Below are 51,754 nucleotides of genomic sequence, written 5' to 3'. Positions count from 1 at the left end.
CTTCGATAATTTGAGCAGCCGCAGCACAAATTCGGAGTAAAATATTTTTATTTTTCGTGTTAATGTGTAATTGATCTTTATATTGAGAAAGTTGAAAATAAACACCATTTTTGCGTCCACTAAATAAACCTCTGCAATTTGCATTTTCAAAAGAAATAAAACGCTGAAAAGCGGCTAATTCTGCTTTTTCTTTATCCATTTTTTCCAACTTCTCGGCTCGATAACTTAAGATAGTATCGATTTTTTCATTGATTTTATTCATTTCAAGGCGTTGCATTAGATCTTTAAAAATAGCTTTGTCGCTTTTTGTATCATTGAACGTAATTTTTTTTGAAAAATAAGGCTCATAATTATCATTGGTTCCTACTAATAAATAGGCTTGAACTTTGTTTTTATCTTTGGTTTGATAGTTAAAATAAAGATAAATTTCAACACCTCTTATTCGGCTTTCAAAGTGTAAACCTGAATATATGTTTTCTTTCTTGTTAAGTCTAATATCTAATGAAATTGCAATTTCTTGAACGATTTTTAATATTTTTGAGTTATTCATAATAAATCCCCTATGGGCTTTGGTTAAAAGATTGCCTTTCGGCGTTATAGTTAAGTCGTCATCTCGTCCTTAACTGTGAATATAATACATCTTTTATATATCTTTTTCAAGTCTTTTTTATACCTTTTAATCTAATTGACTATTTTTTATGCGGATTATTAAGGCTGCAAGCCTTAATGCAGCGGAGCGGTAAATCTGCGGATCTCATTCGTGGTTGGCTGATATTTTCGGGCGTACAGTCGTAACCAGCGGAAAGCCTACCCATATTCCCCCCCTGCCGAACCCCTTAACGATCTTACTTTACAGAAGAAGCGTAGGAAGTCCACAGAAAAGGAACACTCCAAGAATAAAAGACATAATGAACCAAAAAGAGGTTAAAAAGCAAAGGATAGAAATAGTCAAAAGAACGTGCAAAAGCACGCTTGAAGGGGTAACGGTATGCAAAACTATTAAGAATTTGCGGTCGGTTGTCAAGGTTTGGCGAAGCCAACCCGATAGGGCTTGACCTTGACAAACGAAAGAGCAAATATCTTAAAATGGTTGCATACTGTTACCTCTAATGTTTATTAATGCTGGTGTTTGCCCACGCTTTAGCGTGGGTACTATCTTTAAGAAAAATCTTTGATTTTTCTGTTCCTTTATTTTTTATTTATAAAAATAAAATTACAAAGTAACGTTAAGTGCCGAATATAAGGGCGAATTTAATTATAAATTATAAATAACTTATCATCAGCATACTAACAAATTTATAAACAAAACAAAAAGAAAAGCAATATTAACACTAAAATTTGAATTTTGAAAAAAGCTGGAAATATAAAACAGGTTTAATTATAACCAAATTTTATACAGAAGACGAGTTTATTTATTCCTGTTTTATTAACCAGGAATAACTTTATAAATAAATATTTATCATTTAAAGTTAAGCGTATGATCTCTGCAATTCATCGGTATAGCTTTGCATTAAGGCTTTACTATACGCTCTATCATTTGCAGCTTTAAGCCTTGCTCGCTCTCGTATTCGCTCTTTATCCCATAAACGTTTTTGAAGTTTGTAAACTTCTTCAGGTGTATTACAATCAGCAAAAGAACGGAAGCAAGGTTTAAAAACATCGCTCTCAATGTTAAAAGATAAATAATCGGTTGGTTTACGTTGTGATACAAATTTAATAATATGTTCGCCTAATAGATCTTTACGGCGTTTAATTAAAAGGTTGCGTAAAGAATGATGAGTTTTAATATCAGCAACGCTTTTATTCTCTAATTTAGCCAAATGTTTCTCATATTCTTTAAATGTTTTATCCAAGCGATTATTTACAAATTGGTATTTGTGGAAATCAACAAGTAATTTTCTTAATTGTTTTTCGGTAATCCCAAACATTAAGAAAAATTCTACATTAAGCCAAATTCTCATCGCTTTGTGTTTTCTTCCTGCCTTATCGTATTCACGCAAAACAGTAATCAGTTCGGCTTCTTCAAGCATATTAATAGCATTTAAGATAGTGTCATAACGAACACGTTTTTTACCGTTTTTATTATCCCAGGATAGATAGGATTGATTGCACATTTTCGCTAAATGTTCGATATTAGCTCGCACCTCAAATAGGTAATTGCTGTCAGGAGAAAAATCACAATAAGAAAGCAAATTAGCGAAAAGCACTTCCAACACTTCTCGGCGTTCACGGCGAATCGCCTCACGTTGATATTTTGCTAAACGTAAGGCATTTAAATACGCATTTTTGTTAATGTCGTGAGTTTCGAGACGTTGCAAGAAAAACCAAATAATGTAGGCGTAATCTTTACGTTGATTATTCTGCATAAAATAAGGCAAATTATTACGATGTTTTTTCTTGTTAGCTTTGTTGTAAACAGTTGCTTTAAGCGTTGATGTATAACCAAATGTACGGTATTTTTTCTTACGTGGTTTTATCGATTTACTCATAATTGCTAAACTCTTTTAGTTAAGCAATGTTAAGCACGATTTTTTGAGGTGTTTTAGGTTAATAACTCTTGCAAATGCGTTGTAAGGTGGTATAATCTAAATCAAATAATCGTGTTTAACATCACTTTACTCTGTGGCGGAGTATGAAGTTAATACACAAACTCTGAAATAAGCACCGCTCCAACGGTGCTTTTTCTTTAACCATTCTTTTTAGCTCAAGGTAAGCGTTAAGAATTTGATCTGCATTCTACGCCTTGAACTTAAAAAGATCAATATAAAGATCCACTTCCTATCAAAATTTTTATTCATAATTACTTTAAAACAATGTAGAATGCAAAATAAGGGGCATCAAAATTTTAGACTAAAAATGTAAAGATCTACTGTATACACTTTACTTTTTTTAAAGAGAGGATAGAATGAAATTAAAGTACGAGAACTCAACAAGTCTTAGAATATCTAGAGCAAGAAAAATATTAGCAGAATCCCTGGCTCTAGAAATAAGCACTAAATGCGGAAAAGTGATAAGACCTAGTAGCGTAATGAATTTTGTCTTAGATCATTTCTTAAGCCCTCAAATTATCGATATGTATGTAAAAGATTTTCAGGAACAACAATCAGCTAAAAAAGAGAACAAAAAATGAAATTTAAAAGGTTACTTATCCCTGCACTACTGGCTTTTGGCTTATCAGCTTGTAACGATAAGGAAGCTACAAATTATAACGGAACATATGCAAGTGATAGCGGAGTAATTCTAATTTTAGAAAAAATAAAATCTTCTGAAGACTATAAATTCACGACAGAAATTTATAAAGGAAAGAAGTTCAGTGTATCTGCTCAAATAAAAAACCAAAATCAACTTTATGATTCTAAAGGCAATTTATTGGGTGAATTTGAAGGAAATAATTTTAAAAATACAAAAGGTGTGATTTTTTCTAAATCTAATTAGTTTAGCAGACTGATAAGTTTTTTTTGTTGGCAAAAAAAAACGCCAAAACATTATAACATAATGTTGCCGAAACTACAAAATTTTTATTTTAAAATCAATAGGTTACTTTATGGCTACGCTTTCTATAAATATGTTATTTAATTTATTTGCTCAATGTGCTGCTGATGTAGCCCCAGAAACATTGCATACATTAATTGGAGTAGAAAGCAGTAGAAATCCTTATGCTATTGCTGTTGTTTATGCTCCAAATACACCTAGCGAAAATAAATTACAATTCAAACAGCCTAACACTGAATCAGAAGCACTTAATATCATTACAGCTTTAGAAACACCTCCAAAATATCATAAAAGCTATTCAGTGGGTTTAATGCAAGTAAATAGTACCAATTTCAAAACTTACGGCATAACGCAAGAAAATATGTTTAACGCTTGTAAAAATATCGAGGTAGGAGCAAATATCTTTAAAGACTGTTATATAAACGCTAAAAAAAATAATCCTCAAAAAAATGAACAAGAACTACTCCGTATAGCATCATCTTGCTATTACTCTGGAAACGAAACAAGAGGTTTTAAACCCGATAATAACAATACCTCTTATGTAGATAGAATCAATGAGACCATAGCTAAAAACTATAAAGTCCCTGCTATGAAACCATTGACTGAAGAAGATAATTATATCACTTCAGAAAAAGCCCCTCATTGATCTGACCCCAAAAACTTAGACTTACCTCATCAATGACTGAACCCTATACGCCACCGGGCTCAATCCGTTTAATTTAGCTTGAATACGTTTATTGTTGTAATATGCAATATATTCATGCAACGCCGTTTCCAGTTGCTCAAAACGCTCAAAAACCTTACCAAAATAACATTCCGTTTTTAACCGCCCGAAAAAACTTTCCATCGCACTATTATCAAGGCAATTGCCTTTCCGAGACATACTCTGGCGGATACCCTTTTCTTGCAATAATCGCTGATAACCTATCATCTGATATTGCCAACCCTGATCGGAATGCAGTATCGGCTTGCTTCCATCAAGTTTGGCAATAGCTTGCCCCATCATTCGCCTAATTTGCTCAAAATTCGCACTGCGAGAAATATCATAAGCAATAATTTCCCCATTAAATAAATCCTTTATGGGTGATAAATATAGCTTGCCCTCTTTACACTTAAATTCGCTCACATCGGTTACCCATTTCTCATTAGGGGCTTTCGCCTGAAAATCTTGTTGCAAAAGATTGTCCGCAATATCGCCCACCTTTCCGCGATAAGAGCGGTATTTTTGCTGAACACATTTCCCTTTTAAGCCTAACTGCTGCATAATCGCTTGCACTTTTTTATGATTAATCATCATAGACTTACGCAATTCAGCACAAACACGCCGATAGCCATAATTTCCCTGATTTTCCTCGTAAATTTCCAGAATTTTCTCGGTGATTTCCGCATTTTTCTCGCTTTTTGGCGGCAAATGGTAAAAGAATGTACTCCGTTTCAATCCTGTCAAGGTCAGCAAGATTTCTAAAGGAAAATGTTGGCGTAATGCCTTAACTATTTCGGCTTTTTCCGGATTTTTTGCTGGCTTAACTCTTGCCACTTTTTTAGAATGGCGACCTCCGCCTCAAGCTCTAAAATACGATAACGCAAGCGTTCTTCTTCGGTTTTCGGTGGCGGTGGCATTTGGGGGTATTTGGTTTTCATTTTGCTTGAACCTTGAGGTTTTTTCGACAATAGCCCGTTTATACCTTGTTCTAAATAATTTTTCAACCATTGGCTGATAAGCCCTGTATTAGACAAACCAAAGTCAACCATCGCTTGCTCGGCGGTACAATCTCCACGCAGAATGGGTTCAAGTACCTGAAGTTTAAATTCAGGAGAATAAACCTGTCGGGTCTGCCGCACTTTTAATCCCTCTTTTCCAGCATAATTAAATAAGCGGAGCCAGCATCTTACTACCTTTTTCGCGAGGTTAAAATGGCGACAAGTGTGGGCAAGTTCGTTGTTATGCTGAAAATAGAAATCAATCACTTGTTGTTTAAAGTCTTGGCTATATTTTGTCATAAAAAATCTGCTCCTTAATCTGTTGGTTAGTTAGTCCAACTTTTGGGGGGCAGATCACATAAATCTTCTGAACAATCATCTAAAAAAGTGAAAGCTTGGGATATTTTTGAGGATTTTCAATAAAAAACTTAAGGAAAACGTATATGACCTTAACAAAAAATATAACTTTTCTTTCAATTCTAATAATTACTCTACTTTCTACTCTAATAAGCCCTGATGTGTTCGCAGCAGGTGGACTAGACTCAGGAATCACAGCAACAAGTGAGTTAAAAACATCAGCATATAAATGGCTTGCTATCGTTGCTACTGGCTACATTATTTTTAATGTAGTTATGGCTTACCTAGGTCGAAAAGGTTGGGGTGATGTAGCAATGGCTGTAATGTATTGTGCTATTGCAGGTGGAGCGATTGCCCTTGGCGATTACGCTTGGAGTATTTTTAGCTAAAAATCCTTACCCTGTTTAATCTTTTAAACAGGGTTGTCATTAAATTAAGCGAGGAATAAATGAACAATAATGATGATGATTCTTTCCCGTCATTTAACGGAATGAATCGCCCAGCTATGGTATATGGCGTACCAATGCTCTTAGGTATTTTCACCACTTTATTTATCATTTTAAGCCTTTTTGGAGGATTTTATCTCAAACTAGGTTACTACTCTTGGATATTACCTATTTTCGGTCTAATGTTTTTACTTTTCATCAAAATAATCTGTGAAGATGATCCAAACGCTTTAGCATTTATTAAATGGCGTATTAGAGCCTATTTATTAATGCTTTCCCAAGGTAATCCAATCATTCATTTATCAAGCAATGGTGCAAGTAGAAAGGTGTATAATGCAAATAGACAATTTAAAAAACTCTAAGGCAATAGAAACACTATTGCCAAAATACAGAGCTAATATTAATGATTATGTAATTACTCTCGGAGGCGATAAACTATTATTTACCGTTGAATTAGAGGGGACATCATTTACTTCCGTATCAGATGAAGAATTAAAAACATACTTTTCAAGTTTAGATGATTTTTTCCTAAATTTAGGAAAAGAATATGGCGGTAAACTTGCTATATGGACACATATAGTTAAAAAAAGAGATGAATTAGAACAAAAATATAAATTTCATTCTAAATTTATCCAAAATTTTACTGATAAATACTTATCAGGTTTTACAAATCAAAATTTCTTTAAAACAAGTTATTTCATTACTTTTGTTTTAAAATATAATGATCTTAATGACGGTTTAGCAAGCTGCGACAGTATTTTAGCTCAAGCTAATACTTTACTAAATCGCTATGACGGAAAATTACTATCAATTCTGGATATCACTGATTCTGTTAGTATTTGTGAAAATAACGAATTTTTGTCTTATCTATTAAATGGTACATATCAAACTATTACTCTAAATGATAGCGAAGTTTTAGACTCTGTTTGTAATAGCGATTTATTCTTCAACTATGACTATTTTGAAATAAGAAATAAAGAAAGCACTATATCAAAATATGGTACAGCATATTTTTTAAAAAGCTATCCAGCAAGAACAACTCTTGGAATGTGGGATTTTCTGTTAGAACTTCCCTATGAATTTATTTTATCCCAATCTTTTATTTTTACTACTGCACAAAAATCAATCCGTGCAATCGAAATTCAAGAAAATAAACTTTCTTCTTCTGGAGATAGTGCTACATATCAACTTGAAGAATTAGAAGAAGCTAGAGCTTATTTAAGCTCAGGTGAAATCGCATTTGGTGATTATCAGGCTTCAATCTTGATTTTTGGTGAAACAGCAAAAGCTGCTGTTGATAATGGAGCTAAAGTTATTTCCGCGTTTACAGATAAAGGTAGAGGAGCACGTTGGTCTAGAGCTGCTATTGAATCCATTTATGCTTTTTTAAGCATAATGCCAGATTCTAAATTTAGACCTTTATCAAGCGTAAGAGGAAGCACTAGTTTAGTATGTGGATTTTCATTACATAATTATTTTAGTGGTAAAGCATTAGGTAATCCTATCGGTGATGGTTCAGCAATTATGCCATTAAAGACCCCTACTCAAGGGTTATATTACCTTAATACTCACTACACACCTTTAAAAGTGAATGCGTTAGGTGAATTTATTGCCGGACATTTCCTAATGTTAGGAGCTACTGGTACAGGTAAAACAACCTTAGAAGCAACAATAGTCGCATTTTTACAACGTTTTAACCCTCAGTTATTTGTAATGGATTATAAACGATCTACGGAATTATATATGCGAGCTTATGGTGCGACATATTTTACTTTTGAAAGCGGAGTGGATACAGGTTTAAACCCATTTCAACTTGAAGAAGTCGCCAGTCAAGATTTACTACAATTCCTTTATTCTTGGGTAATTAGTTGTTCTAGAGATCATAATGGTTTAATTTCCGATGAAGATAGAATGTTAATTAAAGAAGCCGTGGACGCCGTGATGAAATTAGATATTGAAGAACGTCGTTTCAGTATGCTTTTACAGGTAATTCCTCGCTCTACGCCTCTTTATATTCGATTACGTAAATGGTCGCACTTCGAGGGCGGAGAATTAGCTTGGATTGTTGATAGCCCCAAAAATCTGTTTAACCCTTATGATTTTGACAAAATAGGATTTGATACAACAACTTTCTTAGAAACTCAAGGTCACGAGGGAACAGAACCTTTATTTTCAGTATTGCTTTACTACAAAGATCTAATGAAAAAATCTGGTCGTTTGCTTCTCTCCATTGTAGAAGAATTTTACATTCCTTGTAGCTATCCAACAACTGAACAAATGATTAAGCGTACATTAAAAACTGGACGCTTAACAGGTGAGTTTTTAGGGTTAGTATCACAATCACCTGCTGACGCAATTCGATCAAATATTTTTGAACCTATTGTAGAACAAACTTCAACAAAAATTATGTTACCTAATCCAGACGCTGAGTATAAAGGAAGTTATGAGCGAATAGGACTATCTCGCAAAGACTTTTATTTACTAAAAGGCTTAGACAAAGAAAGCCGTAAATTCTTAGTTAAACAAAGCGGTTCAAGCACGCTTGCCCATTTTGATCTTTCTCACTGCAAAGAATTCCTACCTATCATCTCAGGCTCAACGTTAGGACAACAGGAATGTGAAAAAATTCGATCTATTTACGGAGATGATCCTGATATTTGGATACCCTTATTCCTTGAAAGAATGGAAGAAATAAAAAAAGAAAAAGCAGCACTAAAACAAAATTCCCAACAAAACTTATAGAGGTTCATTATGAAAAAGTTATTTAAAACAACCTTAATCGCAGCAGCTATAGCAATAACAACTAATTCTGCATTAGCAAGCGGTATTCCAACCGTTGATGCCGCTGGTATTGCAACCACTATTGCAGAAAATTTAAAAACATTAGCTCAATTAAAAGAGCAATTAGACGCTTTACATTCACAAATTGAACAAGCTAAACGTTTTGCTGAAGATACTAAGAACCGCCTTGAGGGTAACTGGAAATTAAGCGATATTATTAATAACGACCAATTCTTAAATTCACTTCCTGAAAATGCAAGAGATATTTTAACTGATGGAATGAGCCTCACTGGATTACGTGATAAATACGGTTTAAAAACCCCAAATTCAGGCTTACAAAAAGAGTTTGATAGTTTAATGGCATACGCAGAAAGAACTGAACGTAATTATAAAAACACTATTAAACGTCTAAATAATTTAAATCAAATAAAGGTATTAAATGACTCTGCAATTACACCGGCCCAAAAGGCTGATGTTGCAAATAAATTGGCATTATTACAACTTGAATTTAATCAAGAACAAACCGCTTTAATGCAAGCAGAACAACAATTTAAAGCTCAAGAAGAAATTCAACGTAATGCCGATATAGAGAATTTTAGACAATCTATACGACAAGGTAGAGAAAACTTCCATAGTAAATTCAGTAAATAAGGACTAATAAATGAGTTTCATTGGTGATATTTATAATGGAATGGTAACAAAATTCCAAGATCCTATTGCAAATAATGCCCAGGCAATAGGTTCCGCAATAAAACCATTAATAATGTCTTGTTTTTTACTATATGTACTATTTCTAGTATATAAACTCTATACAAAAAAAGACTTTATTATTGAAGAAATGACAAATGCGTTATTATTATTTGCTGTTGTAGGAACATTTACTTATGCTGGTAATTATTATTATGATTATGTGATCCCTTTTGTACAAAACTCAGGAGATCAAATAGCTTCTGCATTAACTGGAACTAGTTCATCTAGTGTATCAGCGGTAGATACTGTTTATAACCTTTTTGAAGCTCCTTTAAAAACACTTAGAGATAGATTAGAAGATATTGGCATTACAGAAACCTATATTGGAGTTTGGGCTGAATTAGCTCCTGCTCGATTCTCTTTATGGCTTAGTCAAACCATTTTCACATTATTTATCGCTATCAATTTATTAATCGCTAAGATAATGGTAACACTATTACTATCCGTTGGTATTTTATTCTTTTGTTTCGCTGTATTTCCTGCAACTAGAAATCTATTTACCTCTTTTACAGGATTAGCTTTAAATTACATACTACTAAATGTTATGTATTCATTGGCAGCTAAAATAGCTGCTGATGTTATTACTTCAGTTGCAGTTACAGATACATCTTCCGAAGGAATAATAGGTGGAGCAGCTACAATCCTTATATCAGTTATCATCATTACACTAGCCATAAATCAAATCCCAACATTAGTATCATCATTAACAGGGGGTGTCGGTATTAGCCCATTTACAATTAGCGGAAGTGGATTTACCAAAGCAGCTAGAGCTTTAGGATTAGGAAAAGGAGCAAAAGCAATAGGAAATACCGTTACAACCAATGTCAAAAGCGGAGCAAATAAAACCTGGAACAAGTTTAGAGGAAAAGGCTCAGCTAGTACTAGTAATTAAATTAGAGGTTAAAAATGAAAAACTTATCAATACTATTTTTAAGTATCGCTTTTCTTTCTGCTTGCTCAAACTCACCGCCTAAAGTGAAAGAGCCAAAAGGCGATTGGATTCAAATTAACAATTCACACTATTACGAAGAAAATGCTAAACAAAACAAAAAAGGGAACTAAATAATGAAGTTATTTAATAAAAATAAACAAGAAATTCTTGATCAAAATTATCAGGAGTCTTCTGAAGAAACCAATGCTAAAACCAAAAGAGAAGCAAGCAAGAGAGCTAAAAAGCATTTTGAAAGCGTCAATAAATTCGAAAAAGATCGCATTAATTTTCATAAGACTATGGGAAAAGTGGGATTAGTTTTTGGAGGATTAGGACTTCTAATTGGCTTAGGAAGTGTAATAGCCGTAGCTCTTTTAACTCCTTTAAAAACCGTTGAACCTTTTGCTATTCGTGTTGATAACAATACGGGTTATACCGATATTGTTAAGCCTCTTAAAAATGCAGAAGAAACAAGCTATGGTGAAGAGTTAGATAAATATTGGCTCGCTCGTTTTGTTGTAGAACGCGAAAGTTATGATTGGCAATTAATACAAACATCTTATGACACTGTAAAACTAATGACAACGCCTAATTTATTTAGTGAATATAACAGTTATATTACAAGCCCAGTATCTCCTGTAAATATATTCAAACAATCAAAGAAAATCAAAGTACAAATCTTATCTGTATCATTTATCAATAATGTAGGGCAAATTCGTTTTAGTAAACAGGTTGTAGATTCAAACGGTGAAGCAGATTTAAATATCCCTACAACATATTGGCTTGCTACAGCTTCCTTTGACTACAAACATAAAATAGAACTAGAAAAAGATAGAAGAATTAACCCTCTAGGATTTCAAGTTACAGGGTACCGTGTTGATTCCGAAAATTTAATAAAAAAAGATAAATAGGGACTTAAAATGAAAAAATTGCTATCCAATTCATTACTTTTAAGCTTATTCTGCTTTCCATTTACAACTCAAGCTGAAGATATACCCAAAAGCACAAAATACGATTATAGGGTAAAAAACGTTATTTATAATCCCGATAATATTACTCGAATAAATGTATCTTCAGGAATTACCACTCTTATTCAATTTAGTCCAAGTGAATACATTACAGAAACAGAGGGAGGAGCAGCAATAGGTGATCCATTAGCTTGGAAAGTAAATATCAGAGGCAATAATGTTTGGATTCGACCTGCTGCGGAAGAACCTGATACTAACTTAACGATTGTTACCAATAAAAGAACTTATCTATTTAACTTAGTAAGTGTATCAAACAGAAATAAAGCCTCTTGGAGTGTTCGCTTTAGTTACCCAGAACCTAAGAAAGAAATAATTAATCCTTGGGCCAAACCTTGTTCAGGTGGAACATATAATTATCGTTACTTTGCTAAAGGTGATAAAAATTTATTCCCTATTGAAGTATGGGATAACGGTATATTTACCTGTATGGCAATTAAACCTGGAACAGATATGCCCGTTGTCTTTAAAAAATTACCTGATGGAAAAGAGGGCTTAGTTAATTCTCATATAGAAAATGGCTATATCGTGATTCACGAAGTAAACCCTGAATATCGTTTAAGACTAGGTGATCTTGTTGCTGGTATTAAAACAGATCGACTTAAAGCATTAGGTACAAACTTTAACGGAACAACTAACGGTAAGGTAAGAGGAATTATCAATGAATAATCAAGAAAAAGGTAAAATTGTTTCTGTTGATGACATTACAACTGATAGAAATAATATAGAAACAGGAATAAAACGTAAAGGAAATAAATTTGTAAAAAGCCTTTTTGCTATTATTGCTGCCTTAATCGCATTTGGAGGCATTGCTCTAACCTTATTTAATTTCGACAAACAACAAAAAGAAACTATTGAAATTAAACAAGATGAAGCATTAAAAAACAAAGGCTATGATAAAAACTCTCTAGCGTCTCAAATGGAAGCTATAAAAAAACAACAAATTGAAGAGGAACGACTACGCAAAGAAGCAGAAGAAAGAGAAAGATTACTTAGAGAGCAAGAAGAACGTGATCGTTTAGCTAGAGAAAAAGAAAATGACAAAATTTATCAAATTACTACAGGGCAAACTATAAACAACAATCACTATCAAGAACAACCTACATACAGTCCAGCTCAACGCCGATTAGATGGTGATACTATGATTTCTGTTAGCAGTGGAAGAGAAAATAACAGGATCAATAACGGCGATGATTCAGAAATGAATGAAATGTTAGCTGGAGGTGTTTATCCTAAGGGGTCTGCAAAGCTAATAAATAATCGTAATTTATTATTGATACACGGTACACAAATTCCTTGTGCATTACAAACACGACTAATAACAGATCAACCTAGCATTCTCATTTGCCAAGTTACCAAAGATATTTTTTCTGCGGACGGTTCAACACTCTTAATTGAAAGAGGAAGTAGAGTCTTTGGCGAGCAGAAAAAAGCAATTATTACAGGTCAAAATCAAGCATTTGTAAGTTGGTCTGAAATTGATACTCCACACGGTATTAGAGTACGTATTGATAGTTTAGGAACAGATAGTTTAGGAGCGAGTGGTCTAAATGTTTGGGTCGATGAAAAATGGGGTAAACGTTTTGGCGGTGCAATTTTACTTTCATTTATCCAAGATGCTATTTCCACTGCTTCCGCTGCCGCTCAAAGAAATTCTACAGGTACTGTAGTTTATGACAGAACCGAAGCCAATACAGGTAGAATGGCAGAAATAGCATTACAAAATAGCATTAATATTCAACCTACAGGCTATGCTAACCAAGGGCAGCTATTTAATATTCTTGTTGCTCGTGATATAGATTTTTCTAATATTTATAGCGTTAAATAAGGTGATGATAATGAGTATAACGTCTCCTAAACCACAAAATATTGATAGCTCTTCTATGGCAAGAGCTTTACTAAAACAAACTGGATTACAAGAAGTCCTGGACTATCCAGGCATTACCGAAATAGCTATAAATCAAGGTAATGAAATTTGGTTTGAGCGTGGTAATGGTTGGGAAGTAAAATCAGCCCCCGAATGCAACTTGTCAAATTTAAAAGCCTTAGCAAATGCTTTAACCGTATTTAGCGGATTAAAGCTATCGTTTGATGATCGTAATCCTATTGCCTCAGTCATTTTACCTGATGGAGAAAGAGGACAAATTATAACTTCTCCAGCAACAGAATATGGCACTATTTCATTTACATTACGAAAACCCTCTTTAACTCGATTTACAGTAGATGATTATCAAAATTCAGGTCGATTTGACAATATCCAAATAGCTGAAGCATATAAAAAGGGATCTATTCCCCTTTATATGCAAGAAATGAAAAAATGCCAAAAAGAGGGGCGTTATGCTGATTTCTTTAGGATTGCAGCTAAAAATAATATGAATGTTATCGCTGTAGGTGGTACTGGCTCTGGTAAAACAACTTTTGCAAAGGCTTATGCTGATTTAATACCACACGATCACAGAATTATTACTGTAGAAGATGTTCACGAAGTCAGCTTACCTTATCACGCTAACCATTTACACTTATTTTTTGATTCAGATTATCAAAAATCAGGGGGAATTAGCCCTAAAGAGCTAATAAAATCAGGTATGCGTATGAAACCCGATCATATCCTTTTAACCGAGTTAAGGGGAGATGAAACCTGGAACTACTTTGAAGCCTTAAATACAGGGCATAATGGCAGTATTACTTCAACACACGCAAATGATGTTAACTCAACTCTAGCTCGCTTAACTGGCTTAGTAATGCAATCAGATATGGGAAAAGTATTAAGTGAAAACTTCATCTCAAAAACTATAGCAAGTGCATTAGATGTTACTTGTTTTTTTAAATACACCTATATGACTGAAATATTATTTGAACCTGAGAAGAAAATGGAGCTAATTTATGGCTGAACAAATAGGAAAGAGAAAATTTATAATTCTTATCATTATCACATTAATTGCAATAATAATAACCGCATTTTTAGGTTCAATACAGGCAGGAAAATTAGCTTATGATTGGTTAGGTATAAAATCACCACCTACTATTACAAGTATCTTTGATCTATTAAATGCCATATCCCAATCAGGCGATAATATACCTAAATTAAATAAACTAAAAATAATCGGGGCTACTATAATTGGGGTTTTAATTACTATTTCTCCATTAATCCTACTTGCAATTATTCTATTTAAATTGAAATCTAAAGAAGAATTATACGGTTCAGCTAATTTTGCAACAGACTTTGATATAAAAAAAGCAGGGTTATTACCTACTAAAGCCCAACGGCAAAAATTAAAATACCCGTCTATCTTGATAGGAAAATATAAAAACCAATTTTTACACTTTTCAGGACAACAATTTTTATATCTAGGAGCACCTACTCGAAGCGGTAAGGGCGTAGGTATCGTAATTCCTAATCTTTTAAACTATGCTGATAGTGTTGTTTGTGTTGATATTAAATTCGAGAATTTTTTATTTACTGCTGGCTTTCGTGAAAAGTGCGGTCAAAAAGTATTTTTATTCTCTCCCGATGGATTCGCTGAGTCCGAAGATATACGAAAAAATGGAGAAATTAAATCGCACCATTACAATCCATTACACTATATCCGCCGTGATATGAAATATCGAGACGGTGATGTACAAAAAATTGTTGATATTTTATTCCCACCGAATGACGGCGATATTTGGAAAGGTTTAGCAGGAAATCTAGCAAAAGGGCTAATCTGCTATTTACTTGATACAGAACAAAACCAAGTCGCCGAACGAAAGTGGAATCATAATATCAAAGTGATTAAACCAACTATTCCGTTGATGATGAAATTAGGCACAGATAAAGGTGGTTATAGTAGCTTTATTGAAAGAGCCTTGAAAGAACACGAAGATGAAGAAAATCCTTTGTCTGAAGCGACAAGAGCAGCATTTAACGAATTCCTGGAAATGCACGATAAAGGACGTTCTTCAGTATTGATGACATTCAATGCTGAAATGAAAGTTTACACAAATCCAACGTGTGCAGAGGCTCTAAGCGACAATGATTTTGACTTTGAGAATCTACGTCGTGAGCGTATGTCGATCTACGTTGGTTTAAGCCCTGACGGTTTAGTAACCTACTCACGCCTTATCAATCTATTTTTCTCACAATTAATTATGGTAAATACGAGAACATTACCAGACCAGGATCCAAATCTAAAATATCAAGTGCTATTAGTGCTTGATGAGTTCCCAGCGTTAGGGGCAGTCAATATCCTTGCAGACGCTATCGGATTTACAGCTGGCTATAATGTGCGTTACTTGATTATTGTGCAAGATCACGCCCAATTATGTAGCCCGAAATTATATGGCAAGGAAAGAGCCGATAACTTACGCAAGAACTGTATGATTCGCCTTGTTTATCCGCCGAAAGAAGTAGATGCAACGACAAACGAGATCAGCGAAACATTAGGCTATAAAACAGTTACAACCAAAGATACGAGTTTTTCGTATTCAGGCGGTAAACGCACTCGTAGCGTAAGCACGAAACGAGAACGTAGAGCGTTAATGTTACCGCAAGAAATTGTTGATTTAGGCACAATCAACTACAAAAACACTACGGTAGCATCAAAAGAGATCGTGATTATGGAAAAAGTGAAGCCTTTCATTGCGGACAAGATCATCTATTTTGATGAGCCTGTATTCCAACAACGCAAAGATTATTCCCTAAAAAATATCCCTAAAATTCCATTACTTTTTAAAAACCACTAGGAGAGGTATCAATGAAAAATAAAAAATTAACAATTTTGGCAATTTTATCTGCTACTTTTAGCGGCCAAACAATCGCTAATACAAATATGCCTGAAATTGATGTTTTAACTGGCGATACCCGTACAGCGTGCGAAGTAATTTTATGTTTATCATCAGCACAAGGTAAAGGTATTGCTGAATGCCAAGCACCATTACGCAAATACTTCAGCATAAAAGCAAAAAGATGGAGTGATACTCTTAGAAAACGTCGAAGTTTCTTAGACTTATGCCCAGCAGCCAATGAAAATGCCAAAATGTCAGCTTTAACAACTGCCATACAACATCAAGAATATGCCTGTGATGCAGACACATTAAATAGTCGTACTGAAACAAAAAGAATTTGGGGCTATTATGATGAAGATTCTGGAAAACGCAATCAGCGTTTTATAAGAACGCAAACTTATATGCCTCAATTTTGTCAAGCCTTATATAATCACGAATTTACCGAATATAGTCAAATACAAAAACCTAAATACACTTGTAATCCAAATAAATGGTATTCACTGGAAGATTGGAATAGAGGCTATGAAAAGGTAGTTGTAAGTAGAAAATGGAATCGTCGATTTGATTCTTATGACATTGAATATAAAGATGTACCTATCAAAAAAGACTGCTGGGAATAGTAAGAAATAACAAAAATTTTATATTGTCATCAAAAAATAACAAATAGGAGATCAAATATGGCATATTCAAATAACCTAATTGTGTTACTAGGTAACGTAGGCAATGATCCGAAAATTTCTCAATTTTCGGACGGTAATATTCAGGCTTATTTTTCGCTTGCTACGACTGAAAGTTATAAACCAAAGGACAGTGAAGAATGGGTTGAACAAACAGATTGGCACACTGTTAGAGCTTACGGTTCAGCCGCTAAAACGATTGCTAATTATGTTCGAAAAGGGCATAAACTTGAAGTAGTCGGCAAACTAAAAAATAACAACTATGAAAAAGACGGTGTTAAGCATTATGGCTACTACATAAAGGTAGAAAAACTCGTTTTACTGGAAGATATAAAAGGCAAATTTGAAGCCTTAGCAGTCGAACAAGTACAAGGAACGCCTACTAATTCAGAAAATGAAGATATGCCGTTCTAAATTTAATAGCCCGATCATATCGGGCTTACTTATATGAAACCATTTTAAACAATAAAAAGAGAATAATATGAATGTATGTATAGAAAGTATAATGGATAAAAAATACGAGGCTATAGAAAGCAAGAATATCCCAAAAAACATTAATGAAATCTATTCATTTTTCAATAAAAAATATAATAATTTCTATCAAAATCAAGCTCTATTTAATCAAATAGGTATTCTCTGGTTATGCTCAACAGATGATATTACTCTTTTGGTACTAGATAACTTATTTTATAGCCTTGGAATAAATAAAGAACAAATGAAACTTATATTAGATCATTGTACACCGTGGGGAGAATGGATTGTCGATTTTAATAATCAAAGCGAAATTAAAGAAATCTTATTACATACTTCTATAGCTTCGGCAGAACCAAATGAACCTATAAAATAAAAAACAAGGAATAAATAATATTAGTTTTCCTGTTATTTATCCTGATGGGTATTTAGAACAAAAATTAGAAAATTTGAGAAAAACTAAGGTATGACGATGAAATTAATCATTGCAGAAAAACCTCAATTAGGTGCGGTTATTGCCGAAGCTATCGGCATAGTAAATCGTAAAGATGGCTACATAGAATGTAAAGGCAATTATAACGTAACATGGGCTATAGGGCATATTTTAGCTATTAAAATGCCTGAAGAGTTAAACCCAGCTTACGCAAAATGGAATCTTACAGATTTACCGCTGAAATTACGTCCGTTAGAACTCAAGCCAAAGACAACCACAGAAAAACAATTTAAAGTGATTGAATCCTTATTAAGAAAAGCTGATACAGTAGTAAATGCTGGCGATCCTGATGATGAGGGGCAACTTCTGATCCGTGAAATTCTTGAATATACTGGTTTTAAAGGTAAAGTACAACGTCTTTTGCTCAACGATTTAAACATTGAAGCAGCGAAAAAAGCAATGAATAACTTAAAACCTGATTCAGAATTTGACGGAATGTATTACAAAGCTCTCGCACGTTCTCAAGCTGACTATATTTTTGGAATTAATCTCACAAGAGCCTACACTCTGCTTGCTAAAGCAAAAGGATTACAGAGTGTTTATTCAATCGGTCGAGTACAAACACCTACTTTAGGGCTGATCGTTCGCCGCTATTTGTCAAATAAACACCATAAAGAGAGCTTTTATTATAATTTATCAGGTAATTTTACATTTCAGGAAAAATCCCTTAATGCAAAATTAGTAATAACGGATAATATCCGTACTTCTCCAAATGATGAGGAAAGCAAAGAAAAACATATCATTGATGAAAACATTGCAAAAGAGATAAAAAAGAACTGTGAAAGAAATACAATAAACATATTGCAATGCAGTATTGAAGCTAAAACTACACCAGCCCCATTACCTTTTTCATTGCTTGATTTGCAAGCTAGAATCAATGATAAATACGGTTTTTCAGCAGACGAAACACTATCAATTACGCAATCCTTGCGTGAAAAGCACAAGGCAATTACTTACAACCGTTCTGATTGTCGCTATTTAAGCACAGAACAGTTTGAAGCCGTACCAAAAACGCTTGATTTTCTCGCTGGATTATTCCCTAATTTGCCGTTTAATTCTGCTGATCGTTCTCAAAAAAACAGAGCATTCAACGACAAAAAAGTAACGGCTCATACAGGAATTATTCCTGTTGTGTCAAAAGAACTTTCTGATTTATCTAATTTATCCGATAAAGAGCGGAAAGTTTATGGTGCAATCGTTGAACAATATCTCATTCAGTTTTTACCTGAAAAACAATACGATTTAGCCAGCATAACAATTCAATGTAAAGATTATCAATTTAGAACAACAGCAACAAAAATAACCGATTACGGTTGGTCTAAATTAGTGCCTGATGATTCAGAAAATGAAAATGACAATACAAAATTTGATTTGATTGTTTCACTTCAAGCAGAATCTAATGGAATATGTGAAAGTGTGGAAATCAAGAAAGAAAAAACAAAACCACTTCCAATCTACACAGAAGCAACGCTACTAAAAGATTTACAACGTGTCGCTCGTTATGTTGAAAACCCTCGTATAAAGAAACTATTAATCGAAAAAGACAAAGGACGAGAGGGAGAAAACGGTGGAATTGGTACACCAGCAACCCGTTCAGCTGTAATAAAAAATCTTAATGATAAGGGATTTTTTGAATACCAGGGCAAAAAATTGATTCCTACACAAAAAGGCATTGATTTTATCGAAGCCTTACCAAGAATCGTTACTGTGCCTGATACAACCGCTCTTTGGTTTGAACAACAATTAGAAATCGAAAAAGGCAAATTATCAGTAGATGAGTTTTTAGATGAAATTGAAAAATTTGTCGATGAACAAATCGAAGCCTCAAAAAATGTGAAGCTCGAAGTCAAAGGCGAACCTTGTTCTTGCGGCCAAGGCATATTAGTGCTTAAAAAATTCAAAGAAAGCGAGTTTTTCGCTTGCACAGCTTATCCAGCTTGTACTATATCAAAACCAGCATTAAATGGCTTACCTGCTCCGAATTGTCCTTGTTGTGGTAGTTCGATTAGGGTAAATGATAAAGGTGTTTTTTGTTCGAATGAAAACTGTTTGAAGCTATGGAGAAAAGTCGCTGAAAAATCCTTGAGTGATTCTCAACTTTTAGCATTATTATCAAAAGGAAAAACACAAAAAATCAAAGGTTTTAAATCTAAAACAGGCAAGGAATTTGAAGCAGTATTGAAACTAAACAAATCGGAAAAGAAAATCAAATTTGAGTTTGATAAGAAATAAAAAATTGCCCTGGCGTATCAGCTAGGGCAATTTTTTATTTGACATATCCTAAATTAAAGTTATACTAAAAAGGTATCATTAAATGATACTTATACATTTTAGGTTTATTAGGTTTAATTAGTAAGGAGAAGCTGAATTTTGGCTTATCGAAAGATAAGAGTTTTGTCAGCTATATGAATATGAGAGTACAAGTGAAGCAATGGGGCAATAGTAAGGCAATCCGTTTACCAAAGGATTTTACTAATGCTATGAATTTAAATATGGGAGATTTTTTAGAATTCGAAAAAATCAATAGTAATACAATAAAAATAGTTATTGTTCCTAATAACAATAACCATAAAAAAAGAAAGCGATTAACGTTAGACGAGAGGCTCGCAATGACGTCATATGAAAAATTACCCATTATTGAAGAATGGGATTTACTTACCCCAGTAGGAAAAGAAATCTGATGGTTAAATCAACAACATTTCAAAGAGGCGATATTATTACCGTTTGTTTAGATCCAACTGTAGGAAATGAACTGCAAGGAAGAAACCGACCTGTATTAGTATTAAGTAGCAACGAATTTCACAAACGCGGGCTTATGATGATAGCTCCAATTACACAAGGACATGCTGAACTAGCTAGAGATAATGGCTTTGCAATAACGTTAAATGGGACAGGTTGTAAAACACAAGGTGTTATTGTTGCAAATCAACAAAGAATAATTGATTTTACAAAAAGAAATGCACAAAAAATCGAATCTGTGCCAGACTATATTATATACGAAGCACAAGATATAATCAAGTCAATATTGGAAGATTAGGAAAAAGCCCCAAAAATGATCTGACCCCAAAAACTTAGACTTACCTCATCAATGACTGAACCCTATACGCCACCGGGCTCAATCCGTTTAATTTAGCTTGAATACGTTTATTGTTGTAATATGCAATATATTCATGCAACGCCGTTTCCAGTTGCTCAAAACGCTCAAAAACCTTACCAAAATAACATTCCGTTTTTAACCGCCCGAAAAAACTTTCCATCGCACTATTATCAAGGCAATTGCCTTTCCGAGACATACTCTGGCGGATACCCTTTTCTTGCAATAATCGCTGATAACCTATCATCTGATATTGCCAACCCTGATCGGAATGCAGTATCGGCTTGCTTCCATCAAGTTTGGCAATAGCTTGCCCCATCATTCGCCTAATTTGCTCAAAATTCGCACTGCGAGAAATATCATAAGCAATAATTTCCCCATTAAATAAATCCTTTATGGGTGATAAATATAGCTTGCCCTCTTTACACTTAAATTCGCTCACATCGGTTACCCATTTCTCATTAGGGGCTTTCGCCTGAAAATCTTGTTGCAAAAGATTGTCCGCAATATCGCCCACCTTTCCGCGATAAGAGCGGTATTTTTGCTGAACACATTTCCCTTTTAAGCCTAACTGCTGCATAATCGCTTGCACTTTTTTATGATTAATCATCATAGACTTACGCAATTCAGCACAAACACGCCGATAGCCATAATTTCCCTGATTTTCCTCGTAAATTTCCAGAATTTTCTCGGTGATTTCCGCATTTTTCTCGCTTTTTGGCGGCAAATGGTAAAAGAATGTACTCCGTTTCAATCCTGTCAAGGTCAGCAAGATTTCTAAAGGAAAATGTTGGCGTAATGCCTTAACTATTTCGGCTTTTTCCGGATTTTTTGCTGGCTTAACTCTTGCCACTTTTTTAGAATGGCGACCTCCGCCTCAAGCTCTAAAATACGATAACGCAAGCGTTCTTCTTCGGTTTTCGGTGGCGGTGGCATTTGGGGGTATTTGGTTTTCATTTTGCTTGAACCTTGAGGTTTTTTCGACAATAGCCCGTTTATACCTTGTTCTAAATAATTTTTCAACCATTGGCTGATAAGCCCTGTATTAGACAAACCAAAGTCAACCATCGCTTGCTCGGCGGTACAATCTCCACGCAGAATGGGTTCAAGTACCTGAAGTTTAAATTCAGGAGAATAAACCTGTCGGGTCTGCCGCACTTTTAATCCCTCTTTTCCAGCATAATTAAATAAGCGGAGCCAGCATCTTACTACCTTTTTCGCGAGGTTAAAATGGCGACAAGTGTGGGCAAGTTCGTTGTTATGCTGAAAATAGAAATCAATCACTTGTTGTTTAAAGTCTTGGCTATATTTTGTCATAAAAAATCTGCTCCTTAATCTGTTGGTTAGTTAGTCCAACTTTTGGGGGGCAGATCAAAAATTCTGGGGCTTTTTTATTATAAAGAAATATCATCTGCTTTCCCTTTATTTACCCTAGCTAACTTTTCAGTTCGGGATTTAGGTGCTGAAATTTGCTGACCTGCACCATTTAATTTAAGGGTTTCAGGTTTATCAAATTTACCTACACCTATGTTGCTTGTTTTCAAACCTAAAATATGCCCGGATTTAAGATTATCAGCCGTAATGTTTTTCGCTTTTAAATCAGGGCTATTTTTAGCTACATTTTCAAGGATTTTAGCTACATTTGGATCATTTTTCATAGCTTCTTGAACAGGTACACCATTCACTTTAACGCTATAAAAACGTCCTGCACCTGCAATAACTTTACTTTCTTGTGTAGTTCGTTGTTTAGCAGATTCATCATATTTAAATTCTATCGTGTATACTGGACGCTCCGTTGTTTTTGATGATTCGGCTTTTGTTTGAGATTGAGAAATTGCAGCCGTTTTTTCTGTGATTGCCTGTGGCTGTTCTTGAACTGATTTAGGCGGTTCGGTAGGCGTATTAGCTTGCTCTGGTTGAGCTTTAAGCGGTTCAGCCGCTTGAGATTGTCTAAATTCATCGTTAGCCGCTGATTTACTTTGAACAGGCTCAATAGATGAACGCTGTTCATCTTTAACTTTTTCTTGAATTTGTTCAGACTGAACTTTTTCGATTGAATTAACTTCAACTTTTTGCTCCATTTCAAGCTCTTTACGGCGTGCCATTAGCTGCTCTTGTAGCTCGGCTGGTTTCAAAATAACAGGTAAATTGTTAGTAGCTGCTGCTTCAACAACCATATCCTTAAATTCTTTCTTACCGTTGATTTTCAATTCATTACCGTAACGGTCGATAGATACTTCAAGAAAGAATTTCACATTTTCTGGAGTCATATCTTTTTTATGAATGCTCATTTTTTCTCCGTCATCAGTACAAATGAGCTTGCCGTCATTGAGTGATTTATACTCGATTGATCCGTCCGTATGTTTGGCTACACCAATATTATTTTTCTGCAAAGACTCCTGCAAGGCAAGATTTTTGAACTGAATACCTCCTCTATATTCAGTATTCACATCATCGCCCGACTGAGTGGCATAAATATCCTTAGCAAAATAAGTTGTTTGTACAGCATTCTTTTGATTAAGTGGCGTTTGATCTCGCACTTTATCGAAAATACGTTCAAATAAACCTTTTTTTTCAGTCTCTCGCTCTGCTTCATTCTTTGCTGGAGCAATAGAATTGCCTTGTAACTCTTGGAGTTTTTGTCCTGCTTTAGTCGCCATATCAATGTCCTCTAATGATTTAATAGAATAACCGCTCTGCTGAAAATACTGTTTAGCCTCAACAATGAAACTAGAAGAATTTTTAGCAAATTCATCTATCAGCTCTTGCCGTTGCATACAACGAAAAGAAGCGATAGCTAATTCCTGATTACGAATTTTTGTATCTATGCTTTGGCGTGCATAAATTCGTTTTTTTTCCTCACGAAAAGCATTTCGATTATCTACATTCATATTATGTAGAGTAACTTTAGCTAATTTTTCAAATTGCCGAAGTTCTGAATCAAATGCCTTAATGTTATTCTTCATCTGCTCGTAAGCTAATCGCTCTTGGTTGATATTTTTGTTATGTTGGTTTTCATAGCAAAAATGAAGAACTGATTTAGCCTCGTGCCATTGAAGATTTAAGTGTTTAGTGAGGAAATCCGAAGCGTTTAAATTACGCTTCCCCACGCTAAAACGTGGGCTACCGTCTTTGGCATAACTGACCTTATGCTTTTTCGGATCGATTGAATAGACTTTTTCAAGATGAGATAAAAAAGCGTTAGGGTCGATATTACGCCGAATATCGGCGTATTTCGCAATTTCAGCCTGTTTTGCCTGTTCATTAACTATTTCATTAACCAATGATGAAAGAGCGTTAGAATGGCTGAATTTTGCGATTTTAGCGTTATCCGAATACTGATTCTGATAACGCTCAAAAGGCGTTACAAAAGAGCGTGAATCAATGCTCTTGTCAAAAATGTTTTTTTGATAGGTTTGCTTTGGCACACCTGACGCAATTTGAGCATACGCACGAGTAGAAATAGGCGGTTTATTGCCTATTCTTCGACCTCTTGCATTGCTTCTTCTTCCGCCTGAATCATTCCATCGCAAAGAGGAATTGATACTGGATTTGCCGTTTCGTAAATGATTGAGTTCATTTTCGGGCAAAATACCTTGAGTTCTTTCCCCTCTTTGAGATGTTCCACGAACCACAACGCCGCTCTGCACACTTGGCACGCTGACTGACGCTCTGGAAGCAACGTTGGATTTTCCTCTATTAACCGTTGAAGCGTTGGACTGATGATTTCTCTTCCGTCCTCTCGCTGTGTCAAGGTTTGGGCCTTGTCGGTGTTTTCGCTCATAGGTTTGTTCTCGCTCGATTAGTAATTGTTTTTTTTCGTCTAAATTGGCTTTAGCATATTTTTGACGAAAAGTAGGAGTAGCAAAATCGACGAATTTAATCTCTTTGCTAACCCTGTTTTGCCAATCTTCAAGGCGTGTATTGATTGTTGCAAGATCAGGCTTTGGCAAAGCCTTTGTAACTATCGCCTTTTCAGAAAAAACAGGGTGCTGTAAATTCGTGAATTTTTTATCATCAGGTAATTTGACGGCGAAATACTGATTAGGTTTGCCTTTATTTCTGATTTTGACTTCGCCAAAATCAGAAAGTCGGCGTTGAAATGAATCAATGGAATTAATTTTCCCTGACGAAATTTCATCAACCAGTTGGGCTTTAAATTGGCTTTGTTTTTCGCCAAAAAAATCGCCTTTAATGCGTGATAATACATTCGCCGAATGATGACCGCCCTCACGCATAAAATCCTTTGGCGATTCAAGGTTATATTTATAATTAATATATTCTTGAATCGAATCGAGATAAGGAATGTTTTTAACATTCACATTATCTATATATCCCGTAGGTAACAATTTATTACCACTTAATAAATTGATTTCAGGAATAACAATATGAATATGAGGTTTACGCTCTATCATTTTTCCAGTTTTTGAATCTTCAATAGACTTAATTTTAGGTAAATGAGCCTCAGCATAAAAATTAAATTCATCATCACTATAAGCTGACATTAGCAATAATTTATAATCTGTTGTAATTGATTGTAATAAATCATTGCTAATTTCATCTTCACGGAAAGAAAGTGTAATATGCAAATAACGTTCCTGACCGTTATTTGCAATAGAATTGATAATTTTATTTGTCAATTCTAAATCGCCGTCTAATACTACTCGCTGATCTAATTCATCACGAGAAAAAATACGACCTTGTTTTAAACCTTTTTCTAAGTATTCGGCGATCCCACTATTACCACCTCCAATTTCAACTATCATTTAAAGCCCTCTTTAAATAAGAGTTGATACTAATTAAAAGATTTATTCCTTTTAAATAAATACGCTCTGAAATAACATTACTTTTATTTGCTGAATTAAAACTTTTTGCAATCTGATTTAAATTATTACCCGATTTATTAACTACTCGCAAAATGTTATAATAATCAAAAGGTTTTAATTCATTAAATGTAATGTTTATGTTTTTTTCTTTAGACAAAAAAATATCCCTAAAAAACTCTGATTTTGTTTTATCACTCTTATCTAAGAGTTCTTTAAATGGTTCAAATTCTTCTTCGGTTAGCCGAAAAGAAACAACAACACCTTTATTTTTCTTCATATTTTTAGCTCGTAGAGATAACCATAAAATCCCTAATAGGATTAGCCAGCACCGCTGGCGGGGTTTGAAAGGGGTATCCCCCTTTCGCACGTCGATTATACTATACTTCGTAGAAGTTTGTATACATCGTTGTCGTGCCTATTGAAATATATCAAAATATATCATATATAAACACAACATCAAAAAGACATCAGTTAAACATAAATAAAACATCAAATAGACACAATATAGACATAATAAAAACATCAGAAAAAACCAATTAAACATCAAACAAACCTCAATTAAACACAAAAAAGACTGCAAAAAATAAAATTGACAAAAAAGTTAGAAACAACTATGATTGTTTTACTAGATATTGGAGGGAAAAATGACCCAAGACGATCTAATTAATCAATTAGAAACCTTGAAAAAGGCTCTAGAAAAGAGACCCAATAATAGAGCTATTACTTCGATTATATCAAGGCATATCCATACCATAAATGAATGTATTGAATATGGTTATTCAAGAAAAGATATTTATGATTTCATTTTTAGTGATAACGACAAGAATATTATAAAACTAAATTACTTCAATAATAATATCATTTATAGGGCAAGGAAGAAGTTCAATCACAACCTAACAACAAAGGACAAAACTATAAATAACCAACTTCCTATACAAAACTTATCAGGAAATATTATAAAAGACAATAAAACCATGAATGCTTTTGAAAAATTAAGATCAAGGCAAAGCAAAAATTCATCTATAAATCATAATAGCGGAAGTACAGATGAAGATTTAGAAAGCTCACTTGCAAGAATAACTAACTCATAGGAATATTAATTATGAAATTAAATACTATTAACCTAACATTACAAGGTAAAGGTGGTGTAGGTAAAAGTTTTATTACATCTATTTTAGCTCAGTACCTTAAAGATTATAAAGGTTTAGATATTAGCGGAGCAGACACTGATTCAGTAAATAAATCATTTGCTGGATTTAAAGCTCTTAATGTGATACCTATTGATATTATGGAAAATGATACTATTTCACAGGCTAAATTTGATAGTATTTTTGAGCTAATGATAAATGATGAAAAAAATACGTTTGTAATTGATAACGGTGCTTCAACATTTATCCCTATACTCAAATATATTAAAGATAATGGCGTTATAGAAATTTTTGATGAAACAAAAAAAGAAGTTTTTATTCATACAGTTATTGTCGGTGGGCAATCTCAAAATGATACATTACAAAATCTAATTACATTATTTGAGCTAATCAAAAATTCTAATAACGTAAAATTAGTAATTTGGCTGAACGAATTTCAAGGAAAAATTACGGACGCAGAAAAAGTTTTCAAAGCTGTAGCTAATAAAACAAGTAATTTCATCATTGTAGAAAATAAAAACTCTGACGCATTCACCACAGACCTTGAAAAGCTCACAAAAAATCGTTTAACACTCAATGAGGCTTTAATCTCTGATGATTTTAATCTAATGGCTAAACAACGCTTAAAACGAGTTTTTAACGATATTTATGCTCAATTAGATCAAATTTACGATGTGGCACAATCAGAATAATCTTAATAAAAAAGTGCGGTAAATACCGCACTTTTTTAGCTTAGAGAACAAGCAATATAAGAAAATTCTTCATATATACAGACAGTACACTTTACCCTAGACCAGGCTCTCAAAAGGAATTCAATATGACAGAAAGCACAAGCCTAGAAACAAATGTAACAACAGTAGAAAAAATTTCTGATGAAATAGAAACTCAAAGAGAAGAAATTAAGGCAAAGTTAGGACTAGATGATCAAGCCTTTGACATACTCATCAAAGACACTATTATCGCCAGCTTTGCTGAATTAAGCATAAGAATTAAAGCTGATGATCCGATATTTGCCGTTATTCTTTCGCAAAAGAAAGTGATGAACTATTATACTCATATAATTGCTGAAGCCTTAAAAGCAACACCTCGAGAAATAGGTAATGTGATAGATCAAAAAGCTGAAGATATAAGTTCACTTGCGGCTAAAATTGGAGAAGCTCTAGATGAATTTCATACTGAATTTTTAACAGACTTACAAAGCAAATCACTTGAAATTAACAATTCAATCATCACGAGTTTTGATAAATTTATCGACAAAAAGATCGAAGATTTCAAAAATGCCCTAAACCAAGCCAAACCAACAACGATACAAACCACGAATGACAAGCAAACAAACATTGTCTTACTTGTCTTTTTGCTCATTCTAGGCATTATTAACACTGGTCTAGTTAGCTATATCGCTTTCATAAAAAATAATGATCAATCAAAAGAAATAGCTTATCAAAAAGGACTTCTTGATGGCTTCCAAAAAACAAGGAAAGAACTTTCAGCAAAAGATGCTGATAAAGTAGAGAAAATCATCATTGAATCGATTGATAGAAAATTAAAAGAGGAATAAGTAATGCTATTAGAAATACGCACGATAGTATTTAGCATAGTTCCAGTAGTCTTTATTGTTTATTTATGCCGTATTAGCAACAAAAAGAAAGAAACAAAAAAATTCATTAGTTATATTAGCTCGTTTGTTTTTTATACACTATTCATAATTGCATTTGATAAAGCAACTATGCAGCTATTTATAACGGGAGTATATTCATCAATAGTTTATTTTTTATATAAAAAAGAGCTAGAAAAGATCAAAAAGGAACATAATGAGGCAATATTAGATAAAATGGAAGCCAGCTATCAAAAATACGCCGTAAATCCTAGACGGAGAAACGGTTAAGCCCTGCGGCTTTGCCGCACGTCCTTTGGTTGCCTAAATGGCGACCAAAGGACGAACGCAAAAATTAGGGAAGCCTTGTAGCTTCCCTTTTTATTTAAGCGGTAACTATTACCCCCTCTTTTTCTCTAGTATCGGATAAATAAGCCTCCAAATCTACCCCTTGCTTTTTAGTGTTCAAATACTCACTAATAATAGCAAAAACCTGTTTAAAATAGCGAACTTTCATAGGTCTTACTTTAATCGGTTTTTTCCGTTCGAAAGCTACTATTACTGCTTCTGCATATTCTCTAATTTCTTGGTTTGTCATTTTATATCCCCTATGGGTTATGATTGAAAGATTGCCTTTCGGCGTTATGGTTAAGTCGTCATCTCGTCCTTAACTGTGAATATAATACATCTTTTTTATATCTTTTGCAAGTCTTTTGTATATTATTATCTTATTTTTGGTACTATTTATTATCATAAAAAACGCCCTAAAAGGGCGTTATTTTTTATCTAGTAGCTAAAACATTATTACTATTTGAATGATGAATACTTGAGCCGTATTTACTACGAATTTCGTCCATATCCCACGCTTTACGATGTTTTTTACTTTTATGTTCTGCTGGTCGATAATACCATTTTAATTTTTTAGCTGCCCAAAAACAGCCTAAACTTTTTAATTCTTCTTTATGGTTTCTTGTTTCGCCTGATAACCATAACCAATTACCGCAAACTTCAATAATAATTCCTTGTAGTTTTTTCAATTCTGCGATAATCTCGGCTAACTCTTCAGCGAAATTATAAGCATTTTTTGTGTCCGTATGCGTAAAGGTTTCGCCCTCTAAACTAGAGAGAAATTCAAAAGCTGCATTGATCGCTTTCATTACTTCCGCCCCAGCTGGATTACGATCTGGGTGGTATTTGACAGCCATTTTTTTATAGGCTTTTTTAATATCTTCTTTAGATACATTTTGAGAAAGGTTTAAAAGATTTAATGCTTCATTAATGTTCATAATAAATCCCCTATGGGCTTTGGTTAAAAGATTGCCTTTCGGCGTTATAGTTAAGTCGTCATCTCGTCCTTAACTGTGAATATAATACATCTTTTATATATCTTTTTCAAGTCTTTTTTATACCTTTTAATCTAATTGACTATTTTTTATGCGGATTATTAAGGCTGCAAGCCTTAATGCAGCGGAGCGGTAAATCTGCGGATCTCATTCGTGGTTGGCTGATATTTTCGGGCGTACAGTCGTAACCAGCGGAAAGCCTACCCATATTCCCCCCCTGCCGAACCCCTTAACGATCTTACTTTACAGAAGAAGCGTAGGAAGTCCACAGAAAAGGAACACTCCAAGAATAAAAGACATAATGAACCAAAAAGAGGTTAAAAAGCAAAGGATAGAAATAGTCAAAAGAACGTGCAAAAGCACGCTTGAAGGGGTAACGGTATGCAAAACTATTAAGAATTTGCGGTCGGTTGTCAAGGTTTGGCGAAGCCAACCCGATAGGGCTTGACCTTGACAAACGAAAGAGCAAATATCTTAAAATGGTTGCATACTGTTACCTCTAATGTTTATTAGTCCTCATAATTTAGCTTAGGGATAGTTACCGAATGGCGAAAACGCCATTTATGGCGGTTGAGTTTTTAGAGCTGAAGCAAGGCTAAATGCCGCAGCCTGAAGCCTAAAAATATAGCCCGACCCCACGTTTAAAACGTGGGGTAAGCCAAAAGAATAGCCAAAAAGTATTAAACATAATTATTAGCTAGCACAAAACTCTATTGCTTAAGTTTTGAAAAGGTGTATGATAATAGCCAATAAGTTTTAACTTTTGAATAGGGGTGTTTTATGAAAGGCTATGAGATTACACTTGAAGATAAAGGGCAAGATTTCACAATACTGAAAACTGATGAAAAAGGTATAGTAATAGCTGTCGAACCTTTTCAAACAGAAATATGGAAAGGTGCTTCAATTCCAATTTCTAAACAAAAAATTGGCGATTTATGTATGATTCACCATTTACCACATATTGAATATGGTTATTTAAAATACAAGGTATGAACCATTAAAGAGATTAACTTTTAAAATATAGGTGTAAAAATGAAAAATGACAATGAATTACAAAAACAAAAATACAAGAAACCAGAACTTATTTTTATAGAGGATAGCTCATTATCAGCTTTAATCCCTTTAGTAGGAGTAATCATATTTATAACAATTATTACCCTACTTATACTCATTTATAAACTTCCCAAAGATCTTATATTTGAACCTCCTAAAAATTTTATATTTGAAGATAAAAACCTTAAAATATATATCATTATATCTTTAGTTATTTCACTAATAACATTCAAACCGCTTAGCAGCAAAAGATATATTAATATAATTGAGTTTTTTGTTCAATTTATTTTAGGGTTTACTATAACTTATATTGTATCTTACTTATATAATTCAGAAGATAAGACCATTACACAATATATATATTTTTCTCAATTCTCAGGATTAATAAATGTATCAATATATTTTATCAAAGAAAGTATTTTTAAGAAAAAGATAAAGCAATCAATTCTATTAATATTCTTAATGATATTACTAATATTTATAGGTGTTACATATATTGAATATGCCACTAAATACTTAGAGTCAATGATTTATTCCTAAAATAAATTACAGATTAAAAATTAACAAAGGAAACATAGAAATGTCAAAATTAACAGACTTTTCTAATAATCACTATTGATATTTTCAAAGTAAGTATAAATCGAGCTATAAAAAATTTAGCTTATATATTATTTCATCTATTTATTATGAATTTAATAATTCCCTTTATACTATAAAATTATGGCAAAAATAGGATATGCTCGTGTCTCCACATTAAAACAGGACTTAAATGAGCAATTAGAAACACTAAAATCAGCAGGCTGTGAAAAAATTTTTACAGGGAAACATTCAGGAAAAGCTAAAGATAATCAACAACAACTTAATGAATTACTCAATTATATTAGAGAGGGAGACCAAGTTGTTGTAACTAAACTTGACCGACTGGGTAGAAGCCTTAGCCAATGTTTACAAATACTTGATGAGCTAAAAGCAAAAAATATTGGCTTCATAGCCCTAAATCAGGGAATAAATACCACAAAAAAGAATGACCCAATGACAACAGCTTTAATCCATTTATTAGGATTATTTGCTGAATTAGAACGTAATTTCATTGTTGAAAGAACACAAGCTGGAAAACTTGCAAAAATCGAATCAGGTAACTTAAAAGCGATTGGAGGCAGACCGAAAATACTATCTGAAAAAGCAGAAAAAAGACTTATAAAAGATATACAAAAAAACTATTCAATAAATAATTTAGCTAAGAAATATGGTGTATCAAGGGGAACAATCAGTAGATATAAAAAATTAGCCAAATAGCTACCGCCTCCCTGCGGTCGTTGCTGAATCCCAAAAACGTTAAAAAATAAATTTTTAACGTTTTTGGGATTTACAATTTATAAAGAAAAACTCTTAGTTTTTTGAGAGTGTAAATCATTTTTAGATTGTGTCTCTATCCTTGACCCAAGTGCATTAATTACTCTACTTTCTGGACGATTTACTTTAAGTTCATTATTCAGCATTAAAGGCTGAATTGTTCCCGATTTTAAGGCTTCTGCGGTTATGCCTTTCTGTTGCATATCTTTATGCATTGCTAGCCCCTCAAGAGCCTTAGAAAGCAAGTTATCTTTTTTCAACAACTCATCAGCCTTTGTGCCATTAACTAAGACATCATAAGATTTTTTACCTAGCTTTTCAGATTGTTCCTTATTAAAAGAAAAATCAATTTGATAATTTTTTTGTTGCACTAATGCTAATGGACTTAAAGAGTCATTGATAATATTTTCTAATGGCTTATATTCTGGGTGCTTTAAAATTGCCTCAATTTCATCTTTAAGAAAAATTTTTTGGTTTTGATCAGATACTTTTGATAATGTTATTGTATTAACTTCAAAATCTCTAGCCAAATAAATTTCTTGCTGGTTATGTTTACTCCAGTCTAGCTTAAATCCAACTTCTTCAGATAGTGTACGAGTAAACTCTCGAAGTGTTCGGCTATTTCCATCTGGGAACGGATGAAAATAATCTAGCTTTTTATATATATCAGCCAATTCTTTCGCAAGCTCATTTTGATTTAACTCTTTCATATATTCAATATTTATAGAGCCTAAAACATTTTCAGCTTCTTTAATGCTATTTTTATCCATTGGACTATAGCAAACCGTAACTTCCCCAAATTTAGGATAGTTACGGTTTTTATGCCACAATTCATCGCTGTAAATTTTTACTTCAGGTCTAAATTTACCTGCAACATCAGGGCTATCCTGAAAAATATAAGAATTTATTTTCTTTAAATGTTCAAGATTAAAATCGCCTTTAATTGGATTTATCTGCAATTCTAAAATACGTCTAAATGAGCGTTTATCTTTCAATTCATTTTCAGAATATCCTTTATTCATATTATAGCCCTTTTTGTAAAGCTAATTCATATTCTTCACCAAATTCTTCTAGTGTTAAATCACCATTGACAAATTTATCGGCGATCTTTAACAAAGAATCCGACAATGTTATACCTTCTAAACTAACACTAGCTTTTGCATATTCTACGGCTTCACGTCTTTTTGCTTTTTCTGTTTCAGAAATCATAATTTACCTCTTTAAATCAATAAATAATAGCTATATTATATATCAATCATAATTAAAATAAAACTCTTTTATATATCTTTTGCAAGCCTTGCCAGATAAATTAATATAATTAATTATTACTAATTTCTTGCAAAAACTCATTCAAATTTAGATTGAGTTTGTTCTTAGCATAATGCAATATACCAAGTACAATCACTCCTCTAATACGAATATTAACCCAATTTTCTCGATAATATTCGTAAAGCTCGTAGAAAAAATCATAGGCTCTATTTTTTCGAATAGGATAAGCCTTTCCAACCCCGTTTACATCAATACCTGTTATGAAGTCTAAATAATCCATATAATCAAGATAATTAAAATCTAAACGCATAAATTCAGCAATCGTACTAAATAACGCGGTTTTTGTGCGAATGTTAGAAAGTTCTAATACTTTATCAATCAATTTCCATTGTGTATCCGTAAATCTTACGTTTGATAAATTAGTGTTTGTTTTTTTAGGTTGTTTAATCTCTCCGCTAGTAGCTTGTGAAATAAAATTTGCAGCTGTAGTTGCTCTACTCAATCCTTTCATTTTTTATACCTCTAGAATACGTTTTAGAATTTTTCCGATTTCATCAGCAGACTTATTATTTTTAACTTCAAAACACGTTCCCCCCTCACTAAATGAGGTGCGTAAAATTTTACGTTCAAAAACAACATCATCTATCACACAAGAGGCTAAATCAACCCCTTTTAGTTCTCTTAGCGTATCCTCTCGCTCATTGTCTTTATGATGAGTAGAACACATATTCAACAGATAGAAAGAATGTAGATTCTTATTGATTTCTTTTGCTTGGCGAATAATATCATCATGATCTAAAACCGTATCTAAATCCGCCTGGCTTGGTTTAAGTGGAGAAATTAGATAATCAGCTTTAACTAGAGCTTTTCGCCCTGTTTGACTATCCACACCAGCAGAATCAATCACAATAAAATCAAATTGATTTAGATTTTTTGCAGAAAAATCTAAATCGATAGAAAGAGGCAAAATTTTTCTTTGGAAAATTTCGCCAGCTTCAGCTCTACGCATAGCCCAACGATTAAGATTTTGCTGAGGATCACAATCCATTACAGCAACACGTCCAAAACTAGCTAAATAAACAGCGGTTTGAGCTGCAAGTGTAGATTTACCTACGCCCCCCTTGATACTATTAAATAAAATAAATTTAGTCATACTAGCCTCACTCATTTATAGCTTATACAATTCTATTATATATCTTTTAAATTTCTTTTCAACGCCTTTTATAAACCACCAAAAAATCGGCGACTTTCGATTAAAAAATGGCTTTAATATTACTTAAGGTTTTAGGCTCAAAATATAAATCAATTTTAGCCCCATTTTTTACTAATGTAGAATAAATACGCTTAAATGATTTAATGAAAAATGCTTTTTCCTCACTTCTTAATAAAGCATTTTTTTGAGTATTAATACCAGTATATTCTGAGCGTATAAATTTTGCTCTTGTAACGTGATTTTGTGAAAAAATGTACATAGAAAAATCCCCTATGGGTTTGATTGAAAGGTTGCCATTTGGCGTTATGGTTAAGTCGTCATCTCGTCCTTAACTGTGAATATAATATCTTTTTTATATATCTTTTACAATCCTTTTTTATATAATTTATAGAGAAAATCCCATATTCTCAAGTCAAAAAACAAAGTATTATTCTTACCCAAAACTAACTAAAAAACCTTTAAAAGATCTTTTACATATCTTTCATAAGCCTTTAATTAATAGGAAAAGAACAAAAATTCCTATCCTTATTTTTTTGGTTGAAAAGTACACGAAAAAAAGCTTGAAAGACTTCATCAGGAATAGCACGTCCCTGTGGGTGGTCTATTTTACGTCTCCAGCGTCTAATTTGTGATTTATTAACCTCTAAGCCTTGAGAAGCTAAAAGAGCTATTAACTTTTCATCATCATTATTTAGACCTGTTAAAAAAAGCAAATGGTTGAAGATTTCGTTATTCGTCATATCAAATAAATTTATATTCATACATTCCCCTTAGTATAGGCTGAAAAACCACGCCCTACAAGCATTCAGAGCGTGATTTATGGTATTTTAAGGCTTAGATATTATTTACAGATTTAGTCGTTTCTTCTTCGATAATTTGAGCAGCCGCAGCACAAATTCGGAGTAAAATATTTTTATTTTTCGTGTTAATGTGTAATTGATCTTTATATTGAGAAAGTTGAAAATAAACACCATTTTTGCGTCCACTAAATAAACCTCTGCAATTTGCATTTTCAAAAGAAATAAAACGCTGAAAAGCGGCTAATTCTGCTTTTTCTTTATCCATTTTTTCCAACTTCTCGGCTCGATAACTTAAGATAGTATCGATTTTTTCATTGATTTTATTCATTTCAAGGCGTTGCATTAGATCTTTAAAAATAGCTTTGTCGCTTTTTGTATCATTGAACGTAATTTTTTTTGAAAAATAAGGCTCATAATTATCATTGGTTCCTACTAATAAATAGGCTTGAACTTTGTTTTTATCTTTGGTTTGATAGTTAAAATAAAGATAAATTTCAACACCTCTTATTCGGCTTTCAAAGTGTAAACCTGAATATATGTTTTCTTTCTTGTTAAGTCTAATATCTAATGAAATTGCAATTTCTTGAACGATTTTTAATATTTTTGAGTTATTCATAATAAATCCCCTATGGGCTTTGGTTAAAAGATTGCCTTTCGGCGTTATAGTTAAGTCGTCATCTCGTCCTTAACTGTGAATATAATACATCTTTTATATATCTTTTTCAAGTCTTTTTTATACCTTTTAATCTAATTGACTATTTTTTATGCGGATTATTAAGGCTGCAAGCCTTAATGCAGCGGAGCGGTAAATCTGCGGATCTCATTCGTGGTTGGCTGATATTTTCGGGCGTACAGTCGTAACCAGCGGAAAGCCTACCCATATTCCCCCCCTGCCGAACCCCTTAACGATCTTACTTTACAGAAGAAGCGTAGGAAGTCCACAGAAAAGGAACACTCCAAGAATAAAAGACATAATGAACCAAAAAGAGGTTAAAAAGCAAAGGATAGAAATAGTCAAAAGAACGTGCAAAAGCACGCTTGAAGGGGTAACGGTATGCAAAACTATTAAGAATTTGCGGTCGGTTGTCAAGGTTTGGCGAAGCCAACCCGATAGGGCTTGACCTTGACAAACGAAAGAGCAAATATCTTAAAATGGTTGCATACTGTTACCTCTAATGTTTATTAATGCTGGTGTTTGCCCACGCTTTAGCGTGGGTACTATCTTTAAGAAAAATCTTTGATTTTTCTGTTCCTTTATTTTTATTTATAAAAATAAAATTACAAAGTAACGTTAAGTGCCGAATATAAGGGCGAATTTAATTATAAATTATAAATAACTTATCATCAGCATACTAACAAATTTATAAACAAAACAAAAAGAAAAGCAATATTAACACTAAAATTTGAATTTTGAAAAAAGCTGGAAATATAAAACAGGTTTAATTATAACCAAATTTTATACAGAAGACGAGTTTATTTATTCCTGTTTTATTAACCAGGAATAACTTTATAAATAAATATTTATCATTTAAAGTTAAGCGTATGATCTCTGCAATTCATCGGTATAGCTTTGCATTAAGGCTTTACTATACGCTCTATCATTTGCAGCTTTAAGCCTTGCTCGCTCTCGTATTCGCTCTTTATCCCATAAACGTTTTTGAAGTTTGTAAACTTCTTCAGGTGTATTACAATCAGCAAAAGAACGGAAGCAAGGTTTAAAAACATCGCTCTCAATGTTAAAAGATAAATAATCGGTTGGTTTACGTTGTGATACAAATTTAATAATATGTTCGCCTAATAGATCTTTACGGCGTTTAATTAAAAGGTTGCGTAAAGAATGATGAGTTTTAATATCAGCAACGCTTTTATTCTCTAATTTAGCCAAATGTTTCTCATATTCTTTAAATGTTTTATCCAAGCGATTATTTACAAATTGGTATTTGTGGAAATCAACAAGTAATTTTCTTAATTGTTTTTCGGTAATCCCAAACATTAAGAAAAATTCTACATTAAGCCAAATTCTCATCGCTTTGTGTTTTCTTCCTGCCTTATCGTATTCACGCAAAACAGTAATCAGTTCGGCTTCTTCAAGCATATTAATAGCATTTAAGATAGTGTCATAACGAACACGTTTTTTACCGTTTTTATTATCCCAGGATAGATAGGATTGATTGCACATTTTCGCTAAATGTTCGATATTAGCTCGCACCTCAAATAGGTAATTGCTGTCAGGAGAAAAATCACAATAAGAAAGCAAATTAGCGAAAAGCACTTCCAACACTTCTCGGCGTTCACGGCGAATCGCCTCACGTTGATATTTTGCTAAACGTAAGGCATTTAAATACGCATTTTTGTTAATGTCGTGAGTTTCGAGACGTTGCAAGAAAAACCAAATAATGTAGGCGTAATCTTTACGTTGATTATTCTGCATAAAATAAGGCAAATTATTACGATGTTTTTTCTTGTTAGCTTTGTTGTAAACAGTTGCTTTAAGCGTTGATGTATAACCAAATGTACGGTATTTTTTCTTACGTGGTTTTATCGATTTACTCATAATTGCTAAACTCTTTTAGTTAAGCAATGTTAAGCACGATTTTTTGAGGTGTTTTAGGTTAATAACTCTTGCAAATGCGTTGTAAGGTGGTATAATCTAAATCAAATAATCGTGTTTAACATCACTTTACTCTGTGGCGGAGTATGAAGTTAATACACAAACTCTGAAATAAGCACCGCTCCAACGGTGCTTTTTCTTTAACCATTCTTTTTAGCTCAAGGTAAGCGTTAAGAATTTGATCTGCATTCTACGCCTTGAACTTAAAAAGATCAATATAAAGATCCACTTCCTATCAAAATTTTTATTCATAATTACTTTAAAACAATGTAGAATGCAAAATAAGGGGCATCAAAATTTTAGACTAAAAATGTAAAGATCTACTGTATACACTTTACTTTTTTTAAAGAGAGGATAGAATGAAATTAAAGTACGAGAACTCAACAAGTCTTAGAATATCTAGAGCAAGAAAAATATTAGCAGAATCCCTGGCTCTAGAAATAAGCACTAAATGCGGAAAAGTGATAAGACCTAGTAGCGTAATGAATTTTGTCTTAGATCATTTCTTAAGCCCTCAAATTATCGATATGTATGTAAAAGATTTTCAGGAACAACAATCAGCTAAAAAAGAGAACAAAAAATGAAATTTAAAAGGTTACTTATCCCTGCACTACTGGCTTTTGGCTTATCAGCTTGTAACGATAAGGAAGCTACAAATTATAACGGAACATATGCAAGTGATAGCGGAGTAATTCTAATTTTAGAAAAAATAAAATCTTCTGAAGACTATAAATTCACGACAGAAATTTATAAAGGAAAGAAGTTCAGTGTATCTGCTCAAATAAAAAACCAAAATCAACTTTATGATTCTAAAGGCAATTTATTGGGTGAATTTGAAGGAAATAATTTTAAAAATACAAAAGGTGTGATTTTTTCTAAATCTAATTAGTTTAGCAGACTGATAAGTTTTTTTTGTTGGCAAAAAAAAACGCCAAAACATTATAACATAATGTTGCCGAAACTACAAAATTTTTATTTTAAAATCAATAGGTTACTTTATGGCTACGCTTTCTATAAATATGTTATTTAATTTATTTGCTCAATGTGCTGCTGATGTAGCCCCAGAAACATTGCATACATTAATTGGAGTAGAAAGCAGTAGAAATCCTTATGCTATTGCTGTTGTTTATGCTCCAAATACACCTAGCGAAAATAAATTACAATTCAAACAGCCTAACACTGAATCAGAAGCACTTAATATCATTACAGCTTTAGAAACACCTCCAAAATATCATAAAAGCTATTCAGTGGGTTTAATGCAAGTAAATAGTACCAATTTCAAAACTTACGGCATAACGCAAGAAAATATGTTTAACGCTTGTAAAAATATCGAGGTAGGAGCAAATATCTTTAAAGACTGTTATATAAACGCTAAAAAAAATAATCCTCAAAAAAATGAACAAGAACTACTCCGTATAGCATCATCTTGCTATTACTCTGGAAACGAAACAAGAGGTTTTAAACCCGATAATAACAATACCTCTTATGTAGATAGAATCAATGAGACCATAGCTAAAAACTATAAAGTCCCTGCTATGAAACCATTGACTGAAGAAGATAATTATATCACTTCAGAAAAAGCCCCTCATTGATCTGACCCCAAAAACTTAGACTTACCTCATCAATGACTGAACCCTATACGCCACCGGGCTCAATCCGTTTAATTTAGCTTGAATACGTTTATTGTTGTAATATGCAATATATTCATGCAACGCCGTTTCCAGTTGCTCAAAACGCTCAAAAACCTTACCAAAATAACATTCCGTTTTTAACCGCCCGAAAAAACTTTCCATCGCACTATTATCAAGGCAATTGCCTTTCCGAGACATACTCTGGCGGATACCCTTTTCTTGCAATAATCGCTGATAACCTATCATCTGATATTGCCAACCCTGATCGGAATGCAGTATCGGCTTGCTTCCATCAAGTTTGGCAATAGCTTGCCCCATCATTCGCCTAATTTGCTCAAAATTCGCACTGCGAGAAATATCATAAGCAATAATTTCCCCATTAAATAAATCCTTTATGGGTGATAAATATAGCTTGCCCTCTTTACACTTAAATTCGCTCACATCGGTTACCCATTTCTCATTAGGGGCTTTCGCCTGAAAATCTTGTTGCAAAAGATTGTCCGCAATATCGCCCACCTTTCCGCGATAAGAGCGGTATTTTTGCTGAACACATTTCCCTTTTAAGCCTAACTGCTGCATAATCGCTTGCACTTTTTTATGATTAATCATCATAGACTTACGCAATTCAGCACAAACACGCCGATAGCCATAATTTCCCTGATTTTCCTCGTAAATTTCCAGAATTTTCTCGGTGATTTCCGCATTTTTCTCGCTTTTTGGCGGCAAATGGTAAAAGAATGTACTCCGTTTCAATCCTGTCAAGGTCAGCAAGATTTCTAAAGGAAAATGTTGGCGTAATGCCTTAACTATTTCGGCTTTTTCCGGATTTTTTGCTGGCTTAACTCTTGCCACTTTTTTAGAATGGCGACCTCCGCCTCAAGCTCTAAAATACGATAACGCAAGCGTTCTTCTTCGGTTTTCGGTGGCGGTGGCATTTGGGGGTATTTGGTTTTCATTTTGCTTGAACCTTGAGGTTTTTTCGACAATAGCCCGTTTATACCTTGTTCTAAATAATTTTTCAACCATTGGCTGATAAGCCCTGTATTAGACAAACCAAAGTCAACCATCGCTTGCTCGGCGGTACAATCTCCACGCAGAATGGGTTCAAGTACCTGAAGTTTAAATTCAGGAGAATAAACCTGTCGGGTCTGCCGCACTTTTAATCCCTCTTTTCCAGCATAATTAAATAAGCGGAGCCAGCATCTTACTACCTTTTTCGCGAGGTTAAAATGGCGACAAGTGTGGGCAAGTTCGTTGTTATGCTGAAAATAGAAATCAATCACTTGTTGTTTAAAGTCTTGGCTATATTTTGTCATAAAAAATCTGCTCCTTAATCTGTTGGTTAGTTAGTCCAACTTTTGGGGGGCAGATCACATAAATCTTCTGAACAATCATCTAAAAAAGTGAAAGCTTGGGATATTTTTGAGGATTTTCAATAAAAAACTTAAGGAAAACGTATATGACCTTAACAAAAAATATAACTTTTCTTTCAATTCTAATAATTACTCTACTTTCTACTCTAATAAGCCCTGATGTGTTCGCAGCAGGTGGACTAGACTCAGGAATCACAGCAACAAGTGAGTTAAAAACATCAGCATATAAATGGCTTGCTATCGTTGCTACTGGCTACATTATTTTTAATGTAGTTATGGCTTACCTAGGTCGAAAAGGTTGGGGTGATGTAGCAATGGCTGTAATGTATTGTGCTATTGCAGGTGGAGCGATTGCCCTTGGCGATTACGCTTGGAGTATTTTTAGCTAAAAATCCTTACCCTGTTTAATCTTTTAAACAGGGTTGTCATTAAATTAAGCGAGGAATAAATGAACAATAATGATGATGATTCTTTCCCGTCATTTAACGGAATGAATCGCCCAGCTATGGTATATGGCGTACCAATGCTCTTAGGTATTTTCACCACTTTATTTATCATTTTAAGCCTTTTTGGAGGATTTTATCTCAAACTAGGTTACTACTCTTGGATATTACCTATTTTCGGTCTAATGTTTTTACTTTTCATCAAAATAATCTGTGAAGATGATCCAAACGCTTTAGCATTTATTAAATGGCGTATTAGAGCCTATTTATTAATGCTTTCCCAAGGTAATCCAATCATTCATTTATCAAGCAATGGTGCAAGTAGAAAGGTGTATAATGCAAATAGACAATTTAAAAAACTCTAAGGCAATAGAAACACTATTGCCAAAATACAGAGCTAATATTAATGATTATGTAATTACTCTCGGAGGCGATAAACTATTATTTACCGTTGAATTAGAGGGGACATCATTTACTTCCGTATCAGATGAAGAATTAAAAACATACTTTTCAAGTTTAGATGATTTTTTCCTAAATTTAGGAAAAGAATATGGCGGTAAACTTGCTATATGGACACATATAGTTAAAAAAAGAGATGAATTAGAACAAAAATATAAATTTCATTCTAAATTTATCCAAAATTTTACTGATAAATACTTATCAGGTTTTACAAATCAAAATTTCTTTAAAACAAGTTATTTCATTACTTTTGTTTTAAAATATAATGATCTTAATGACGGTTTAGCAAGCTGCGACAGTATTTTAGCTCAAGCTAATACTTTACTAAATCGCTATGACGGAAAATTACTATCAATTCTGGATATCACTGATTCTGTTAGTATTTGTGAAAATAACGAATTTTTGTCTTATCTATTAAATGGTACATATCAAACTATTACTCTAAATGATAGCGAAGTTTTAGACTCTGTTTGTAATAGCGATTTATTCTTCAACTATGACTATTTTGAAATAAGAAATAAAGAAAGCACTATATCAAAATATGGTACAGCATATTTTTTAAAAAGCTATCCAGCAAGAACAACTCTTGGAATGTGGGATTTTCTGTTAGAACTTCCCTATGAATTTATTTTATCCCAATCTTTTATTTTTACTACTGCACAAAAATCAATCCGTGCAATCGAAATTCAAGAAAATAAACTTTCTTCTTCTGGAGATAGTGCTACATATCAACTTGAAGAATTAGAAGAAGCTAGAGCTTATTTAAGCTCAGGTGAAATCGCATTTGGTGATTATCAGGCTTCAATCTTGATTTTTGGTGAAACAGCAAAAGCTGCTGTTGATAATGGAGCTAAAGTTATTTCCGCGTTTACAGATAAAGGTAGAGGAGCACGTTGGTCTAGAGCTGCTATTGAATCCATTTATGCTTTTTTAAGCATAATGCCAGATTCTAAATTTAGACCTTTATCAAGCGTAAGAGGAAGCACTAGTTTAGTATGTGGATTTTCATTACATAATTATTTTAGTGGTAAAGCATTAGGTAATCCTATCGGTGATGGTTCAGCAATTATGCCATTAAAGACCCCTACTCAAGGGTTATATTACCTTAATACTCACTACACACCTTTAAAAGTGAATGCGTTAGGTGAATTTATTGCCGGACATTTCCTAATGTTAGGAGCTACTGGTACAGGTAAAACAACCTTAGAAGCAACAATAGTCGCATTTTTACAACGTTTTAACCCTCAGTTATTTGTAATGGATTATAAACGATCTACGGAATTATATATGCGAGCTTATGGTGCGACATATTTTACTTTTGAAAGCGGAGTGGATACAGGTTTAAACCCATTTCAACTTGAAGAAGTCGCCAGTCAAGATTTACTACAATTCCTTTATTCTTGGGTAATTAGTTGTTCTAGAGATCATAATGGTTTAATTTCCGATGAAGATAGAATGTTAATTAAAGAAGCCGTGGACGCCGTGATGAAATTAGATATTGAAGAACGTCGTTTCAGTATGCTTTTACAGGTAATTCCTCGCTCTACGCCTCTTTATATTCGATTACGTAAATGGTCGCACTTCGAGGGCGGAGAATTAGCTTGGATTGTTGATAGCCCCAAAAATCTGTTTAACCCTTATGATTTTGACAAAATAGGATTTGATACAACAACTTTCTTAGAAACTCAAGGTCACGAGGGAACAGAACCTTTATTTTCAGTATTGCTTTACTACAAAGATCTAATGAAAAAATCTGGTCGTTTGCTTCTCTCCATTGTAGAAGAATTTTACATTCCTTGTAGCTATCCAACAACTGAACAAATGATTAAGCGTACATTAAAAACTGGACGCTTAACAGGTGAGTTTTTAGGGTTAGTATCACAATCACCTGCTGACGCAATTCGATCAAATATTTTTGAACCTATTGTAGAACAAACTTCAACAAAAATTATGTTACCTAATCCAGACGCTGAGTATAAAGGAAGTTATGAGCGAATAGGACTATCTCGCAAAGACTTTTATTTACTAAAAGGCTTAGACAAAGAAAGCCGTAAATTCTTAGTTAAACAAAGCGGTTCAAGCACGCTTGCCCATTTTGATCTTTCTCACTGCAAAGAATTCCTACCTATCATCTCAGGCTCAACGTTAGGACAACAGGAATGTGAAAAAATTCGATCTATTTACGGAGATGATCCTGATATTTGGATACCCTTATTCCTTGAAAGAATGGAAGAAATAAAAAAAGAAAAAGCAGCACTAAAACAAAATTCCCAACAAAACTTATAGAGGTTCATTATGAAAAAGTTATTTAAAACAACCTTAATCGCAGCAGCTATAGCAATAACAACTAATTCTGCATTAGCAAGCGGTATTCCAACCGTTGATGCCGCTGGTATTGCAACCACTATTGCAGAAAATTTAAAAACATTAGCTCAATTAAAAGAGCAATTAGACGCTTTACATTCACAAATTGAACAAGCTAAACGTTTTGCTGAAGATACTAAGAACCGCCTTGAGGGTAACTGGAAATTAAGCGATATTATTAATAACGACCAATTCTTAAATTCACTTCCTGAAAATGCAAGAGATATTTTAACTGATGGAATGAGCCTCACTGGATTACGTGATAAATACGGTTTAAAAACCCCAAATTCAGGCTTACAAAAAGAGTTTGATAGTTTAATGGCATACGCAGAAAGAACTGAACGTAATTATAAAAACACTATTAAACGTCTAAATAATTTAAATCAAATAAAGGTATTAAATGACTCTGCAATTACACCGGCCCAAAAGGCTGATGTTGCAAATAAATTGGCATTATTACAACTTGAATTTAATCAAGAACAAACCGCTTTAATGCAAGCAGAACAACAATTTAAAGCTCAAGAAGAAATTCAACGTAATGCCGATATAGAGAATTTTAGACAATCTATACGACAAGGTAGAGAAAACTTCCATAGTAAATTCAGTAAATAAGGACTAATAAATGAGTTTCATTGGTGATATTTATAATGGAATGGTAACAAAATTCCAAGATCCTATTGCAAATAATGCCCAGGCAATAGGTTCCGCAATAAAACCATTAATAATGTCTTGTTTTTTACTATATGTACTATTTCTAGTATATAAACTCTATACAAAAAAAGACTTTATTATTGAAGAAATGACAAATGCGTTATTATTATTTGCTGTTGTAGGAACATTTACTTATGCTGGTAATTATTATTATGATTATGTGATCCCTTTTGTACAAAACTCAGGAGATCAAATAGCTTCTGCATTAACTGGAACTAGTTCATCTAGTGTATCAGCGGTAGATACTGTTTATAACCTTTTTGAAGCTCCTTTAAAAACACTTAGAGATAGATTAGAAGATATTGGCATTACAGAAACCTATATTGGAGTTTGGGCTGAATTAGCTCCTGCTCGATTCTCTTTATGGCTTAGTCAAACCATTTTCACATTATTTATCGCTATCAATTTATTAATCGCTAAGATAATGGTAACACTATTACTATCCGTTGGTATTTTATTCTTTTGTTTCGCTGTATTTCCTGCAACTAGAAATCTATTTACCTCTTTTACAGGATTAGCTTTAAATTACATACTACTAAATGTTATGTATTCATTGGCAGCTAAAATAGCTGCTGATGTTATTACTTCAGTTGCAGTTACAGATACATCTTCCGAAGGAATAATAGGTGGAGCAGCTACAATCCTTATATCAGTTATCATCATTACACTAGCCATAAATCAAATCCCAACATTAGTATCATCATTAACAGGGGGTGTCGGTATTAGCCCATTTACAATTAGCGGAAGTGGATTTACCAAAGCAGCTAGAGCTTTAGGATTAGGAAAAGGAGCAAAAGCAATAGGAAATACCGTTACAACCAATGTCAAAAGCGGAGCAAATAAAACCTGGAACAAGTTTAGAGGAAAAGGCTCAGCTAGTACTAGTAATTAAATTAGAGGTTAAAAATGAAAAACTTATCAATACTATTTTTAAGTATCGCTTTTCTTTCTGCTTGCTCAAACTCACCGCCTAAAGTGAAAGAGCCAAAAGGCGATTGGATTCAAATTAACAATTCACACTATTACGAAGAAAATGCTAAACAAAACAAAAAAGGGAACTAAATAATGAAGTTATTTAATAAAAATAAACAAGAAATTCTTGATCAAAATTATCAGGAGTCTTCTGAAGAAACCAATGCTAAAACCAAAAGAGAAGCAAGCAAGAGAGCTAAAAAGCATTTTGAAAGCGTCAATAAATTCGAAAAAGATCGCATTAATTTTCATAAGACTATGGGAAAAGTGGGATTAGTTTTTGGAGGATTAGGACTTCTAATTGGCTTAGGAAGTGTAATAGCCGTAGCTCTTTTAACTCCTTTAAAAACCGTTGAACCTTTTGCTATTCGTGTTGATAACAATACGGGTTATACCGATATTGTTAAGCCTCTTAAAAATGCAGAAGAAACAAGCTATGGTGAAGAGTTAGATAAATATTGGCTCGCTCGTTTTGTTGTAGAACGCGAAAGTTATGATTGGCAATTAATACAAACATCTTATGACACTGTAAAACTAATGACAACGCCTAATTTATTTAGTGAATATAACAGTTATATTACAAGCCCAGTATCTCCTGTAAATATATTCAAACAATCAAAGAAAATCAAAGTACAAATCTTATCTGTATCATTTATCAATAATGTAGGGCAAATTCGTTTTAGTAAACAGGTTGTAGATTCAAACGGTGAAGCAGATTTAAATATCCCTACAACATATTGGCTTGCTACAGCTTCCTTTGACTACAAACATAAAATAGAACTAGAAAAAGATAGAAGAATTAACCCTCTAGGATTTCAAGTTACAGGGTACCGTGTTGATTCCGAAAATTTAATAAAAAAAGATAAATAGGGACTTAAAATGAAAAAATTGCTATCCAATTCATTACTTTTAAGCTTATTCTGCTTTCCATTTACAACTCAAGCTGAAGATATACCCAAAAGCACAAAATACGATTATAGGGTAAAAAACGTTATTTATAATCCCGATAATATTACTCGAATAAATGTATCTTCAGGAATTACCACTCTTATTCAATTTAGTCCAAGTGAATACATTACAGAAACAGAGGGAGGAGCAGCAATAGGTGATCCATTAGCTTGGAAAGTAAATATCAGAGGCAATAATGTTTGGATTCGACCTGCTGCGGAAGAACCTGATACTAACTTAACGATTGTTACCAATAAAAGAACTTATCTATTTAACTTAGTAAGTGTATCAAACAGAAATAAAGCCTCTTGGAGTGTTCGCTTTAGTTACCCAGAACCTAAGAAAGAAATAATTAATCCTTGGGCCAAACCTTGTTCAGGTGGAACATATAATTATCGTTACTTTGCTAAAGGTGATAAAAATTTATTCCCTATTGAAGTATGGGATAACGGTATATTTACCTGTATGGCAATTAAACCTGGAACAGATATGCCCGTTGTCTTTAAAAAATTACCTGATGGAAAAGAGGGCTTAGTTAATTCTCATATAGAAAATGGCTATATCGTGATTCACGAAGTAAACCCTGAATATCGTTTAAGACTAGGTGATCTTGTTGCTGGTATTAAAACAGATCGACTTAAAGCATTAGGTACAAACTTTAACGGAACAACTAACGGTAAGGTAAGAGGAATTATCAATGAATAATCAAGAAAAAGGTAAAATTGTTTCTGTTGATGACATTACAACTGATAGAAATAATATAGAAACAGGAATAAAACGTAAAGGAAATAAATTTGTAAAAAGCCTTTTTGCTATTATTGCTGCCTTAATCGCATTTGGAGGCATTGCTCTAACCTTATTTAATTTCGACAAACAACAAAAAGAAACTATTGAAATTAAACAAGATGAAGCATTAAAAAACAAAGGCTATGATAAAAACTCTCTAGCGTCTCAAATGGAAGCTATAAAAAAACAACAAATTGAAGAGGAACGACTACGCAAAGAAGCAGAAGAAAGAGAAAGATTACTTAGAGAGCAAGAAGAACGTGATCGTTTAGCTAGAGAAAAAGAAAATGACAAAATTTATCAAATTACTACAGGGCAAACTATAAACAACAATCACTATCAAGAACAACCTACATACAGTCCAGCTCAACGCCGATTAGATGGTGATACTATGATTTCTGTTAGCAGTGGGAAGAGAAAATAACAGGATCAATAACGGCGATGATTCAGAAATGAATGAAATGTTAGCTGGAGGTGTTTATCCTAAGGGGTCTGCAAAGCTAATAAATAATCGTAATTTATTATTGATACACGGTACACAAATTCCTTGTGCATTACAAACACGACTAATAACAGATCAACCTAGCATTCTCATTTGCCAAGTTACCAAAGATATTTTTTCTGCGGACGGTTCAACACTCTTAATTGAAAGAGGAAGTAGAGTCTTTGGCGAGCAGAAAAAAGCAATTATTACAGGTCAAAATCAAGCATTTGTAAGTTGGTCTGAAATTGATACTCCACACGGTATTAGAGTACGTATTGATAGTTTAGGAACAGATAGTTTAGGAGCGAGTGGTCTAAATGTTTGGGTCGATGAAAAATGGGGTAAACGTTTTGGCGGTGCAATTTTACTTTCATTTATCCAAGATGCTATTTCCACTGCTTCCGCTGCCGCTCAAAGAAATTCTACAGGTACTGTAGTTTATGACAGAACCGAAGCCAATACAGGTAGAATGGCAGAAATAGCATTACAAAATAGCATTAATATTCAACCTACAGGCTATGCTAACCAAGGGCAGCTATTTAATATTCTTGTTGCTCGTGATATAGATTTTTCTAATATTTATAGCGTTAAATAAGGTGATGATAATGAGTATAACGTCTCCTAAAACCACAAAATATTGATAGCTCTTCTATGGCAAGAGCTTTACTAAAACAAACTGGATTACAAGAAGTCCTGGACTATCCAGGCATTACCGAAATAGCTATAAATCAAGGTAATGAAATTTGGTTTGAGCGTGGTAATGGTTGGGAAGTAAAATCAGCCCCCGAATGCAACTTGTCAAATTTAAAAGCCTTAGCAAATGCTTTAACCGTATTTAGCGGATTAAAGCTATCGTTTGATGATCGTAATCCTATTGCCTCAGTCATTTTACCTGATGGAGAAGAGGACAAATTATAACTTCTCCAGCAACAGAATATGGCACTATTTCATTTACATTACGAAAACCCTCTTTAACTCGATTTACAGTAGATGATTATCAAAATTCAGGTCGATTTGACAATATCCAAATAGCTGAAGCATATAAAAGGGATCTATTCCCCTTTATATGCCAAGAAATGAAAAAATGGCCAAAAAGAGGGGCGTTATGCTGATTTCTTTAGGATTGCAGCTAAAAATAATATGAATGTTATCGCTGTAGGTGGTACTGGCTCTGGTAAAACAACTTTGCAAAGGCTTATGCTGATTTAATACCACACGATCACAGAATTATTACTGTAGAAGATGTTCACAGAAGTCAGCTTACCTTATCACGCTAACCATTTACACTTATTTTTTGATTCAGATTATCAAAAATCAGGGGGAATTAGCCCTAAAGAGCTAATAAAATCAGGTATGCGTATGAAACCCGATCATATCCTTTTAACCGAGTTAAGGGGAGATGAAACCTGGAACTACTTTGAAGCCTTAAATACAGGGCATAATGGCAGTATTACTTCAACACACGCAAATGATGTTAACTCAACTCTAGCTCGCTTAACTGGCTTAGTAATGCAATCAGATATGGGAAAAGTATTAAGTGAAAACTTCATCTCAAAAACTATAGCAAGTGCATTAGATGTTACTTGTTTTTTTAAATACACCTATATGACTGAAATATTATTTGAACCTGAGAAGAAAATGGAGCTAATTTATGGCTGAACAAATAGGAAAGAGAAAATTTATAATTCTTATCATTATCACATTAATTGCAATAATAATAACCGCATTTTTAGGTTCAATACAGGCAGGAAAATTAGCTTATGATTGGTTAGGTATAAAATCACCACCTACTATTACAAGTATCTTTGATCTATTAAATGCCATATCCCAATCAGGCGATAATATACCTAAATTAAATAAACTAAAAATAATCGGGGCTACTATAATTGGGGTTTTAATTACTATTTCTCCATTAATCCTACTTGCAATTATTCTATTTAAATTGAAATCTAAAGAAGAATTATACGGTTCAGCTAATTTTGCAACAGACTTTGATATAAAAAAAGCAGGGTTATTACCTACTAAAGCCCAACGGCAAAAATTAAAATACCCGTCTATCTTGATAGGAAAATATAAAAAAAAATTTTTACACTTTTCAGGACAACAATTTTTATATCTAGGAGCACCTACTCGAAGCGGTAAGGGCGTAGGTATCGTAATTCCTAATCTTTTAAACTATGCTGATAGTGTTGTTTGTGTTGATATTAAATTCGAGAATTTTTTATTTACTGCTGGCTTTCGTGAAAAGTGCGGTCAAAAAGTATTTTTATTCTCTCCCGATGGATTCGCTGAGTCCGAAGATATACGAAAAATGGAGAAATTAAATCGCACCATTACAATCCATTACACTATATCCGCCGTGATATGAAATATCGAGACGGTGATGTACAAAAAATTGTTGATATTTTATTCCCACCGAATGACGGCGATATTTGGAAAGGTTTAGCAGGAAATCTAGCAAAAGGGCTAATCTGCTATTTACTTGATACAGAACAAAACCAAGTCGCCGAACGAAAGTGGAATCATAATATCAAAGTGATTAAACCAACTATTCCGTTGATGATGAAATTAGGCACAGATAAAGGTGGTTATAGTAGCTTTATTGAAAGAGCCTTGAAAGAACACGAAGATGAAGAAAATCCTTTGTCTGAAGCGACAAGAGCAGCATTTAACGAATTCCTGGAAATGCACGATAAAGGACGTTCTTCAGTATTGATGACATTCAATGCTGAAATGAAAGTTTACACAAATCCAACGTGTGCAGAGGCTCTAAGCGACAATGATTTTTGACTTTGAGAATCTACGTCGTGAGCGTATGTCGATCTACGTTGGTTTAAGCCCTGACGGTTTAGTAACCTACTCACGCCTTATCAATCTATTTTTCTCACAATTAATTATGGTAAATACGAGAACATTACCAGACCAGGATCCAAATCTAAAATATCAAGTGCTATTAGTGCTTGATGAGTTCCCAGCGTTAGGGGCAGTCAATATCCTTGCAGACGCTATCGGATTTACAGCTGGCTATAATGTGCGTTACTTGATTATTGTGCAAGATCACGCCCAATTATGTAGCCCGAAATTATATGGCAAGGAAAGAGCCGATAACTTACGCAAGAACTGTATGATTCGCCTTGTTTATCCGCCGAAAGAAGTAGATGCAACGACAAACGAGATCAGCGAAACATTAGGCTATAAAACAGTTACAACCAAAGATACGAGTTTTTCGTATTCAGGCGGTAAACGCACTCGTAGCGTAAGCACGAAACGAGAACGTAGAGCGTTAATGTTACCGCAAGAAATTGTTGATTTAGGCACAATCAACTACAAAAACACTACGGTAGCATCAAAAGAGATCGTGATTATGGAAAAAGTGAAGCCTTTCATTGCG

At 33.6% G+C, this 51,754-nt stretch carries 62 protein-coding genes; 45 read left to right on the top strand and 17 right to left on the bottom strand.

Translation table 11 applies throughout. The features are described 5' to 3' along the window. Positions 1-550: hypothetical protein (locus A6A20_RS12670; RefSeq protein WP_279573855.1), on the bottom strand; the 550-nt coding region annotated here is incomplete at its 3' end. Positions 551-1,469: 919 nt separating this feature from the next. Beyond that, complete coding sequence (locus A6A20_RS12665) at positions 1,470-2,489, bottom strand: replication protein (RefSeq protein ID WP_279573827.1); 1,020 nt, start codon at positions 2,487-2,489, stop codon at positions 1,470-1,472. A gap of 416 nt (positions 2,490-2,905) precedes the next feature. Here A6A20_RS12665 and A6A20_RS12660 point away from each other — a divergent pair, with 416 nt between their 5' ends. From A6A20_RS12660 to A6A20_RS12650, 3 genes are all read left to right on the top strand, one after another. Next, on the top strand, positions 2,906-3,130 hold the full coding sequence (locus tag A6A20_RS12660; RefSeq protein ID WP_279573826.1) for a hypothetical protein: 225 nt from the start codon (positions 2,906-2,908) through the stop codon (positions 3,128-3,130). Beyond that, complete coding sequence (locus tag A6A20_RS12655) at positions 3,127-3,435, top strand: hypothetical protein (RefSeq protein WP_279573825.1); 309 nt, start codon at positions 3,127-3,129, stop codon at positions 3,433-3,435. The genes A6A20_RS12660 and A6A20_RS12655 overlap by 4 nt, the downstream gene beginning before the upstream one ends. A 109-nt stretch (positions 3,436-3,544) precedes the next feature. Next, positions 3,545-4,138 carry a lytic transglycosylase domain-containing protein gene (locus tag A6A20_RS12650; protein WP_279573824.1) on the top strand — a complete coding sequence of 198 codons (594 nt, stop codon included), beginning with the start codon at positions 3,545-3,547 and terminating at the stop codon, positions 4,136-4,138. A gap of 21 nt (positions 4,139-4,159) precedes the next feature. Here the strand turns inward: A6A20_RS12650 and A6A20_RS12645 are convergent. Continuing rightward, positions 4,160-5,493, bottom strand: a protein-coding gene (locus A6A20_RS12645; RefSeq protein WP_279571979.1) for an IS3 family transposase whose coding sequence is annotated in 2 segments (ribosomal slippage) — positions 4,160-5,037 and positions 5,037-5,493 — 1,335 coding nt in all. Because the reading frame shifts where the segments join, the coding sequence is not laid out codon by codon here. A gap of 143 nt (positions 5,494-5,636) precedes the next feature. Between A6A20_RS12645 and A6A20_RS12640 the strand changes: the two genes are divergently transcribed. From A6A20_RS12640 to A6A20_RS12560, 17 genes are all read left to right on the top strand, one after another. Then, positions 5,637-5,939: a conjugal transfer protein TraC gene (locus tag A6A20_RS12640; RefSeq protein ID WP_279573823.1), complete on the top strand. Its 303-nt coding sequence runs from the start codon at positions 5,637-5,639 to the stop codon at positions 5,937-5,939. Positions 5,940-5,998: 59 nt separating this feature from the next. Continuing rightward, entirely contained in the window at positions 5,999-6,358 is a 360-nt protein-coding gene (locus tag A6A20_RS12635) for a VirB3 family type IV secretion system protein (RefSeq protein WP_279573822.1), read from the top strand. Beyond that, on the top strand, positions 6,330-8,738 hold the full coding sequence (locus A6A20_RS12630; protein WP_279573821.1) for a VirB4 family type IV secretion/conjugal transfer ATPase: 2,409 nt from the start codon (positions 6,330-6,332) through the stop codon (positions 8,736-8,738). Before A6A20_RS12635 ends, A6A20_RS12630 begins: the two co-directional genes overlap by 29 nt. Positions 8,739-8,747: 9 nt before the next feature. Beyond that, on the top strand, positions 8,748-9,428 hold the full coding sequence (locus A6A20_RS12625) for a type IV secretion system protein (protein WP_279573820.1): 681 nt from the start codon (positions 8,748-8,750) through the stop codon (positions 9,426-9,428). A gap of 10 nt (positions 9,429-9,438) precedes the next feature. Next, positions 9,439-10,419, top strand: coding sequence for a TrbL/VirB6 family protein (locus A6A20_RS12620; protein ID WP_279573819.1), 981 nt, complete (start codon positions 9,439-9,441; stop codon positions 10,417-10,419). 14 nt (positions 10,420-10,433) lie between these two features. After that, the gene (locus A6A20_RS12615; RefSeq protein ID WP_279573818.1) at positions 10,434-10,589 is read left to right on the top strand and encodes a hypothetical protein; all 156 of its coding nucleotides are present in this window, start codon (positions 10,434-10,436) and stop codon (positions 10,587-10,589) included. 3 nt (positions 10,590-10,592) lie between these two features. Next, positions 10,593-11,369 carry a VirB8 family type IV secretion system protein gene (locus tag A6A20_RS12610; protein ID WP_279573817.1) on the top strand — a complete coding sequence of 259 codons (777 nt, stop codon included), beginning with the start codon at positions 10,593-10,595 and terminating at the stop codon, positions 11,367-11,369. 9 nt (positions 11,370-11,378) lie between these two features. Further along, the gene (locus A6A20_RS12605) at positions 11,379-12,152 is read left to right on the top strand and encodes a TrbG/VirB9 family P-type conjugative transfer protein (RefSeq protein WP_279573816.1); all 774 of its coding nucleotides are present in this window, start codon (positions 11,379-11,381) and stop codon (positions 12,150-12,152) included. Then, positions 12,145-13,311 carry a type IV secretion system protein VirB10 gene (gene virB10, locus A6A20_RS12600; protein WP_279573854.1) on the top strand — a complete coding sequence of 389 codons (1,167 nt, stop codon included), beginning with the start codon at positions 12,145-12,147 and terminating at the stop codon, positions 13,309-13,311. The genes A6A20_RS12605 and virB10 (A6A20_RS12600) overlap by 8 nt, the downstream gene beginning before the upstream one ends. A 10-nt stretch (positions 13,312-13,321) precedes the next feature. After that, positions 13,322-14,374 carry a P-type DNA transfer ATPase VirB11 gene (virB11, locus tag A6A20_RS12595; RefSeq protein ID WP_279573853.1) on the top strand — a complete coding sequence of 351 codons (1,053 nt, stop codon included), beginning with the start codon at positions 13,322-13,324 and terminating at the stop codon, positions 14,372-14,374. Further along, positions 14,367-16,205 carry a type IV secretory system conjugative DNA transfer family protein gene (locus A6A20_RS12590; protein ID WP_279573852.1) on the top strand — a complete coding sequence of 613 codons (1,839 nt, stop codon included), beginning with the start codon at positions 14,367-14,369 and terminating at the stop codon, positions 16,203-16,205. Before virB11 ends, A6A20_RS12590 begins: the two co-directional genes overlap by 8 nt. An 11-nt stretch (positions 16,206-16,216) precedes the next feature. Further along, a complete protein-coding gene (locus tag A6A20_RS12585) occupies positions 16,217-16,867 on the top strand; it encodes a TrbM/KikA/MpfK family conjugal transfer protein (RefSeq protein ID WP_279573851.1) in 651 nt (216 codons plus the stop codon). A 57-nt stretch (positions 16,868-16,924) separates the two neighbouring features. Further along, positions 16,925-17,338 carry a single-stranded DNA-binding protein gene (locus tag A6A20_RS12580; protein WP_279573850.1) on the top strand — a complete coding sequence of 138 codons (414 nt, stop codon included), beginning with the start codon at positions 16,925-16,927 and terminating at the stop codon, positions 17,336-17,338. Positions 17,339-17,429: 91 nt separating this feature from the next. Then, complete coding sequence (locus A6A20_RS12575; RefSeq protein WP_279573849.1) at positions 17,430-17,771, top strand: hypothetical protein; 342 nt, start codon at positions 17,430-17,432, stop codon at positions 17,769-17,771. Between the two features lie 96 nt (positions 17,772-17,867). Next, a complete protein-coding gene (locus A6A20_RS12570; RefSeq protein WP_279573848.1) occupies positions 17,868-20,120 on the top strand; it encodes a type IA DNA topoisomerase in 2,253 nt (750 codons plus the stop codon). A gap of 173 nt (positions 20,121-20,293) precedes the next feature. After that, the gene (locus A6A20_RS12565) at positions 20,294-20,569 is read left to right on the top strand and encodes an AbrB/MazE/SpoVT family DNA-binding domain-containing protein (RefSeq protein ID WP_279573847.1); all 276 of its coding nucleotides are present in this window, start codon (positions 20,294-20,296) and stop codon (positions 20,567-20,569) included. Further along, positions 20,569-20,925 (top strand): type II toxin-antitoxin system PemK/MazF family toxin, encoded by a 357-nt coding sequence (locus A6A20_RS12560; RefSeq protein ID WP_279573846.1) that lies wholly within the window; start codon positions 20,569-20,571, stop codon positions 20,923-20,925. The genes A6A20_RS12565 and A6A20_RS12560 overlap by 1 nt, the downstream gene beginning before the upstream one ends. 40 nt (positions 20,926-20,965) lie before the next feature. Here the strand turns inward: A6A20_RS12560 and A6A20_RS12555 are convergent. The 3 genes from A6A20_RS12555 to A6A20_RS12545 form a co-directional block, all read right to left on the bottom strand. Next, a protein-coding gene (locus tag A6A20_RS12555; protein ID WP_279571979.1) for an IS3 family transposase occupies positions 20,966-22,299 on the bottom strand; the annotation gives its coding sequence in 2 pieces (ribosomal slippage) (positions 20,966-21,843 and positions 21,843-22,299; 1,335 coding nt in all). A gap of 77 nt (positions 22,300-22,376) precedes the next feature. Beyond that, the gene (locus A6A20_RS12550; RefSeq protein ID WP_279573845.1) at positions 22,377-25,622 is read right to left on the bottom strand and encodes an LPD7 domain-containing protein; all 3,246 of its coding nucleotides are present in this window, start codon (positions 25,620-25,622) and stop codon (positions 22,377-22,379) included. Positions 25,623-25,737: 115 nt separating this feature from the next. Beyond that, positions 25,738-26,085, bottom strand: coding sequence for a plasmid mobilization protein (locus A6A20_RS12545; RefSeq protein WP_279573844.1), 348 nt, complete (start codon positions 26,083-26,085; stop codon positions 25,738-25,740). A 367-nt stretch (positions 26,086-26,452) separates the two neighbouring features. On the opposite strand from A6A20_RS12545, the gene A6A20_RS12540 reads away from it, so the two are divergent. The 4 genes from A6A20_RS12540 (at position 26,453) to A6A20_RS12525 (ending at position 28,841) form a co-directional block, all read left to right on the top strand. After that, a complete protein-coding gene (locus tag A6A20_RS12540; protein WP_279573843.1) occupies positions 26,453-26,899 on the top strand; it encodes a hypothetical protein in 447 nt (148 codons plus the stop codon). A gap of 11 nt (positions 26,900-26,910) precedes the next feature. Then, on the top strand, positions 26,911-27,648 hold the full coding sequence (locus A6A20_RS12535; RefSeq protein ID WP_279573842.1) for a nucleotide-binding protein: 738 nt from the start codon (positions 26,911-26,913) through the stop codon (positions 27,646-27,648). A gap of 125 nt (positions 27,649-27,773) precedes the next feature. Further along, entirely contained in the window at positions 27,774-28,514 is a 741-nt protein-coding gene (locus tag A6A20_RS12530) for a hypothetical protein (protein WP_279573841.1), read from the top strand. 3 nt (positions 28,515-28,517) lie between these two features. After that, a complete protein-coding gene (locus A6A20_RS12525; RefSeq protein WP_279573840.1) occupies positions 28,518-28,841 on the top strand; it encodes a hypothetical protein in 324 nt (107 codons plus the stop codon). A 94-nt stretch (positions 28,842-28,935) separates the two neighbouring features. Here the strand turns inward: A6A20_RS12525 and A6A20_RS12520 are convergent, their stop codons facing one another. Then, positions 28,936-29,148, bottom strand: coding sequence for a hypothetical protein (locus A6A20_RS12520; RefSeq protein WP_279573839.1), 213 nt, complete (start codon positions 29,146-29,148; stop codon positions 28,936-28,938). A gap of 184 nt (positions 29,149-29,332) precedes the next feature. Next, positions 29,333-29,836, bottom strand: a complete 504-nt coding sequence (locus tag A6A20_RS12515) for a DnaJ domain-containing protein (protein WP_279573838.1) — start codon at positions 29,834-29,836, stop codon at positions 29,333-29,335. Positions 29,837-30,673: 837 nt separating this feature from the next. Here A6A20_RS12515 and A6A20_RS12510 point away from each other — a divergent pair. The 3 genes from A6A20_RS12510 (at position 30,674) to A6A20_RS12500 (ending at position 32,242) form a co-directional block, all read left to right on the top strand. Continuing rightward, positions 30,674-30,886 carry a hypothetical protein gene (locus A6A20_RS12510; RefSeq protein WP_279573837.1) on the top strand — a complete coding sequence of 71 codons (213 nt, stop codon included), beginning with the start codon at positions 30,674-30,676 and terminating at the stop codon, positions 30,884-30,886. Between the two features lie 39 nt (positions 30,887-30,925). Beyond that, positions 30,926-31,486: a hypothetical protein gene (locus A6A20_RS12505; protein ID WP_279573836.1), complete on the top strand. Its 561-nt coding sequence runs from the start codon at positions 30,926-30,928 to the stop codon at positions 31,484-31,486. Between the two features lie 180 nt (positions 31,487-31,666). Then, positions 31,667-32,242, top strand: a complete 576-nt coding sequence (locus A6A20_RS12500; RefSeq protein ID WP_279573835.1) for a recombinase family protein — start codon at positions 31,667-31,669, stop codon at positions 32,240-32,242. Between the two features lie 77 nt (positions 32,243-32,319). Here A6A20_RS12500 and A6A20_RS12495 read toward each other — a convergent pair whose 3' ends face one another. The 8 genes from A6A20_RS12495 to A6A20_RS12460 form a co-directional block, all read right to left on the bottom strand. Continuing rightward, complete coding sequence (locus A6A20_RS12495; RefSeq protein ID WP_279573834.1) at positions 32,320-33,321, bottom strand: Fic family protein; 1,002 nt, start codon at positions 33,319-33,321, stop codon at positions 32,320-32,322. Position 33,322: 1 nt separating this feature from the next. Further along, positions 33,323-33,508, bottom strand: coding sequence for an antitoxin VbhA family protein (locus tag A6A20_RS12490; protein ID WP_279573833.1), 186 nt, complete (start codon positions 33,506-33,508; stop codon positions 33,323-33,325). 109 nt (positions 33,509-33,617) lie between these two features. Next, positions 33,618-34,079: a hypothetical protein gene (locus A6A20_RS12485; protein WP_279573832.1), complete on the bottom strand. Its 462-nt coding sequence runs from the start codon at positions 34,077-34,079 to the stop codon at positions 33,618-33,620. Positions 34,080-34,082: 3 nt separating this feature from the next. Beyond that, the gene (locus tag A6A20_RS12480) at positions 34,083-34,721 is read right to left on the bottom strand and encodes a ParA family protein (protein ID WP_279573831.1); all 639 of its coding nucleotides are present in this window, start codon (positions 34,719-34,721) and stop codon (positions 34,083-34,085) included. A 100-nt stretch (positions 34,722-34,821) separates the two neighbouring features. Further along, positions 34,822-35,040 (bottom strand): hypothetical protein, encoded by a 219-nt coding sequence (locus A6A20_RS12475; protein WP_279573830.1) that lies wholly within the window; start codon positions 35,038-35,040, stop codon positions 34,822-34,824. A gap of 232 nt (positions 35,041-35,272) precedes the next feature. Beyond that, on the bottom strand, positions 35,273-35,542 hold the full coding sequence (locus A6A20_RS12470) for a DUF1456 family protein (protein WP_279573829.1): 270 nt from the start codon (positions 35,540-35,542) through the stop codon (positions 35,273-35,275). A gap of 73 nt (positions 35,543-35,615) precedes the next feature. Further along, the gene (locus tag A6A20_RS12465) at positions 35,616-36,197 is read right to left on the bottom strand and encodes a hypothetical protein (RefSeq protein WP_279573828.1); all 582 of its coding nucleotides are present in this window, start codon (positions 36,195-36,197) and stop codon (positions 35,616-35,618) included. A 918-nt stretch (positions 36,198-37,115) separates the two neighbouring features. After that, entirely contained in the window at positions 37,116-38,135 is a 1,020-nt protein-coding gene (locus A6A20_RS12460; RefSeq protein WP_279573827.1) for a replication protein, read from the bottom strand. 416 nt (positions 38,136-38,551) lie between these two features. On the opposite strand from A6A20_RS12460, the gene A6A20_RS12455 reads away from it, so the two are divergent. The 3 genes from A6A20_RS12455 (at position 38,552) to A6A20_RS12445 (ending at position 39,784) form a co-directional block, all read left to right on the top strand. Further along, positions 38,552-38,776, top strand: a complete 225-nt coding sequence (locus A6A20_RS12455; RefSeq protein ID WP_279573826.1) for a hypothetical protein — start codon at positions 38,552-38,554, stop codon at positions 38,774-38,776. Next, positions 38,773-39,081, top strand: coding sequence for a hypothetical protein (locus A6A20_RS12450; RefSeq protein ID WP_279573825.1), 309 nt, complete (start codon positions 38,773-38,775; stop codon positions 39,079-39,081). The genes A6A20_RS12455 and A6A20_RS12450 overlap by 4 nt, the downstream gene beginning before the upstream one ends. 109 nt (positions 39,082-39,190) lie before the next feature. Continuing rightward, positions 39,191-39,784, top strand: coding sequence for a lytic transglycosylase domain-containing protein (locus A6A20_RS12445; protein WP_279573824.1), 594 nt, complete (start codon positions 39,191-39,193; stop codon positions 39,782-39,784). Between the two features lie 21 nt (positions 39,785-39,805). Here A6A20_RS12445 and A6A20_RS12440 read toward each other — a convergent pair. Further along, a protein-coding gene (locus A6A20_RS12440; protein ID WP_279571979.1) for an IS3 family transposase occupies positions 39,806-41,139 on the bottom strand; the annotation gives its coding sequence in 2 pieces (ribosomal slippage) (positions 39,806-40,683 and positions 40,683-41,139; 1,335 coding nt in all). 143 nt (positions 41,140-41,282) lie between these two features. On the opposite strand from A6A20_RS12440, the gene A6A20_RS12435 reads away from it, so the two are divergent. From A6A20_RS12435 to A6A20_RS12365, 15 genes are all read left to right on the top strand, one after another. Then, positions 41,283-41,585: a conjugal transfer protein TraC gene (locus A6A20_RS12435; protein ID WP_279573823.1), complete on the top strand. Its 303-nt coding sequence runs from the start codon at positions 41,283-41,285 to the stop codon at positions 41,583-41,585. A gap of 59 nt (positions 41,586-41,644) precedes the next feature. Next, a complete protein-coding gene (locus A6A20_RS12430) occupies positions 41,645-42,004 on the top strand; it encodes a VirB3 family type IV secretion system protein (protein ID WP_279573822.1) in 360 nt (119 codons plus the stop codon). Beyond that, the gene (locus A6A20_RS12425; protein ID WP_279573821.1) at positions 41,976-44,384 is read left to right on the top strand and encodes a VirB4 family type IV secretion/conjugal transfer ATPase; all 2,409 of its coding nucleotides are present in this window, start codon (positions 41,976-41,978) and stop codon (positions 44,382-44,384) included. Before A6A20_RS12430 ends, A6A20_RS12425 begins: the two co-directional genes overlap by 29 nt. Before the next feature lie 9 nt (positions 44,385-44,393). Next, entirely contained in the window at positions 44,394-45,074 is a 681-nt protein-coding gene (locus A6A20_RS12420) for a type IV secretion system protein (RefSeq protein ID WP_279573820.1), read from the top strand. Between the two features lie 10 nt (positions 45,075-45,084). After that, complete coding sequence (locus A6A20_RS12415; RefSeq protein WP_279573819.1) at positions 45,085-46,065, top strand: TrbL/VirB6 family protein; 981 nt, start codon at positions 45,085-45,087, stop codon at positions 46,063-46,065. A 14-nt stretch (positions 46,066-46,079) separates the two neighbouring features. Continuing rightward, positions 46,080-46,235: a hypothetical protein gene (locus A6A20_RS12410; RefSeq protein WP_279573818.1), complete on the top strand. Its 156-nt coding sequence runs from the start codon at positions 46,080-46,082 to the stop codon at positions 46,233-46,235. A gap of 3 nt (positions 46,236-46,238) precedes the next feature. Next, on the top strand, positions 46,239-47,015 hold the full coding sequence (locus tag A6A20_RS12405) for a VirB8 family type IV secretion system protein (RefSeq protein WP_279573817.1): 777 nt from the start codon (positions 46,239-46,241) through the stop codon (positions 47,013-47,015). A gap of 9 nt (positions 47,016-47,024) precedes the next feature. Then, a complete protein-coding gene (locus A6A20_RS12400; protein ID WP_279573816.1) occupies positions 47,025-47,798 on the top strand; it encodes a TrbG/VirB9 family P-type conjugative transfer protein in 774 nt (257 codons plus the stop codon). Further along, entirely contained in the window at positions 47,791-48,303 is a 513-nt protein-coding gene (locus A6A20_RS12395; RefSeq protein WP_279573815.1) for a hypothetical protein, read from the top strand. Before A6A20_RS12400 ends, A6A20_RS12395 begins: the two co-directional genes overlap by 8 nt. A 28-nt stretch (positions 48,304-48,331) precedes the next feature. Next, positions 48,332-48,958, top strand: coding sequence for a type IV secretion system protein VirB10 (gene virB10 / locus A6A20_RS12390; protein WP_279573814.1), 627 nt, complete (start codon positions 48,332-48,334; stop codon positions 48,956-48,958). Positions 48,959-49,014: 56 nt separating this feature from the next. Then, a complete protein-coding gene (locus tag A6A20_RS12385; RefSeq protein ID WP_279573813.1) occupies positions 49,015-49,281 on the top strand; it encodes a P-loop NTPase family protein in 267 nt (88 codons plus the stop codon). Positions 49,282-49,605: 324 nt separating this feature from the next. Then, a complete protein-coding gene (locus tag A6A20_RS12380) occupies positions 49,606-50,022 on the top strand; it encodes an ATPase, T2SS/T4P/T4SS family (RefSeq protein ID WP_279573812.1) in 417 nt (138 codons plus the stop codon). After that, positions 50,015-50,731, top strand: coding sequence for a type IV secretory system conjugative DNA transfer family protein (locus tag A6A20_RS12375; protein ID WP_279573811.1), 717 nt, complete (start codon positions 50,015-50,017; stop codon positions 50,729-50,731). Before A6A20_RS12380 ends, A6A20_RS12375 begins: the two co-directional genes overlap by 8 nt. Further along, positions 50,728-51,153, top strand: coding sequence for a type IV secretory system conjugative DNA transfer family protein (locus tag A6A20_RS12370; protein WP_279573810.1), 426 nt, complete (start codon positions 50,728-50,730; stop codon positions 51,151-51,153). The genes A6A20_RS12375 and A6A20_RS12370 overlap by 4 nt, the downstream gene beginning before the upstream one ends. After that, on the top strand, positions 51,143-51,754 hold a 612-nt coding region (locus A6A20_RS12365), incomplete at its 3' end, for a type IV secretory system conjugative DNA transfer family protein (protein WP_279573809.1). The genes A6A20_RS12370 and A6A20_RS12365, both read left to right, overlap by 11 nt.

This window comes from Volucribacter amazonae (assembly GCF_029783845.1).
GTDB lineage: Bacteria > Pseudomonadota > Gammaproteobacteria > Enterobacterales > Pasteurellaceae > Volucribacter > Volucribacter amazonae.
The sequence above is the reverse complement of the archived record's forward strand: the minus strand, read 5'-3'. Positions and strand labels throughout refer to the sequence as shown.

What these genes read in the sequence shown, in the direction of transcription:
- A6A20_RS12485 (WP_279573832.1), bottom strand. Translation starts at nt 34,079, where the DNA reads ATGAAAGGATTGAGTAGAGCAACTACAGCTGCAAATTTTATTTCACAA.
- A6A20_RS12535 (WP_279573842.1), top strand. Translation starts at nt 26,911, where the DNA reads ATGAAATTAAATACTATTAACCTAACATTACAAGGTAAAGGTGGTGTA.
- A6A20_RS12480 (WP_279573831.1), bottom strand. Translation starts at nt 34,721, where the DNA reads ATGACTAAATTTATTTTATTTAATAGTATCAAGGGGGGCGTAGGTAAA.
- A6A20_RS12375 (WP_279573811.1), top strand. Translation starts at nt 50,015, where the DNA reads ATGGCTGAACAAATAGGAAAGAGAAAATTTATAATTCTTATCATTATC.
- A6A20_RS12590 (WP_279573852.1), top strand. Translation starts at nt 14,367, where the DNA reads ATGGCTGAACAAATAGGAAAGAGAAAATTTATAATTCTTATCATTATC.
- A6A20_RS12465 (WP_279573828.1), bottom strand. Translation starts at nt 36,197, where the DNA reads ATGAATAACTCAAAAATATTAAAAATCGTTCAAGAAATTGCAATTTCA.
- virB10 (WP_279573854.1), top strand. Translation starts at nt 12,145, where the DNA reads ATGAATAATCAAGAAAAAGGTAAAATTGTTTCTGTTGATGACATTACA.
- A6A20_RS12400 (WP_279573816.1), top strand. Translation starts at nt 47,025, where the DNA reads ATGAAAAAATTGCTATCCAATTCATTACTTTTAAGCTTATTCTGCTTT.
- A6A20_RS12385 (WP_279573813.1), top strand. Translation starts at nt 49,015, where the DNA reads ATGGCAAGAGCTTTACTAAAACAAACTGGATTACAAGAAGTCCTGGAC.
- A6A20_RS12585 (WP_279573851.1), top strand. Translation starts at nt 16,217, where the DNA reads ATGAAAAATAAAAAATTAACAATTTTGGCAATTTTATCTGCTACTTTT.
- A6A20_RS12510 (WP_279573837.1), top strand. Translation starts at nt 30,674, where the DNA reads ATGAAAGGCTATGAGATTACACTTGAAGATAAAGGGCAAGATTTCACA.
- A6A20_RS12570 (WP_279573848.1), top strand. Translation starts at nt 17,868, where the DNA reads ATGAAATTAATCATTGCAGAAAAACCTCAATTAGGTGCGGTTATTGCC.
- A6A20_RS12580 (WP_279573850.1), top strand. Translation starts at nt 16,925, where the DNA reads ATGGCATATTCAAATAACCTAATTGTGTTACTAGGTAACGTAGGCAAT.
- A6A20_RS12635 (WP_279573822.1), top strand. Translation starts at nt 5,999, where the DNA reads ATGAACAATAATGATGATGATTCTTTCCCGTCATTTAACGGAATGAAT.
- A6A20_RS12455 (WP_279573826.1), top strand. Translation starts at nt 38,552, where the DNA reads ATGAAATTAAAGTACGAGAACTCAACAAGTCTTAGAATATCTAGAGCA.
- A6A20_RS12380 (WP_279573812.1), top strand. Translation starts at nt 49,606, where the DNA reads ATGTTCACAGAAGTCAGCTTACCTTATCACGCTAACCATTTACACTTA.
- A6A20_RS12630 (WP_279573821.1), top strand. Translation starts at nt 6,330, where the DNA reads ATGCAAATAGACAATTTAAAAAACTCTAAGGCAATAGAAACACTATTG.
- A6A20_RS12425 (WP_279573821.1), top strand. Translation starts at nt 41,976, where the DNA reads ATGCAAATAGACAATTTAAAAAACTCTAAGGCAATAGAAACACTATTG.
- A6A20_RS12665 (WP_279573827.1), bottom strand. Translation starts at nt 2,489, where the DNA reads ATGAGTAAATCGATAAAACCACGTAAGAAAAAATACCGTACATTTGGT.
- A6A20_RS12450 (WP_279573825.1), top strand. Translation starts at nt 38,773, where the DNA reads ATGAAATTTAAAAGGTTACTTATCCCTGCACTACTGGCTTTTGGCTTA.
- A6A20_RS12490 (WP_279573833.1), bottom strand. Translation starts at nt 33,508, where the DNA reads ATGATTTCTGAAACAGAAAAAGCAAAAAGACGTGAAGCCGTAGAATAT.
- A6A20_RS12420 (WP_279573820.1), top strand. Translation starts at nt 44,394, where the DNA reads ATGAAAAAGTTATTTAAAACAACCTTAATCGCAGCAGCTATAGCAATA.
- A6A20_RS12370 (WP_279573810.1), top strand. Translation starts at nt 50,728, where the DNA reads ATGAAATATCGAGACGGTGATGTACAAAAAATTGTTGATATTTTATTC.
- A6A20_RS12505 (WP_279573836.1), top strand. Translation starts at nt 30,926, where the DNA reads ATGAAAAATGACAATGAATTACAAAAACAAAAATACAAGAAACCAGAA.
- A6A20_RS12410 (WP_279573818.1), top strand. Translation starts at nt 46,080, where the DNA reads ATGAAAAACTTATCAATACTATTTTTAAGTATCGCTTTTCTTTCTGCT.
- A6A20_RS12540 (WP_279573843.1), top strand. Translation starts at nt 26,453, where the DNA reads ATGACCCAAGACGATCTAATTAATCAATTAGAAACCTTGAAAAAGGCT.
- A6A20_RS12660 (WP_279573826.1), top strand. Translation starts at nt 2,906, where the DNA reads ATGAAATTAAAGTACGAGAACTCAACAAGTCTTAGAATATCTAGAGCA.
- A6A20_RS12415 (WP_279573819.1), top strand. Translation starts at nt 45,085, where the DNA reads ATGAGTTTCATTGGTGATATTTATAATGGAATGGTAACAAAATTCCAA.
- A6A20_RS12395 (WP_279573815.1), top strand. Translation starts at nt 47,791, where the DNA reads ATGAATAATCAAGAAAAAGGTAAAATTGTTTCTGTTGATGACATTACA.
- A6A20_RS12520 (WP_279573839.1), bottom strand. Translation starts at nt 29,148, where the DNA reads ATGACAAACCAAGAAATTAGAGAATATGCAGAAGCAGTAATAGTAGCT.
- A6A20_RS12605 (WP_279573816.1), top strand. Translation starts at nt 11,379, where the DNA reads ATGAAAAAATTGCTATCCAATTCATTACTTTTAAGCTTATTCTGCTTT.
- A6A20_RS12470 (WP_279573829.1), bottom strand. Translation starts at nt 35,542, where the DNA reads ATGAATATAAATTTATTTGATATGACGAATAACGAAATCTTCAACCAT.
- A6A20_RS12500 (WP_279573835.1), top strand. Translation starts at nt 31,667, where the DNA reads ATGGCAAAAATAGGATATGCTCGTGTCTCCACATTAAAACAGGACTTA.
- A6A20_RS12515 (WP_279573838.1), bottom strand. Translation starts at nt 29,836, where the DNA reads ATGAACATTAATGAAGCATTAAATCTTTTAAACCTTTCTCAAAATGTA.
- A6A20_RS12655 (WP_279573825.1), top strand. Translation starts at nt 3,127, where the DNA reads ATGAAATTTAAAAGGTTACTTATCCCTGCACTACTGGCTTTTGGCTTA.
- A6A20_RS12560 (WP_279573846.1), top strand. Translation starts at nt 20,569, where the DNA reads ATGGTTAAATCAACAACATTTCAAAGAGGCGATATTATTACCGTTTGT.
- A6A20_RS12610 (WP_279573817.1), top strand. Translation starts at nt 10,593, where the DNA reads ATGAAGTTATTTAATAAAAATAAACAAGAAATTCTTGATCAAAATTAT.
- A6A20_RS12615 (WP_279573818.1), top strand. Translation starts at nt 10,434, where the DNA reads ATGAAAAACTTATCAATACTATTTTTAAGTATCGCTTTTCTTTCTGCT.
- A6A20_RS12650 (WP_279573824.1), top strand. Translation starts at nt 3,545, where the DNA reads ATGGCTACGCTTTCTATAAATATGTTATTTAATTTATTTGCTCAATGT.
- A6A20_RS12620 (WP_279573819.1), top strand. Translation starts at nt 9,439, where the DNA reads ATGAGTTTCATTGGTGATATTTATAATGGAATGGTAACAAAATTCCAA.
- A6A20_RS12640 (WP_279573823.1), top strand. Translation starts at nt 5,637, where the DNA reads ATGACCTTAACAAAAAATATAACTTTTCTTTCAATTCTAATAATTACT.
- A6A20_RS12430 (WP_279573822.1), top strand. Translation starts at nt 41,645, where the DNA reads ATGAACAATAATGATGATGATTCTTTCCCGTCATTTAACGGAATGAAT.
- A6A20_RS12445 (WP_279573824.1), top strand. Translation starts at nt 39,191, where the DNA reads ATGGCTACGCTTTCTATAAATATGTTATTTAATTTATTTGCTCAATGT.
- A6A20_RS12565 (WP_279573847.1), top strand. Translation starts at nt 20,294, where the DNA reads ATGAATATGAGAGTACAAGTGAAGCAATGGGGCAATAGTAAGGCAATC.
- A6A20_RS12545 (WP_279573844.1), bottom strand. Translation starts at nt 26,085, where the DNA reads ATGAAGAAAAATAAAGGTGTTGTTGTTTCTTTTCGGCTAACCGAAGAA.
- A6A20_RS12625 (WP_279573820.1), top strand. Translation starts at nt 8,748, where the DNA reads ATGAAAAAGTTATTTAAAACAACCTTAATCGCAGCAGCTATAGCAATA.
- virB11 (WP_279573853.1), top strand. Translation starts at nt 13,322, where the DNA reads ATGAGTATAACGTCTCCTAAACCACAAAATATTGATAGCTCTTCTATG.
- A6A20_RS12405 (WP_279573817.1), top strand. Translation starts at nt 46,239, where the DNA reads ATGAAGTTATTTAATAAAAATAAACAAGAAATTCTTGATCAAAATTAT.
- A6A20_RS12525 (WP_279573840.1), top strand. Translation starts at nt 28,518, where the DNA reads ATGCTATTAGAAATACGCACGATAGTATTTAGCATAGTTCCAGTAGTC.
- A6A20_RS12475 (WP_279573830.1), bottom strand. Translation starts at nt 35,040, where the DNA reads ATGTACATTTTTTCACAAAATCACGTTACAAGAGCAAAATTTATACGC.
- A6A20_RS12495 (WP_279573834.1), bottom strand. Translation starts at nt 33,321, where the DNA reads ATGAATAAAGGATATTCTGAAAATGAATTGAAAGATAAACGCTCATTT.
- A6A20_RS12460 (WP_279573827.1), bottom strand. Translation starts at nt 38,135, where the DNA reads ATGAGTAAATCGATAAAACCACGTAAGAAAAAATACCGTACATTTGGT.
- A6A20_RS12575 (WP_279573849.1), top strand. Translation starts at nt 17,430, where the DNA reads ATGGATAAAAAATACGAGGCTATAGAAAGCAAGAATATCCCAAAAAAC.
- virB10 (WP_279573814.1), top strand. Translation starts at nt 48,332, where the DNA reads ATGAATGAAATGTTAGCTGGAGGTGTTTATCCTAAGGGGTCTGCAAAG.
- A6A20_RS12435 (WP_279573823.1), top strand. Translation starts at nt 41,283, where the DNA reads ATGACCTTAACAAAAAATATAACTTTTCTTTCAATTCTAATAATTACT.
- A6A20_RS12530 (WP_279573841.1), top strand. Translation starts at nt 27,774, where the DNA reads ATGACAGAAAGCACAAGCCTAGAAACAAATGTAACAACAGTAGAAAAA.